This window comes from Komagataeibacter sp. SM21, from assembly GCF_041402665.1.
In the GTDB taxonomy this organism is placed as follows: domain Bacteria; phylum Pseudomonadota; class Alphaproteobacteria; order Acetobacterales; family Acetobacteraceae; genus Komagataeibacter; species Komagataeibacter saccharivorans.
In genome coordinates, this window is the sequence record NZ_JBGLOV010000007.1 from 57,672 (window position 1) to 115,342 (window position 57,671).

General features: G+C 62.4%; 46 protein-coding genes and 1 tRNA gene (2 of these 47 cut by a window edge). 17 read left to right on the top strand and 30 right to left on the bottom strand.

Annotated elements, in window-relative coordinates; translation table 11 throughout:
• The 6 genes from gyrB to mutM all read right to left on the bottom strand — a co-directional run.
• A protein-coding gene (gene gyrB, locus ACBR42_RS08800) for a DNA topoisomerase (ATP-hydrolyzing) subunit B (protein ID WP_102324334.1) crosses the window boundary here: on the bottom strand, positions 1-427 show its start. The gene continues 2,120 nt to the left of window position 1, outside the view; 427 of the gene's 2,547 nt are visible here — the first part of the coding sequence; the start codon lies at positions 425-427; the stop codon falls past the left edge of the window.
• Between the two features lie 12 nt (positions 428-439).
• Entirely contained in the window at positions 440-1,564 is a 1,125-nt protein-coding gene (gene recF / locus ACBR42_RS08805; RefSeq protein WP_371207759.1) for a DNA replication/repair protein RecF, read from the bottom strand.
• Between the two features lie 22 nt (positions 1,565-1,586).
• Complete coding sequence (gene dnaN, locus ACBR42_RS08810; protein WP_110547220.1) at positions 1,587-2,711, bottom strand: DNA polymerase III subunit beta; 1,125 nt, start codon at positions 2,709-2,711, stop codon at positions 1,587-1,589.
• Positions 2,712-2,824: 113 nt separating this feature from the next.
• The gene (dnaA, locus tag ACBR42_RS08815) at positions 2,825-4,282 is read right to left on the bottom strand and encodes a chromosomal replication initiator protein DnaA (protein ID WP_371207760.1); all 1,458 of its coding nucleotides are present in this window, start codon (positions 4,280-4,282) and stop codon (positions 2,825-2,827) included.
• A gap of 347 nt (positions 4,283-4,629) precedes the next feature.
• Entirely contained in the window at positions 4,630-4,899 is a 270-nt protein-coding gene (gene rpsT, locus ACBR42_RS08820) for a 30S ribosomal protein S20 (RefSeq protein WP_102324338.1), read from the bottom strand.
• Positions 4,900-5,003: 104 nt separating this feature from the next.
• On the bottom strand, positions 5,004-5,885 hold the full coding sequence (gene mutM, locus ACBR42_RS08825) for a bifunctional DNA-formamidopyrimidine glycosylase/DNA-(apurinic or apyrimidinic site) lyase (protein ID WP_371207761.1): 882 nt from the start codon (positions 5,883-5,885) through the stop codon (positions 5,004-5,006).
• Between the two features lie 29 nt (positions 5,886-5,914).
• Here mutM and ACBR42_RS08830 point away from each other — a divergent pair, with 29 nt between their 5' ends.
• Genes ACBR42_RS08830 through ACBR42_RS08850 form a run of 5 tightly spaced genes read left to right on the top strand, consistent with a single transcriptional unit; the run spans position 5,915 to position 11,486 of the window.
• Positions 5,915-6,712 carry a class I SAM-dependent methyltransferase gene (locus tag ACBR42_RS08830; protein ID WP_102324340.1) on the top strand — a complete coding sequence of 266 codons (798 nt, stop codon included), beginning with the start codon at positions 5,915-5,917 and terminating at the stop codon, positions 6,710-6,712.
• On the top strand, positions 6,712-7,938 hold the full coding sequence (gene coaBC, locus ACBR42_RS08835) for a bifunctional phosphopantothenoylcysteine decarboxylase/phosphopantothenate--cysteine ligase CoaBC (protein WP_371207763.1): 1,227 nt from the start codon (positions 6,712-6,714) through the stop codon (positions 7,936-7,938). Before ACBR42_RS08830 ends, coaBC begins: the two co-directional genes overlap by 1 nt.
• Before the next feature lie 12 nt (positions 7,939-7,950).
• On the top strand, positions 7,951-8,412 hold the full coding sequence (gene dut / locus ACBR42_RS08840) for a dUTP diphosphatase (protein ID WP_102324342.1): 462 nt from the start codon (positions 7,951-7,953) through the stop codon (positions 8,410-8,412).
• Positions 8,409-10,127: an ABC transporter permease gene (locus ACBR42_RS08845; RefSeq protein ID WP_371207764.1), complete on the top strand. Its 1,719-nt coding sequence runs from the start codon at positions 8,409-8,411 to the stop codon at positions 10,125-10,127. The genes dut and ACBR42_RS08845 overlap by 4 nt, the downstream gene beginning before the upstream one ends.
• Positions 10,128-10,133: 6 nt before the next feature.
• The gene (locus ACBR42_RS08850; protein WP_102324344.1) at positions 10,134-11,486 is read left to right on the top strand and encodes an AAA-associated domain-containing protein; all 1,353 of its coding nucleotides are present in this window, start codon (positions 10,134-10,136) and stop codon (positions 11,484-11,486) included.
• Positions 11,487-11,718: 232 nt separating this feature from the next.
• On the opposite strand, the gene msrA is transcribed toward ACBR42_RS08850, so the two are convergent.
• From msrA to ACBR42_RS08870, 4 genes are all read right to left on the bottom strand, one after another.
• Positions 11,719-12,273: a peptide-methionine (S)-S-oxide reductase MsrA gene (gene msrA / locus ACBR42_RS08855; protein WP_371207765.1), complete on the bottom strand. Its 555-nt coding sequence runs from the start codon at positions 12,271-12,273 to the stop codon at positions 11,719-11,721.
• Positions 12,274-12,309: 36 nt separating this feature from the next.
• A complete protein-coding gene (locus tag ACBR42_RS08860; protein ID WP_371207811.1) occupies positions 12,310-15,003 on the bottom strand; it encodes a valine--tRNA ligase in 2,694 nt (897 codons plus the stop codon).
• Between the two features lie 189 nt (positions 15,004-15,192).
• Entirely contained in the window at positions 15,193-16,626 is a 1,434-nt protein-coding gene (locus tag ACBR42_RS08865) for a TolC family outer membrane protein (protein WP_371207766.1), read from the bottom strand.
• A gap of 95 nt (positions 16,627-16,721) precedes the next feature.
• Positions 16,722-17,408: a protein-L-isoaspartate O-methyltransferase gene (locus tag ACBR42_RS08870; RefSeq protein WP_371207768.1), complete on the bottom strand. Its 687-nt coding sequence runs from the start codon at positions 17,406-17,408 to the stop codon at positions 16,722-16,724.
• A gap of 179 nt (positions 17,409-17,587) precedes the next feature.
• Here ACBR42_RS08870 and ACBR42_RS08875 point away from each other — a divergent pair.
• The 3 genes from ACBR42_RS08875 (at position 17,588) to ACBR42_RS08885 (ending at position 19,868) form a co-directional block, all read left to right on the top strand.
• A tRNA-Cys gene (locus ACBR42_RS08875) sits at positions 17,588-17,661 on the top strand.
• Between the two features lie 187 nt (positions 17,662-17,848).
• Positions 17,849-18,334 (top strand): DUF523 domain-containing protein, encoded by a 486-nt coding sequence (locus ACBR42_RS08880; protein ID WP_371207769.1) that lies wholly within the window; start codon positions 17,849-17,851, stop codon positions 18,332-18,334.
• A gap of 415 nt (positions 18,335-18,749) precedes the next feature.
• Positions 18,750-19,868 carry a serine hydrolase domain-containing protein gene (locus ACBR42_RS08885; RefSeq protein WP_371207812.1) on the top strand — a complete coding sequence of 373 codons (1,119 nt, stop codon included), beginning with the start codon at positions 18,750-18,752 and terminating at the stop codon, positions 19,866-19,868.
• Between the two features lie 84 nt (positions 19,869-19,952).
• Here ACBR42_RS08885 and ACBR42_RS08890 read toward each other — a convergent pair whose 3' ends face one another.
• Together ACBR42_RS08890 and gluP are read right to left on the bottom strand one after the other, a co-directional pair.
• A complete protein-coding gene (locus ACBR42_RS08890; RefSeq protein WP_371207770.1) occupies positions 19,953-22,115 on the bottom strand; it encodes a beta-N-acetylhexosaminidase in 2,163 nt (720 codons plus the stop codon).
• Positions 22,116-22,157: 42 nt separating this feature from the next.
• A complete protein-coding gene (gene gluP, locus ACBR42_RS08895; RefSeq protein ID WP_371207771.1) occupies positions 22,158-23,426 on the bottom strand; it encodes a glucose/galactose MFS transporter in 1,269 nt (422 codons plus the stop codon).
• A 193-nt stretch (positions 23,427-23,619) separates the two neighbouring features.
• Here gluP and ACBR42_RS08900 point away from each other — a divergent pair, with 193 nt between their 5' ends.
• From ACBR42_RS08900 to ACBR42_RS08920, 5 genes are all read left to right on the top strand, one after another.
• Positions 23,620-24,972: a PLP-dependent aminotransferase family protein gene (locus ACBR42_RS08900; RefSeq protein ID WP_371207773.1), complete on the top strand. Its 1,353-nt coding sequence runs from the start codon at positions 23,620-23,622 to the stop codon at positions 24,970-24,972.
• Between the two features lie 85 nt (positions 24,973-25,057).
• Complete coding sequence (locus ACBR42_RS08905; RefSeq protein WP_102324795.1) at positions 25,058-25,354, top strand: putative quinol monooxygenase; 297 nt, start codon at positions 25,058-25,060, stop codon at positions 25,352-25,354.
• A complete protein-coding gene (locus ACBR42_RS08910) occupies positions 25,329-26,516 on the top strand; it encodes an arabinose transporter (protein ID WP_371207774.1) in 1,188 nt (395 codons plus the stop codon). The genes ACBR42_RS08905 and ACBR42_RS08910 overlap by 26 nt, the downstream gene beginning before the upstream one ends.
• A 1-nt stretch (position 26,517) precedes the next feature.
• Positions 26,518-27,750, top strand: coding sequence for a Tm-1-like ATP-binding domain-containing protein (locus tag ACBR42_RS08915; protein WP_371207775.1), 1,233 nt, complete (start codon positions 26,518-26,520; stop codon positions 27,748-27,750).
• Positions 27,728-28,558: a phosphoenolpyruvate hydrolase family protein gene (locus ACBR42_RS08920; RefSeq protein ID WP_102324354.1), complete on the top strand. Its 831-nt coding sequence runs from the start codon at positions 27,728-27,730 to the stop codon at positions 28,556-28,558. The genes ACBR42_RS08915 and ACBR42_RS08920 overlap by 23 nt, the downstream gene beginning before the upstream one ends.
• 226 nt (positions 28,559-28,784) lie before the next feature.
• Here ACBR42_RS08920 and ACBR42_RS08925 read toward each other — a convergent pair whose 3' ends face one another.
• A complete protein-coding gene (locus ACBR42_RS08925; protein WP_132305962.1) occupies positions 28,785-29,555 on the bottom strand; it encodes a glucose 1-dehydrogenase in 771 nt (256 codons plus the stop codon).
• A 741-nt stretch (positions 29,556-30,296) separates the two neighbouring features.
• Between ACBR42_RS08925 and ACBR42_RS08930 the strand changes: the two genes are divergently transcribed.
• Both ACBR42_RS08930 and putA read left to right on the top strand, forming a co-directional pair.
• Positions 30,297-30,989 (top strand): GntR family transcriptional regulator, encoded by a 693-nt coding sequence (locus ACBR42_RS08930; RefSeq protein ID WP_102324796.1) that lies wholly within the window; start codon positions 30,297-30,299, stop codon positions 30,987-30,989.
• A 140-nt stretch (positions 30,990-31,129) separates the two neighbouring features.
• Positions 31,130-34,780, top strand: a complete 3,651-nt coding sequence (gene putA / locus ACBR42_RS08935) for a bifunctional proline dehydrogenase/L-glutamate gamma-semialdehyde dehydrogenase PutA (RefSeq protein ID WP_371207776.1) — start codon at positions 31,130-31,132, stop codon at positions 34,778-34,780.
• Between the two features lie 290 nt (positions 34,781-35,070).
• Here putA and ACBR42_RS08940 read toward each other — a convergent pair whose 3' ends face one another.
• Complete coding sequence (locus ACBR42_RS08940) at positions 35,071-36,549, bottom strand: mannose-1-phosphate guanylyltransferase/mannose-6-phosphate isomerase (protein ID WP_371207777.1); 1,479 nt, start codon at positions 36,547-36,549, stop codon at positions 35,071-35,073.
• Between the two features lie 315 nt (positions 36,550-36,864).
• Between ACBR42_RS08940 and ACBR42_RS08945 the strand changes: the two genes are divergently transcribed.
• The gene (locus ACBR42_RS08945; RefSeq protein WP_118962312.1) at positions 36,865-38,196 is read left to right on the top strand and encodes a UDP-glucose/GDP-mannose dehydrogenase family protein; all 1,332 of its coding nucleotides are present in this window, start codon (positions 36,865-36,867) and stop codon (positions 38,194-38,196) included.
• Between the two features lie 40 nt (positions 38,197-38,236).
• Here the strand turns inward: ACBR42_RS08945 and ACBR42_RS08950 are convergent, their stop codons facing one another.
• From ACBR42_RS08950 to ACBR42_RS08975, 6 genes are all read right to left on the bottom strand, one after another.
• Positions 38,237-39,637 carry a sugar porter family MFS transporter gene (locus ACBR42_RS08950; protein ID WP_118963521.1) on the bottom strand — a complete coding sequence of 467 codons (1,401 nt, stop codon included), beginning with the start codon at positions 39,635-39,637 and terminating at the stop codon, positions 38,237-38,239.
• 14 nt (positions 39,638-39,651) lie between these two features.
• Entirely contained in the window at positions 39,652-40,800 is a 1,149-nt protein-coding gene (locus ACBR42_RS08955; RefSeq protein WP_371207778.1) for an L-dopachrome tautomerase-related protein, read from the bottom strand.
• 143 nt (positions 40,801-40,943) lie between these two features.
• Entirely contained in the window at positions 40,944-42,413 is a 1,470-nt protein-coding gene (xylB, locus tag ACBR42_RS08960; RefSeq protein WP_371207779.1) for a xylulokinase, read from the bottom strand.
• Positions 42,414-42,868: 455 nt separating this feature from the next.
• Positions 42,869-44,020: an acetoin dehydrogenase dihydrolipoyllysine-residue acetyltransferase subunit gene (locus tag ACBR42_RS08965; RefSeq protein WP_102324362.1), complete on the bottom strand. Its 1,152-nt coding sequence runs from the start codon at positions 44,018-44,020 to the stop codon at positions 42,869-42,871.
• A gap of 1 nt (position 44,021) precedes the next feature.
• Positions 44,022-45,050: an alpha-ketoacid dehydrogenase subunit beta gene (locus ACBR42_RS08970; RefSeq protein ID WP_371207780.1), complete on the bottom strand. Its 1,029-nt coding sequence runs from the start codon at positions 45,048-45,050 to the stop codon at positions 44,022-44,024.
• A gap of 32 nt (positions 45,051-45,082) precedes the next feature.
• Positions 45,083-46,048, bottom strand: a complete 966-nt coding sequence (locus ACBR42_RS08975; protein ID WP_132305952.1) for a thiamine pyrophosphate-dependent dehydrogenase E1 component subunit alpha — start codon at positions 46,046-46,048, stop codon at positions 45,083-45,085.
• A gap of 220 nt (positions 46,049-46,268) precedes the next feature.
• Here ACBR42_RS08975 and ACBR42_RS08980 point away from each other — a divergent pair, with 220 nt between their 5' ends.
• Positions 46,269-47,228, top strand: coding sequence for a helix-turn-helix domain-containing protein (locus ACBR42_RS08980; protein WP_371207781.1), 960 nt, complete (start codon positions 46,269-46,271; stop codon positions 47,226-47,228).
• 38 nt (positions 47,229-47,266) lie between these two features.
• Here the strand turns inward: ACBR42_RS08980 and msrQ are convergent, their stop codons facing one another.
• From msrQ to ACBR42_RS09030, 10 genes are all read right to left on the bottom strand, one after another.
• Positions 47,267-47,905 carry a protein-methionine-sulfoxide reductase heme-binding subunit MsrQ gene (gene msrQ / locus ACBR42_RS08985; RefSeq protein WP_371207782.1) on the bottom strand — a complete coding sequence of 213 codons (639 nt, stop codon included), beginning with the start codon at positions 47,903-47,905 and terminating at the stop codon, positions 47,267-47,269.
• Between the two features lie 2 nt (positions 47,906-47,907).
• Positions 47,908-48,861: a protein-methionine-sulfoxide reductase catalytic subunit MsrP gene (gene msrP / locus ACBR42_RS08990; protein ID WP_371207783.1), complete on the bottom strand. Its 954-nt coding sequence runs from the start codon at positions 48,859-48,861 to the stop codon at positions 47,908-47,910.
• Positions 48,862-49,030: 169 nt separating this feature from the next.
• The gene (locus tag ACBR42_RS08995; protein ID WP_102324368.1) at positions 49,031-49,810 is read right to left on the bottom strand and encodes an SDR family oxidoreductase; all 780 of its coding nucleotides are present in this window, start codon (positions 49,808-49,810) and stop codon (positions 49,031-49,033) included.
• Positions 49,811-49,812: 2 nt separating this feature from the next.
• Positions 49,813-51,045, bottom strand: a complete 1,233-nt coding sequence (locus tag ACBR42_RS09000; protein WP_371207784.1) for a glutamine amidotransferase-related protein — start codon at positions 51,043-51,045, stop codon at positions 49,813-49,815.
• A 25-nt stretch (positions 51,046-51,070) separates the two neighbouring features.
• Positions 51,071-51,991 (bottom strand): dihydrodipicolinate synthase family protein, encoded by a 921-nt coding sequence (locus ACBR42_RS09005; protein WP_102324370.1) that lies wholly within the window; start codon positions 51,989-51,991, stop codon positions 51,071-51,073.
• Between the two features lie 44 nt (positions 51,992-52,035).
• Positions 52,036-53,211: a Xaa-Pro peptidase family protein gene (locus ACBR42_RS09010; RefSeq protein ID WP_132305944.1), complete on the bottom strand. Its 1,176-nt coding sequence runs from the start codon at positions 53,209-53,211 to the stop codon at positions 52,036-52,038.
• Positions 53,208-54,332, bottom strand: a complete 1,125-nt coding sequence (locus tag ACBR42_RS09015) for a mandelate racemase/muconate lactonizing enzyme family protein (RefSeq protein ID WP_371207785.1) — start codon at positions 54,330-54,332, stop codon at positions 53,208-53,210. The genes ACBR42_RS09010 and ACBR42_RS09015 overlap by 4 nt, the downstream gene beginning before the upstream one ends.
• Before the next feature lie 5 nt (positions 54,333-54,337).
• Positions 54,338-55,495, bottom strand: coding sequence for a M20 family metallopeptidase (locus tag ACBR42_RS09020; RefSeq protein ID WP_371207786.1), 1,158 nt, complete (start codon positions 55,493-55,495; stop codon positions 54,338-54,340).
• Positions 55,496-55,544: 49 nt separating this feature from the next.
• Complete coding sequence (locus ACBR42_RS09025) at positions 55,545-56,270, bottom strand: amino acid ABC transporter ATP-binding protein (RefSeq protein ID WP_243705382.1); 726 nt, start codon at positions 56,268-56,270, stop codon at positions 55,545-55,547.
• Positions 56,271-56,295: 25 nt separating this feature from the next.
• Positions 56,296-57,671 carry the 3' portion of an ABC transporter permease subunit gene (locus ACBR42_RS09030; RefSeq protein WP_371207787.1) on the bottom strand. 181 nt of this gene lie beyond the right edge of the window, so 1,376 of the gene's 1,557 nt are visible here — the last part of the coding sequence; its start codon lies beyond the right edge, outside the window; its stop codon occupies positions 56,296-56,298.

Consider the following 57,671-nt stretch of genomic DNA (forward strand, 5'->3'; position numbering starts at 1 on the left):
TGGTCAGCACGACCTCGGCAGCGCTCACCCCTTCCTCGTGGTGCATGTCGGTGGGAATGCCGCGTCCGTCATCACGCACGCTGACACTGCCATCGCCATTCAGCGTGACGGTGCAGCAGGTTGCGAAACCGGCCTGGGCCTCGTCCACGGCGTTGTCGATGATCTCGAACGCCATATGGTGCAGGCCGGAGCCGTCATCGGTATCGCCAATATACATGCCGGGGCGCTTTCGCACCGCATCCAGTCCCCGCAGAACCGAGATGGATGCCGCATCATAGTCAGCCGGGGGAACGATGCCGCCCTCGACCTCGACATCGGGTTTCTGATCGGGACTGGATTGATCGGACATGCCGGCAGATGCTCCACAGCGCATAACAATAAAATAACTGAACGCATTATAGCCCGAACCGGGTGACGGAACCAGCATTCCTCACCGGAATCATGCACCGTGAGCAAGATTACCTTCGCCCGGTGTTACGAATTCCGCAGTTTCACGCAACGGTGCGAATTGTTCAGGGTCCGTTCCCGTCAGCATGACGCCCGTATCCATCCGTTCAATGGCGCGGAACAGGGCAGACCGCCGCATATCATCCAGATGTACCAGCGGTTCATCAAGCAGCAGCATCGGGGCCCGCCCCCGGCAGGCTGTCAGGGTCCGGGCATGCGACAGGACAATCCCCACCAGCAGCGCCTTCTGCTGGCCGGTGCTGGACAGATGCGCCGACCGCCCGGTCAGACGGTCAGCCATACGCAGATCGGTACGATGCGCACCGAAACGGCAGCCGCCCCGCTGGCGATCCAGTGCGCGTGCCTGCGCCATCTGCTCGGCCAGCCAGTCTTCCACCGCAAGGGCCGGCGAGACATCCAGCCGGGCGGCTATGACGCAGTCGAGTTCCAGCAGGGCGGCGGGGAAACCGTCCTGTGTGGCCAGTTCATCGGCATTCAGCCGGGCGACCATATCGCTGCGCGCCGCAACGGCAGCAACAGCATGACGCGCCATGGTCCGCTCCAGCGCCGTCAGCCAGTCGGTATCCGCCGTGCGCTGCGCCAGCAGACGGTTACGCTGCACCATCGCCCGCTCATGGGCGGCGAGTTCACGGCCATGTCCCGGTTCAAGGGCCAGTACCAGACGGTCCAGAAAACGGCGGCGACCACCTGCCCCTTCCTGAAACAGGCGATCCATCTGCGGTGTCAGCCAGACGGCTGCAAAATGTTCGGAAAGGGCATCCCGGTTACGCTGGGCCTGTCCATCGATATGGAATACCCGGCGTTCGGGACGTAACGGGTCGGCTCCGGTCGCAAGCTGGACGGACAGGGCGTCATCCCCATCCATGCCCGCAACCTGCGCCACAACACCCCACAGGGTTGCGCCATGGCGGGGCAGTTCATCCATCCGGGCGCCCCGCAGGCCACGCCCCGGCACCAGCAGCGACACCGCTTCAAGCAGGTTGGTCTTGCCGCTGCCATTCGGCCCGGTAATGACGGTAACCTGCCGTTCCGGCTGCCACGACAGATGCCGGTAATTACGGAAATCCGTCAGCGCCAGCCATGTTATCCAGGCCATGCGACCTGAAAACCGCGTGCGATCACACGCGCATCGGCATCAGCACATACAATGCGGACGGACTGTCCACATCACGCACGATGGTCGGCGCTGAACTGTCGGAAAAAGCGAATTCCACTTCCTTTTCCACCTGATCGGTAATGTCATTCAGGTAGCGGGCCTGAAATCCGATCTCGATCGGGGCGGCGTCGTAGGAGACGTGGTTTTCATCCAGTTCTTCCGTCGCCGTGCCCTGATCCTGACTGGCGGCGGAAAGAGTAAGCAGGTTGGGCGTCATGCTCAGCTTGACCGGGCGCGAACGCTCCTGACTGATCGCGGCCACACGGGCCACGGCATCGGAAAAGATCTTCTTGCCCACACGCAGGATCTTGTCATTCCCGTGCGGAATCACGCGCTCATATTCCGGGAAGGTTCCGTCGATCAGCTTGGAAGTCAGGGTAATGCTGCCAATGGAGAACTGGATACGGGTATCGGACAGGGTCACGTCCACCTGCTCCGCCCCTTCATCAAGCAGCTTGCGCAGCTCCCCCACGGTCTTGCGCGGCACGATCACGCCCGGCATGCCCGCACTGCCCGCAGGCAGGTCGGTTTCGACACGGGCCAGACGATGCCCGTCCGTGGCCACCGCGCGCAGCACCGGCCCCGCATCGCCTTCGGCCACATGCAGGAAAATACCGTTGAGGTAGTAGCGCGTCTCTTCCGTGGAAATGGCGAAACGGGTGCGGTCGATCAGACCACGCAGCACGGTGGCAGGAATACGGAATTCATGCGGCAGGCTGCCCGCCATCATGGACGGAAAATCGTCCACGCTCAGCACGTTCAGACTTGTCGCGAACCGCCCCGCCCGCAGGCCCAGCGGCGCATCGCCCCCGGCGTGATCCAGTTCGACCAGCGCGCCATCGGGCAGCTTGCGCACAATTTCATACAGCACCGCGGCAGGCGCCGTAACAGCGCCATCACGCAGCGTTTCCGCCGCGACGCGCTCGACAACCGCGATTTCCATGTCGGTCGCCGTCAGGGTCATGGCGCCATCGACGACGTTGATCAGCACGTTCGCCAGAATGGGGATCGTATTGCGCTTCTCGGCAACGCTCTGGATATGGGCCAGTGCCTTGAGCAGCGTTACGCGGTCAGCCTTCAATTTCATCGGTACGATATCCTCCACACCCCGCCGCGTCCGCCCATACGAACATGCGGGGGCGACATATCTAGCAGGCGGGGGTTACAGCGGTAAAGGGGTGCGCGAACGGGAAATGCCCGTCAGCTTTCAAGCATGCGGCGCAGCAGTTCCACGTCCTCGGCAAAGGCGGGGTCCTGTTCCATCAGTTCCGTCACGCGTGATACGGCGTGCATGACCGTGGTGTGGTCACGATTGCCGAACTTGCGGCCGATTTCGGGCAGGGAACGGCTGGTCAACTGCTTGGCCAGATACATCGCCACCTGACGCGGGCGCGCCACGGCCCGCGCCCTGCGGGCGGAGGACATGTCGGTCAGGCGGATATTCCAGTGTTCGGCCACCTTGCGCTGGATTTCCTCGATGGTGACGCGCCGGTCATGCGCCTTGAGGATGTCATGCAGCACATCCTGCGTCGCCTCCAGCGTGACGGGGCGACCAAACAGGTTGGCATGGGCGATCAGGCGGTTCAGCGCGCCTTCGAGCTCACGCACGTTGGACGTGATCTTGTGCGCAAGGAATTCCAGCACCTTGGCAGGCACCATGACGCCAGAGGCCGTGGCCTTGGCCTCCAGAATGGAAATACGCAGCTCAAACGTGGTGGCGTGGATATCCGCCACCATGCCACAGCCAAGACGCGTGCGCAGCCTGTCCTCCAGCCCCGACAGGTCGGAGGGGGACTTGTCGGCGGAAACGACGATCTGCCGCCCGGCGTCAACCAGCGCATTGAAGGTATGGAAGAATTCTTCCTGCGTGTTGTCCTTGCCGATCAGGAACTGGAGATCGTCGATCATCAGCACATCGACCGAGCGCAACTGCTCCTTGAACTCCATCGTGGACTGGGAGCGGATGGCCGCGATGAAGCGGTACATGAACTTTTCAGCCGACATGTAGGCGACTGAAACCCGCCCCTCACGCAGTAGCTCGGCACCGATCGCATGCATGAGATGCGTCTTGCCCAGCCCGACGCCGCCATACAGAAACAGCGGATTGAATCCGGGGCTGGAGGGCCGCTCGGCCACGCGGCGCGCGCAGGCGTAAGCAAACTCGTTCGGCTTGCCGACCACAAAGGTATCGAAGGTAAAGCGGGGGTCCAGCGGGGCGGCCAGATCGCTGCGGACTTCGGCCTGACGCGGTTCCTCGACCGGTGCGGGTGCTGCCGCCAGCGCTGGCGGCCTGGCATGCGCTACGGGAATATCCGGCGTGGGCGCGTCCTCGCCCGCGGGCTCAGCCGGCGCGGCATCCGGTCGGGCGACCTGAAGTTCCACGCGGCGGATGGCGGGCACTTCGGCATTCCACAGCGTGCCAAGACGGTCACCATACTGCCCGCGCACCCAGTCACGCAGGAATCGGGTGGGCAGGTAAAGGGTGATCTCGTCCTCATCGACCGGGCCGACCGTGATCTGGCGCAGCCACGTGCGGTATTCGACTTCACCGACTTCGACCTTCAGCCGTTCGCAGATGCGCGACCAGTGAATGGCGAGCACGCTTTTCTGTGCGTTGGCTTCCGCAACCGCGTCATAGCCTTCCAGTCCGCCCGTCATATCCGCTCCCGGCTACATAGGGCACGCGCAGCCAGCACCTGCCGCCCGTACCCCCGCTCATTCATACAGTCTGCAACGCCGTCAATCCCGCGCAAGGCGGCCAGTCGCACAGGATACGACCCACCACCCTGACCTGCTGGCCAAGATTACCGATGACGTTGAAATTATCCGCGTAAACTAGAGCAGGGAATCGGACGAAGCAACGGGAATCTGCCCCGGATTCGTCAAAACCCGATCACAGCGGGACGATATGAAAAACAAAAAAGGCCGCTATCACCACTAATGGCGATATACGACCTTCTTCATTACTTCCGTGATTCTTTCAGATGAAAGAAACCGGTCGTATTTTACGCCGCAGCAAGGGACTTGATGCGGGCGGACAGGCGGGAAATACGGCGGGCAACGGTGTTGGCATGCAGCACACCCTTGCCGACCGCACGCTGCAGTTCCGGCTGGGCTGCGCGCAGGGCAACAGCGGCGTCGTCCTTCTTGCCCGAAGCGATCGCCACTTCGACCTTCTTGACGAAGGTGCGCACGCGCGAAAGGCGGGCCGTGTTGCGGGCGTTGCGACGTTCGTTCTGACGGATGCGCTTACGCGCGGAAGCTGTATTGGCCATTGCTCTCAGTTCATCTGCATAAATCAGGTTACGGCGGTCCGCCACCCGATCGTTGCGGACATCCCATATCAGGCTGGCGATCTAGTCCACCCTGACGGCATTCGTCAAGACAAGTCTTTACCAAAATCGTTTTCATCAGCCTGCAGGCGCGGACAGAAGAAGGTGGACCGCCCGGACTGGGTGATCCGCACCACACCGTCACACCCCGGCGGACCGGGACACTCCGGGCATCCCGTCCCCTCACGCCCATAGACGCGCCAGGCATGCTGAAAATAACCCAGTTCCCCGTCCGGTTGCACATAATCACGCAGGCTTGACCCGCCAGCGGCGATCGCTTCTTCCAGCACGATGCGGATCTGGGTGACGAGGGTGGCATATTCAGCCTCACTTACATCCCCTGCCGCGCGTGCGGGATGAATGCGCGCCCGGAACAGGGCTTCGGATACATATATATTACCCAACCCCGCCACGACGCGCTGATCCAGCAGCAGGGCCTTGATGCTGCTGCGCCGCCCCCTGCCCTTCTGCGCCAGCCATGCGCCATCAAAGCGGTTGCCCAGCGGTTCCGGCCCCATGCCAGACAGCAGACGATGGGTTTCCACCTTGTCCGCCGCGACCAGATCGACCATGCCGAACCGGCGCGGATCGACAAGCCCGCAACGCGCGCCCTCGCGTGTTTCGATAACCAGATGTTCATGCCGGGCGGGCGGGGCCACGGGTTCATCCGCATCCGGGCGCGACAGCACGATGCGCCCCGACATGCCCAGATGCAGCAGCGCAACCATGCCGCCCGACAACGTTATGAGAATATATTTGCCACGCCGGGCGAATCCATCCACCCGCCGTCCCGACAGTGCTTTGGCCAGGCCGGGCGGAAATGGCCATCGCAGGCCGGTATGGTGCGTGCTGGCGTAGGAAATTGTGTGACCTTCAAGATGCACTCGCATCCCGCGCATCACAGTTTCGACTTCAGGGAGTTCCGGCATGGCCTCATCTGGGGTTATACCTGTGCATCATGACCGACAATAGCCAGCCATACCATCCCTCCCCTTCCGCAGGCCGTCCCGATGACCGCCACGCGGATACCACCGATTTCGGCTTCCGCGATGTGCCATTGCGGCAGAAGAAATCCCTCGTCCGCGATGTCTTTGACAGCGTTGCCTCCAAATACGACATCATGAACGACGTGATGTCACTGGGCATCCATCGCGCGTGGAAGCGGATTTTCGTCAACGAACTCGCCCCCCACCCCGATCTGTCCCTGCTCGACCTGGCCGGGGGCACGGGCGATATTTCGTTCGGCTGGCTGCGCGGTGGCGGCGGTCCCGCCATCCTGTCCGACATCAATGTAAGCATGCTGACCGTTGGCCGTAACCGGGCGCTGGACCGTGGGCTGGTTTCGGGCCTCAACTTCCTTGCCGTCGATGCGGAAGCGATTCCGCTGGCCGACAACTCGGTTGACCGCGTGTCCATCGCCTTTGGCCTGCGCAACTGCACGGACAAGCTGCAGGTCCTGCGCGAGGCACGCCGCATCCTGCGACCGGGCGGGCGGTTCCTGTGCCTTGAATTTTCCCGCGTGCAGGTGGCGGCCTTCGCGCCGGTTTACGACGCATGGTCCTTCCATGTCCTGCCCCGCATGGGGGCGGCCATTGCGGGCGACCGCGAAAGCTACCAGTATCTGGCCGAAAGCATCCGCATGTTCCCCGATCAGGAAACGCTGGCGGACATGATGCGCGAAGCGGGGCTGGAGCGCGTAAGCTACCAGAACCTTTCCGGTGGAATCGCGGCCATCCATTCCGGCTGGCGCATCTGATGACGGGGCGGGCGGATCGGTCTGTCCTGCTGATCGTATGCGGGGGAATCGCCGCCTACAAGGCGCTGGACCTGATCCGCAGGCTGGGTGAACAGGGCATACGCGTCCGCACGGTCCTGACGGAAGCGGGCGCGCGATTCGTCACCCCCATGGCGCTGCAGGCCCTGAGCGGGGAACGTGTCTTCACCGACCTGTTCTCCCTGACCGATGAGAGCGAGATGGGACATATCGCCCTGTCCCGCGCCAGTGACCTGATCGTGGTCTGCCCCGCCACCGCCAACATGCTTGCCCGCATGGCCACGGGACAGGCCGACGATCTGGCCACCACCGTCCTTCTGGCCACCGACACACCCGTTCTGGTGGCACCGGCGATGAATGTGCGGATGTGGGAACACCCCGCCACGCAGGCCAATACCGCCACGCTGCGGGCGCGCGGCGTGGAATTCGTTGGGCCTGACACAGGACGCATGGCCTGCAATGAAACCGGGCCGGGACGACTGGCGGAGCCTGACGCCATCCTTGCCGCCATCGTGCACAGGCTGGATGGAGAACGCCCGCTGGCAGGCCGCAGGGCGCTTGTCACGGCAGGCCCCACGCATGAACCGGTTGACCCGGTGCGCTACCTCGCCAACCGTTCATCGGGCACGCAGGGCTATGCCATTGCGCGCCTGCTGGCGGAAGCGGGCGCGGATGTCACACTGGTCAGCGGGCCGACCACCCTGCCCGACCCGCCCGGCATGCATGTGATACGCATCGAGACGGCACGGGAAATGCTTGCGGCCTGCACCAGCGCCCTGCCGTGCGACATTGCCGTATGCGCCGCCGCCGTGGCGGACTGGCACATTGCCGCCGCCATGCAGAAAATCAAGAAAACGGATGACGGCAGGCCGCCCGAACTCCGCCTCAGCCCCAATCCCGATATTCTGGCCACGCTCAGCCGGTCTGCATCCGCGCGTCCGCGTCTGGTCATCGGTTTCGCGGCGGAAACCGAACATGTCATTGCGCACGCCACCGCCAAGCGCCTGCGCAAGGGATGTGACTGGATCGTCGCCAATGATGTCAGTCCTGCCACCGGCATCATGGGCGGGACGGAAAACGAGGTGACACTGATCGACGCCAGCGGGGCCGAACACTGGCCCCGGCTGGACAAGACACAGGTCGCCCGCAGGCTGGTCGCGCGAATCGCCACATTCATGCATACACAACCTGAGACTGAAATTACCTGACGGACCCCTGCCATGAGTTTTTCCATCCAGCCCATCCGCGTCCGCCGCCTTGCCCATGCGCGGGACCTGCCGCTGCCTGCCTACGCGACCGATGGCGCGGCTGGCATGGACCTGCTGGCCGCCGTGATCGATCCGGTAACGGTCTGGGCGGGCGCACGCGCGCTGATCCCCACGGGCCTGTGCGTAGCATTGCCGCGTGGATACGAACTCCAGATCCGCCCGCGTTCCGGTCTGGCGCTGAAGCATGGCATTACCCTGCCCAATGCCCCCGGCACGATTGATGAGGATTACCGGGGCGAAATCGGCGTCATCATCCTCAACACCGGCAGCGAGCATTTCGTGGTCGAACGCGGCATGCGCATTGCACAGGCGGTACTGGCCCCCGTCGTGCGCGGCGAATGGGTCGAATATTCGGAACTGGAGGAAACGCAGCGCGGCGCGGGCGGATTTGGCAGTACGGGCACGGCAGGGTGACGGAAACCGGGCTATCAGGGAACCTGCGCGTCCGCCCCAATATCGCGGACCTGCTCGGCCTGCTGGCGATCATGGCCGCGGCCGTTGTCATTGCCACGGCAGGGCGGCACATGCTGGTGCCCATTCCACCCAGTGAGGCCGGGACCATCCATCTCAGCCCCCTGTGGCTGCCCGCCTACGCAGTGCGGACGACGCTGCGCATGTTCGCAGCCCTTGGCGCATCGCTGGTCTTTACGTTTACCTACGCGGTGTGGGCAGCCAAGAGCAGGCGCGCGGGACAGGTGCTGATCCCGCTGCTGGATATCCTGCAATCGGTTCCTATCCTTGGCTTCCTTACCTTTACCGTCGTCTTTTTCCTTGGCCTGTTTCCGGGCCGGATGATGGGGGCTGAACTGGCCGCCATCTTCACCATCTTTACCAGTCAGGCATGGAACATGGCCTTTGCCATGTATCAGGCGCTGCGTACCGTGCCCCCTGATCTGGAAGAAGCGGCGCGCTGCTTCGGCCTGACCCCGTGGCAGCGCTTCTGGCGGCTGGAAGTGCCCTTCGCCATTCCTTCGCTTGTATGGAACACCATGATTTCCATGTCGGGCGGATGGTTCATGGTCGTCTATTCCGAAACGATCACCGTCGGCAACACGGACATCGCCCTGCCCGGCATCGGTTCCTATGTCGGCGTGGCGATCGAACAGCGCAATATCTGGGCCATTTTCTACGCCATCGTGGCGATGCTGGCCGTAATCCTTGCCTATGACCAGTTGCTGTTCCGTCCGCTGGTGGCATGGTCCGCCCGCTTCCAGACCGACGATGGCGCCACTGTCAGCGCCCCCGATCCATGGGTGCTGAGCCTGCTGCGCCGCACCCACCTGCTGCGCCAGATCTGCCTGCGCACGGGCGACATCGCAACACGCATCGGCTGGCTGGCGCTTGGCCGCAGGCCTTCCGCCCCGGTACGCCCGATCATTCCCTCCCGCGTTGTGGACGTGGCATGGATTGCGGCACTGATCGTGTTTGCCATTACGGTAGGGGAGAAAACCTGGGTCTACGGCAGCGCACATTACACCCTGCGCCAGATCGCGCATGTCATCACGCTGGGCGGGTTCACGCTGCTGCGGGTTGCGATTACGGTTTTCATTGCGTCCCTGATCTGGGTGCCACTTGGAATCTGGCTGGGACTGTCCCCCCACCGCGCCCGCAGGGCACAGATGGCCGCGCAGTTCATGGCGGCTTTCCCCGCCAACCTGTTCTTCCCGCTGGTGGTGGTCGGGATCGTGCACTGGCATCTCAACAGCAATATCTGGCTGACGCCCCTCATGCTGCTGGGCACGCAGTGGTATATCCTGTTCAATGTCGTGGCAGGCGCGTCATCCTATCCCGGTGACCTGCTGGAAGCGGCGCGGAACTTCCACGTAAAGGGCTGGCTGTGGTGGTGGCGCGTGATGCTGCCGGGCCTGACGCCCTTTTTCATAACCGGGGCGCTGACGGCTTCAGGCGGCGCATGGAATGCAGCAATCGCGACCGAGGTTGCAAGCTGGGGCGACACCACGCTCAGCGCGCAGGGGCTTGGGGCCTATATCGCCCATGCGACAGTCGCGGGCGCGACCGATCAGGTTGGGCTGGGCATGGTGGTGATGGCCGCCTTCGTGCTGCTGCTCAATCGCGCCCTGTGGCGTCCGTTATCCAATTATGCCGCCCGGCATTTCACTTTTGACTGAGAGTACATGATGCAGCAGCCCCCCGCCCCCAACAGGCAGACGACAGGGACGGAGCTTGTCCGGATCATCGACTGCCGACAGGCTTACCACAAGGAAAGCTCGGCGGATCTTGTGGTTCTGGACGGGGTCAACCTGAGCATACGCAGTGGCGAAATCGTGGGGCTACTGGGGCGTTCAGGTTCGGGCAAATCGACCCTTCTGCGCATCATCGCGGGCCTGCTGCCACCCACGGCAGGCGAAGTGATCTGGAAAGGCAGCAGGCTGACCGGCCCCGCGGATGGCATTTCCATGGTGTTCCAGTCCTTTGCGCTGTTCCCCTGGCTGACGGTGCAGAAAAATGTTGAACTGGGGCTGGAAGCACAGGGCGTTCCCCCGGCCGAGCGCCTGAAACTGGCGGAAGACGCCATCAGCCTGATTGGTCTGGGCGGGTATGAAAACGCCTACCCGAAGGAACTGTCCGGTGGCATGCGCCAGCGCGTGGGGCTTGCCCGCGCGCTGGTGGTCAAGCCGGACCTGCTGCTGATGGATGAACCGTTTTCCGCGCTGGATGTGCTTACGGCGGAAAACCTGCGTACGGATCTGGTGGAACTGTGGGCCGAAAAAAAGCTGCCCATCCAGTCGATCCTGCTCGTGACCCATAATATCGAGGAAGCGGTGCTGATGTGCGACCGTATCCTCATATTCTCCTCCAATCCGGGGCGGGTGGCGCATGAACTGCAGGTGCCTTTTGAGCATCCGCGTAACCGTGAAGATCTGGCCTTCCGCCAGTTTGTCGACCGTATCTACGCGCTCATGACCCGTCGCGCGCCCGTGGTGTCGGAAGCCGACATGACGGACCCGGACCTGAAACGCGTCCAGATTTCAGCCGATGCCGTCCCCCTGCCCCAACTGCCCATGAATACGCTTGTCGGCATGATGGAAACGCTGGCTGCGGACCCGCTGCATGGCCGCGCCGACCTGCCCCTGCTGGCCAGCCGGCTGCAACTGGAACTGGATGATCTTTTCCCGCTGGGTGAATCCCTGCAACTGCTGGGTTTTGCGGAACTGGAGGACGGGGACATCCTGCTCACGCCCGAAGGCATGCGTTTTGTCCAGAGCGAGCATGACATCCGCAAGCATATCCTGTGGCACAACATGCTGCACAACATCCCCATGGTGCGGACCATCCGCGCCGTTCTGGACGAACGTCCCAACCATCGCGCCAGCGCCGAACGCTTCCGCGATGAACTGGAAGACAGCATGTCGCCCCCCTATGCCCGCCAGACATTGCAGACACTGATCGGCTGGGCGCGTTATGCGGAACTGTTCGATTTTGACGAAGAAGCCGACCAGCTTTTCCTTGATGATGAGGCCGAGTGACGGCATCGCAGCCATCACGCATCCGCTGGACCCTGTGCACGGACGGCAGCCGATCCCGCAATCGTGAAACGGCAACAGCCAGACTTACCTGTGCCCCGTATGGGGAACAGGTCAGGGAAAACCGGTGCGAGGATAATGGGAAATTGCCGCCCTCTGGTCGCCCCATAAAGAACGGCATGGGCCTTTTCCTGTGTGCGCAGCGCAAACAGGGGCGCCGATCCGTGCGGGATCCCTAGCTGGCGGCTGTCACCAGCCGATCCCGGAACAGGCGGCGCATCTTGGCGATTTTGGGCGGGATGACCGCGCTACAGAAGGGGTTGCCCGGATTACGCGCGAAGTAATCACGATGGTAATCTTCCGCAGGCCAGAAATGGGCCAGCGGCGCGATCTCGGTCACAATCGGGTTGGACCAGACGCCTGATTTGTCCATCTCGTCGCGAACGGCGAAAGCTGTCTTTTCCTGCTCCGCGCCCTGCCAGTAAATGGCGGAACGATATTGCGTACCCACATCGTTGCCCTGCCGGTTCAGCGTGGTGGGATCGTGCATAACAAAGAAAATACGCAGCAGATCGGCACAGGAAATTTGGGTGGGATCAAAGGTCACACGCACGACCTCCGCATGGCCGGTGCGCCCCGTGCAGACCTGTTCATATGTGGGATCGGGCGTTTCACCACCGGCATAACCCGGTTCGATGGCATGCACGCCGCGCAATTCCTTGAGCGGCGCTTCCACACACCAGAAGCAGCCCCCACCTATCACCAGTGTTTCCAATGCGAGAACGGTCATCGTGCTTCCCTTTTCATCCGGGCCTTATGTCGTGGATCAGGCGATGCGGGCCAGCGCCGCCTGAAGGCGCAGGCGTTCGGCCTGGAACGTTTCAAGCCGTTCGCGGTTTTCAGTCACGACTTCGGGCTTGGCGCGGGCGACGAAGTCGGCATTGCCCAACTTGCGTTCGACCTTGACGATCTCGCCATCCACCTTGGCGCATTCCTTTTCCAGCCGCTGCCGTTCCTGCGACAGGTCGATAATCCCGGCCAGCGGAATAACGAGCGTTGCTTCATCAACCACAAGCTGCGCGGCACCCTGCGGCATTTCGCCTTCCAGTGGCAGCACTTCGGACACGCGGGCCATCCGGCCGATCGCTTCCGCCCATTTACCGGTCCGTTCTACCGTGACCGGTGCTGCATCACGCAGCAGAACCGGCGCCAGACGTGACGGCGGCACGTTCATTTCCGACCGTACGGTGCGGATGGCGGTAATGAAGCGAATCAGCCATTCCACCTCATCGCGTGCCTGCTGCGCTCCATCCAGATGCTCCGGCCGGGGCCACGGCGCGGTAATGAGCGAGCCTTCTGCCCCGAAACCGAAATGCTGCCACAACCGGTCGGTCATGAACGGCGTGACCGGCTGCAACAGGCGCAGGATGGTGCCCAGAACGTGGGCCGCCACGGCGCGCGTTTCAATCGCTTCGGCGGTATCCCCCGCAGCGAGGACCGGCTTGGCCAGTTCAAGGAACCAGTCACAGAAGCAGTTCCAGACGAAGCGGTAGCAGACACCGGCATATTCATCGAAGCGGAAGGATTCCAGCGCCTTTGTCGCATCGTCCGTGGCCTGCGCCAGTTCCGCCAGTATCCACCGGCCCAGAGGGGACTGCACGCTGGCGGGGCTGAACCCTTCGACCGGAGCGACGCCATTCATTTCGCAAAAACGCGCCGCATTCCAGATCTTGGTCATGAAGGAACGGTATTCCTCCACCCGCTTGCGTCCCAGCTTCACATCGCGGCCAAGACCGGTCAGCGAGCAGATGCAAAAGCGCATGGCATCCGCGCCATAGGTGTCGATCAGTTCCAGCGGGTCAATGCCGTTGCCCTTGGACTTGGACATCTTCTGCCCACGCTCATCACGCACCAGACCGTGGATGAAGACCTTGCGGAAGGGAACGTCCTTCATGAAATGCAGGCCCATCATCATCATCCGCGCAACCCAGAAGAAGATGATGTCAAACCCGGTTACAAGCACGTCGGTCGGGTAATAGCGCGCCAGTTCCGGCGTCTGTTCCGGCCAGCCAAGGGTCGAGAACGGCCACAGCGCGGAGGAAAACCACGTGTCCAGCACATCGTCATCACGCGTAAGGTCGGTATCCTGACCGTAATGGGCACGGGCCTGCGTTGCCGCTTCGGCTTCGTCATGGGCGACGAATACATGTCCGTCCGGCCCGTACCATGCGGGGATGCGGTGGCCCCACCACAACTGGCGGCTGATGCACCAGGGCTGGATGTCACGCATCCATGCGTAAAAGGTGTTTTCCCACTGGCGCGGCACGAATTCGATCTTGCCGCTTTCGACCGCTTCAACCGCAGGACCGGCAAGGGTTCTGGCATCACAGTACCACTGCGTGGTCAGGCGCGGTTCGACCACCACGCCGCTGCGTTCGGCATGGGGAACCTGATTGGTGTGCGGCTCGATCTTTTCCAGCCATTCCAGCCGTTCCAGTTCGGCCACCATGACCTTGCGCGCCTCATCACGCGGCAGGCCAGCAAGGGTGCGTACGAATGCAGGGTCAGCCAGACCGTCTTCCGCGCGCAGTTCATCCCCGATTTCGGCCAGTGTGATGCACGCTTCCTCATCAAGGATGCTGGGCATGTCCAGCCCGTGGCGGCGACCGACCTCGAAATCGTTGAAGTCATGGGCAGGCGTGATCTTGACCGCGCCGCTGCCCTTGGTCGGATCGGAATGTTCATCCGCCACGATGGGAATGCGCCGCCCCGTCAGCGGCAGGATGACGTTGCTGCCGATCAGGTCGGCAAAGCGTTCGTCCTCCGGATGGACGGCTACGGCCATGTCACCCAGCATGGTTTCGGGACGGGTGGTGGCGACGGTAATGGTGCGGCCCGGCTGCCCCTCCACGGGGTAGCGGATATACCACAGGCTGCCGCGTGTTTCGCGGTTGTCGACTTCCAGATCGGAGATGGCGGAACGGAAGGCCGGGTCCCAGTTGACCAGACGCCGGTCGCGATAGATCAGCCCCTCACGGTACAGGGTGACGAACACTTCCTTCACCGCGCTGGACAGGCCCTCATCCATGGTGAAGCGTTCACGCTCCCAGTCCAGCGAACCGCCAAGGCGGCGTAACTGCGTGGTGATGCCGCCGCCGGACTGCGCCTTCCAGTCCCACACGCGCTCGACAAAGGCATCGCGTCCCATTTCCTGCCGCGATGTGCCTTCTTTCTGCAGCATCCGTTCCACCACAAGCTGGGTGGCGATACCCGCGTGATCGGTGCCGGGCTGCCACAGCACGTCGCGCCCCTGCATGCGGCGCCAGCGGATAAGCGTATCCTGCAGCGTCATGGTCAGGGCGTGACCGATATGCAGCGTGCCCGTAACGTTGGGTGGCGGGATCATGATGGTGTACGGCGATGCCGGACTGGTCGGCTGTGCGCCGAAGGCACCGCTGGCCTCCCACAGGGCATAGAGGGAAGTTTCTGTCCCAGCGGGGGAGAACGACTTGTCAAGCATCACGAAAAACCAGATCCACCATAATCAGACGCAAGGCAGGACACCGCGCCCGGCCAAGGGCAGATATACCCCAAACCCACGGGAAAGGAACGCCACCCGTGCAATCGTTTTGACATTTATGGATCACTTGCAGGAGTAACAAGCGCGGGAAGCCGCCTTTCCACGCCGCCCTTTCAGACCGGCGGAGGATCAGCGCCCCGGCTGGCCGGTTGCATAATCGCTGATACCCCACAGCCGGTCATGGACCGCGCGGTAGTAGGCACCTTCATCATATAGCGGCACGTCAAGATTCAGGTCGCGCGCGGTCAGCCTGCCTATGGCCGCCGTAGTCTGGTAGGATGAGATGACAAGATTGCCGACGCTGCGCACCAGCGCGATCTGGGCCTGAAGCACGGTTTCCTGCTGCTGGAGCACGGCCAGCGTCGATGTCGTGCCGACAATGACCTGCCGCTGCATGCCGTGCAGGGCGACACTGTCGGCGGCCACGGCATCGCGGTTGCTTTCTATCGCCGCGCGGTTGGCCTGCATGCGCTGCCAGCTTGCCGCCGCAAGCTGGACCGCCGCGCGGCGGCTGACATCCACGGCCCGCGCTGCTTCCGCCGCCTGCTGCCGGGCCATGCGGACGGCGGCATACTCGCCCCCACCCTGATAAAGGGGCATGGCGGCGCTGACCATGGCGTATTTGTCATTGGCCAGCGACCGGCCTTCATCCTGATTGATGGCATGCATATACGCGGCCTGCGCGCTGACATTGGGCATGAGAGTGGAAAAGGCCACGCCCACCGCATCTTTTTTGGCGGCTTCGTCAAACAGGGCCGCGATCACCTGCGGATTGTTCTGCACGGCCTGTGTCATGGCGTCCTGCTCGGCATGGATGGGCAGGACCAGCGGTTGTGGCGGGGTCAGGTCCGCGGCTGCATCACAGCCTACGACCTGCCGGAAGGTGGCACGATCCGCCTGCAACGTACCTTCCGCCAGTTGCCGTATCGCCCGGGCATTGGCAAGCGCGCCCTGCGCCTGCGCCACATCGGTATGGGTGAACTCCCCCCCACGGGCGCGCAGTTCGGTATCATGTAGCTGGGTGGCGTAGACCTGCTCGTTATTGATGTCGATGCTGAGTATCTGCTGGTCTTCCACCACATTGACGTAGGCACTGACCACATCGGCCAGCACCTGCTGTTCGGCGGCGATCAGGCGCGCACGTTCGGCCCTGACCGCATGGCGCGCCTTGTGCGTGGTGGCGGTGGTCTTGCCCCCGGTATACAGCGGTTGGGAAATGCTGACGCCGCCAGCATAACCCGGACTGTCATATTGCCGTGCATAACCATTTTCAGCCGATGTACCCGCAAGCCGCATCACGCCGGAATAATAGGACATCTTGGCGGTGCCGGTGATGGTGGGCCGCCATCCGCCCAGCGCCTGCGGTACCTGTTCATCCGTTGCGCGCAGCGTGGCGCGTTCCTGCCGCAGGACGGGGTTGGTCAGATATGCTGCCGCCAGCGCATCCTTCAGCGTGTGCGGTATCTCCGTCGCGCCAGTTCCGGGCTGGGGTTCACGCCCCAGCGCCGTGCCGCAACACAGGACAGCGGCACTGCCCGCACTGATGGCCCAGTTTCCCCGCATGCGCCCTCCTGCCCCGGCTGATACGATACGGGGCCAGACGCCCGCACATCGTCTCTAGCGGCAGGATGTTGCGCATGCGTTAACCGCGCCGCCGGTCAGAACACAAAAGCGGGAGCAGGTTCGAGTTCAGGCAACAGCGGCACGGCGGCATCGAACAGGGGCTGTGCAGCACTCCCCTGCGGGGTGCGGACAATGCGGCTGACCGTGGTGACACCCGAATCCGGGCAGATGGGGGCAATGATCCGCCCCCCCTCCGCCAGTTGTTCCAGCAGGGCCGGGGGCACATGCCGGACCGCACCATCAATCACGATCAGGTCATACGGTGCGTTTTCCGCCATTCCCCTGACCAGCGGTCCCTCATGCCAGTGCACATCAGGCGCCCAGGTAAAGCACAGCGCCCTGCCGATATCCGCCAGCGTCCGGTCGGATTCGAGTGCCGTGACATCCAGCCCCTGCCCCATGGTGGACAGGAGCGCGGCCAGATACCCCGTTCCTGCCCCCACGACCAGAACGCGCTCCCCATGGCGTATTTCACACACCTGCAACATGCGTCCGGTTACGCGGGGCTCGGTCAGGTAGCGTTCATCCCCCAGCGGCAGGCAGCGATCGGCATAGGCAAAGGCCCGCAATGCGTCCGGCACGGCCTGTTCGCGCGGCAGGGCACGCATGGCGGCGACCACGTCCGGATTGCTGACCTGTGCCGGACGGATCTGGGCATCCACCATCCGCTGTCGGGCCGCGGCAAAATCAAGAGGCGCGTAATCGGGGTCTGTCTTGTCCATAACGGTTCCTTGAAACACGGTGCCGAACGCGGTCAGGATCGGCAGCCCGACCGGACGGGCAGATTTTTTTCCGGCTTTTTCCTATTTATGCGCCGGTTTTGCATAGAAACAACGGCAGGGCTGCACACAACGGCTTGACCTGAAGCACATTTCGGCAGATATAGCCCCCGTGTCGCCGAGGTCTGGTGGCAGAATGGTGATGCAGCGGACTGCAAATCCGCGAATGTGGGTTCGATTCCCGCCCAGACCTCCAGCGACCTTTCAAGTCGTTGAAAATGAAATATTTTTCTCGACATTTTACCCCATAAAATACCCCCGGAAATTGTAGTCAGTGAATGTTCTGCATCATTATGCGGCACTCTCCTGCCTGCCCATGGCGATTCCCCGCCTGTATCATTTGTCCGGTTTCACCACGCCAAGTGATATGTAAAACTCGCGCCATGAAACCAAACCTGCTGATCAGCGGCTGCCTGTCCGGTCAGCCCGTAAGATACGATGGCGCGGCACGGCTGCTGGAGCATGCAAGTCTGACGCGCTGGCAGGCCGAAGGGCGGGTGATCGCTTTCTGCCCCGAAACGGCAGCCGGAATGCCCATTCCCAGACCCGCCGCCGAAATCGCCTGCGGCGGGGATGGCATTGCGGTAATCGACGGACGTGATCACGTTTATGAAATAACGGGCCGCGACGTATCCGCGCAGTTTGTTGAGGGAGCCCATAAGGCGCTGGAGATGGCACGGCGGCACAACTGCGTGCTCGCCCTGCTGATGGATGGCAGCCCGTCCTGTGGCAGCAGCTTTATCTACGACGGCCAGTTTAGCGGCACGCGCCATGCGGGACAGGGCGTGACGACCGCGTTGCTGCAACGTCATGGCATTACCGTTTACGCGCCCGCACAGTTTTCCCTGCTTGAAGCAGCGATGGACTGATCTTTCCCCTTCCGTCCATCATACCCGTATCTGGCGATATCACGCACAACGACGGCCACCAGTCGGCTAGTGCGAACATTGCATGCGCGGGTCGACGTAAAAGCCTGCCTGGTGACGGATGGCCATGAGACAGCCCTGATTTACCCCACCTGTTCACCGGGGGCAGTCATAAAAACCAGTCCCACCCATCCAGCGTGACCATTAAACCTGAGCATCCGGTCCGGGTTAGGCCGGGATGCGTCCCATCCTGCTCCCTTCACGCCTGCATGAAATGGATGAAGATTCCGGATGGTGCGGATTGGCATGCCGACGCTATCCTGTCCTGCATTCGCGCATCGGTTTTCCCGCAAGGATCTGGATCATGTCCCACCGCCCTGTCCATTCCCCCAGCCGGCGCATGGCAATGGGTGTCGGCATGGGACTGGTCCTGTCCACATGCCTGCCGCGCAGGGCGCCGGCCCGAACGATAGACATGACAGCAGTGGACGATCGCCTGCGCCACGCAGTCAGCAGCCACGAAACGCCGGGCGTCGTCTGCGCCATCGGTCATGCTGGCCGTATTGTCCATAAGGCCGTGTATGGCCAGCGCGCCATAAGTCCGGCGTCCGAACCCATGACATGGGACACGGTGTTCGATATGGCATCGTTGACCAAGGCGCTCATTACCGCGCCCTGTATCATGCAGTTATGGGAAAAGGGGCAGATCGGTCTGGATACACCGGTCAGCACCTACCTGCCGGAATTCGCGGCACAGGGTAAACAGGACATTACCGTCCGCCACCTCCTGACCCATTATTCCGGCCTGCCGCCGGACCTTGACCTGACCGAACGCTGGCAGGGGCGCGCACAGGCCTACAGCCGCACCATGAACACCCGCCCCGACCAGCCCGCCGGGCAGAAATTCGTCTATAGCGACATCAATTACCTGACCCTTGGCTTTATGGTCGAAAAACTTACCAGCCAGTCGCTGGCGGCTTATGCCACCGGGCATATCCTGCGTCCGATGGGTCTATCCCATTCCTGCTTCCTGCCCGATGCCAGCCTCCGGTCGCGCATCGCCCCGACGCAGGTGGATGAAAGTGGCCAGATGCTCCGTGGGGTCGTGCATGACCCGACCACCCGCCGCATGGGTGGGGTTGCGGGCCATGCGGGGCTTTTTTCCAATGCCGATGATATGTGCCGCTATGCGCAGGCACTGCTCGACTGTCGCGCCGGACGTGATGGCACGTTCTTTCCCCTGCGACATGATACCGTACTGCTCATGACCACGCCGCAGCAACCGGCTGGAAAAAACGACCTGCGGGGGCTGGGATGGGATATCGACACCCATTATTCCAGCGCGCGAGGCGACCGCTTTCCCGTAGGGTCTTTCGGTCATACCGGCTTTACCGGCACGTCGTTATGGATAGATCCGCAAAGTGACAGCTACGTGCTGATCCTGACCAACCGCGTCCACCCCGATGGGCACGGCAATGTCATTTCCCTGCGCCGGGATGTGGCAACCGCTGCTGCCATCGCGCTGGATGCCGGTTAACCGCAGGTGCCTTCATGCCGCTGTTGCCCATGCACCAATTATTGTGGCCCCCACGACTACCTCCACCGCTTCTGAAAAACAGATTTAGCCTGCCCTGATTTCATGTGCGTGCACCGCAGCCTGAACAAGCAGCGCGATGGCTGGCGCAATATCCTGCACCAGATCACCGGGCGGCTGCGCGCTGGTGCGCACCTTCAGTATGGACGCCGAGGCATCGGACTGGGTCCGGGCCTTTTCAAGGGCGTCTGTGGCCCCTGCCTGCCAGCCATCCCTCCCGCCATCCAGCGCATCAAGCCCGGCCTGCGCCAGTTGCGCCAGCAGGGCGGATGCAGGCAGGACTTCCCGCAGGGCAGGATCGGTCCGGGCCAGACGCTGCAGGCGGATGTCATTCCCGCGCCAGTTTTCCAGCCGGACCCGCAGGCTGGCGGCCAGATCATGCTGGCCTGCGACATAAGCGCGCACGTCACGTTCAAAAGCGGCGGCGGCAAAACTGTCCGGGGCGGCAATATCGGCGGCCCTGTCCTGCGGCGGGCGAACTGGCGTTGGTGTAATACGGCTGGGGCCAAATACGTGATTATGGGCATAATTGCGCACCGGGCTGGTAACGGACAGCAGAACGGCAAGGGGTGTCGCATCATCGGGCGCCAGACGCAGCATCATGCGGTGGCTGTCGGTCGCGGCATGGTTGCCCAGTATCTCCAGTTCCGACTGCACGATGGGCAGGCGGACGGCAAGGCTGTTTTCATCGCGCACCGTGGCGGGCGACCAGAACCGCTCCGCCAGCGCGGCACAACGGGGCCACAGGCGGGTATCGAGCATCTCCTCCGTCACGATTTCCGTCCATAACGGGGCTTCCGCCCCCATGACCAGACTATCCTGCGCTGGCGTCATGCGGGCGGCGGGATCAAGCGTGAAGGCATCCAGAAACGGAGCATGGGCCTGCGCCACCTGATCGGGCGGCAGGCCGTTTCCCTGCGGGTCGAGCGGATCAACACGGTAATGCTCCACCGCAGGCAGCAGCAGGTCCAGATAATACCCCGCTGACACCACGACCGGATGCCCGGCCGCCGTTGCCGCAGCGGTGTAGCGTGATCCGCGCCACGGCTCGATCACGATGCTGGCGGGGACGGGGGCGTCGATCAGTTCATCCCACCCCATCATGATCCTGCCGTCCCGGGCCAGCATTGACTGCACCCGCGCGGTAAAGGCCGCCTGCAGGGCAGCGGTGCTGGCATACCCATGCTGTTTCATGAAGGCGCTGATACGCGGGTTGCCCGTCCACTCATCGGGACGCACCTCATCACCGCCCACATGAAAATAGGCATCGGGAAACAGGCCGACCATTTCATGATACAGCCGGGAGAGGAAAACATAGGTCTGCGGATTGGACGGATCGATGGCCGCACGGACAACCCGTTTGGGGTCCATAGGGGTCGTTATCGGCTGGGCCGCATATTCGGGATAGGCCTGCACCAGCGCGTAACTGTGCCCCGGCGTATCGAATTCCGGCACGATGCGGATGCCCCGGTCCGCCGCATAGGAAACAAGGTCGCGCACCTGCTGGCGGGTATAATATTCCCCATGGGACGCCACCTGCTGCAGGCGTGGATAGAGCATGCTTTCCACGCGGAAGCCCTGTCCATCCGAAAGATGGAGGTGCAGGACATTCAGCCTGGTCAGTTCCATCATGTCCAGTTGCCGCTCCAGCGCTGCGACCGACATGAAATGGCGGCTGACATCCACAAGAATGCCGCGCCATGCGAAACGTGGACTGTCATCAATCACGGCGGCATCGAGTACCGGACCGGCCTCCTGCCGCTCCACCAGTTGCAGCAGGGTACTCAGCCCACGCAGCACGCCAGCAGGGCCATCGGCCACCAGCGTCGCGCCGTCTGAACCGGTCCGCAGATGGTAATGTTCTTTCATATGGACGGACAGCAGCCCCGGATCAGCGGCCTGACACTGGATGCGTACCGTAAGCCCCGCCTGCTGCCCCGCCACGGCATCACGGGCGGAGAGCACCGCCAGACGCCGGGCAAAACGTTCCGCCGCACGATCCAGCATGGCGGAACGAACGCCCTGCCATTCAATCCGCACGCCACCCACAAGCGGGATGTTGCCGGGCGCGAGCTGCCATGAAACCGGCTGCGGCATAAGGGCCGGTGCGGCGCACGCGTGCCCCGCCATGCCCATCATCCCCATGGACAGCAGGAAAAAACCAGACCTGAAATGACGGAGAGGGAACATGGCGCATGTTTTCCAGAACGGCAGGGACAGCATGGTGCCTGATTATGACAGTACCCCCAAATCCGAACCCGACGTTCCGCCCCGGACACGTCGCCGCAGCAGCAGCGCATAGAGCAGGACAACACCATAAGAGCCCATGACAAGCCCGGCAAAGGCAGGCTTCAGCCCGACAATTCCGATCAGTAAAGCAAAAACCTGCGGCATGACCCCGCCGCCACAGAACGCCATGACCAGCAACATCGTGGCCTGAGACTGCCTGTGCCCCGCCAGATGCAGGACAAGGGGAAACAGGATCGGCATCATCATGGCATTGGCCAGCCCCAGCAGCGTCACGCACGCGACCGACCATACGCCATGCAGGAACGCGACCCCGAGGCAAAGCACCATGCCAAGCACGGCAGACAGCGCCAGATAGGCAAGCTGGCTGCACATGGCAGGCACAAGAACCGTACCCAGCAGATAACCACACAACATGCCCGCCAGTGTGACGGAGGTCAGGAAACGGGTCTGCCCCAGCGATAGCCCGACATGGCTGCCATAAAGACCAACCCCGTCACCCGCCAGGACCTCAACGCCCACATAGACGAACACCACCACGATCCCGGCCCACGCCAGCGCGCCCATACGTGGGGCAGGTCCCTCCCTTCGGGGCAGGGAAGCGGCTGCCGCATCGCGCAGACGGATATCAGGCAGCCCGACATGACGTAAGCCAAAAGCCACAACCAGCAGCACAACCGCCATGCAGCGATAGGGAACCACCACCGCATGGGCAAAGGCCGCCAGAACCGTCTCACGCGCCTGCGCGCTGCCCGCATCATGCAGACGGTCTGCAACCCCGCCGATATCACGCATAACCAGAATGGAAAATAATACAGGTGCGATAATGCCGGATACCTTATTGGCAATCCCCATGATCGCAATACGGCGCGCCGCCTGCCCTGCGTTACCCAGCAGGGCGACGTAGGGATTGACCGTGACCTGCAGGAGCGTCAGCCCCGCCCCCAGAATGGACAGGCCACCCAATGCGCCGGGATACCATCGCCGCCCCACGCATTCGCCAAATACAAGCGTGGCTGCCGCCATGACCCCCAGTGCCATGGCAATCCCGTTACGCAGCCCGATCCGCCGCGCCAGCCCCATGGTGGGGGCGGCGCAGAACAGGTAGGACAGGTAAAAGCACATCGGCACAAGAAAGGCCCCGACCGGCCCGAGACCAAAGGCGACCTGCACGAATGTAATCAGCGGGCCGTTCAGCCATGTCACGAACCCGATAATGAAAAACAGGCCAGCCATGATGACCAGCGGTCTCATACCCTGAATCCTGCCGCCCGCTGCCTTATGTTGTTGGGCCAAGTTCCCTACCCCGCTTTCCTGTCGCGCGCTGCGCATCCGTAATGAAATCGTAACAGGATCAGCCGGAACCGGTAGCCATGAACCGCATATTCCGCCCCACCGCATGACCTGCTATGGCAGGCAGACCCGTAACAGGACAGGCAGAACGACCATGCGCCTGCGCTCCCCCTGGCATGCGCATCTTCCCGCAGGTGATACGCCCCCGGCTGAACGGCTGGCCGATGCGCTGGCCGGTGACATACTGGCGGAAAAGCTGGATGCGGGGGACCGCCTGCCCGCGCACCGCGATCTGGCATGGCGGCTGGGCATCGGTATTGGCAGCGTCACGCGCGCCTATGCCATGCTGGAACGGCGTGGACTGGTGCGCAGCATACGCGGGCGGGGCACATTCGTCGCCTCCCGCCCCGGCGGCACGGGGCGGGTGCTGGACCTGTCGGCCAATATGCCGCCACCCATGTTCAGTGACAAAGCACTGACCCGCACGCTTTCCCGTCTGGCGCGAACGGTCGATCCGGCCCTGTTCAATGTCTATCCACCCGTCGCCGGTCATATCGAACACCGCCGCATCATGAGCCACTGGCTGGCGGAACTGGGCATGGACCTGTCGCCTGAGCGCCTGTTACTGGCCAGCGGCGCGCAGCAGGCGCTGGGCGTCGCACTGGCGGCGGCACGACCGGCATCAACCGCAATCCTGACCGAGGAACTGACCTATCCCGGCATGCTGACCCTGATCCGTCAGGGTGGACTTACCCCCCACGGCCTGCCAATGGACCGGCAGGGCCTGCTGCCCGATGGGCTTGAACGCGCATTGTACCGTCATGCCGCCGGTCGGTGTCTCGTGTATGTCACCCCCACCATGCACAACCCGACCACGGCCACCATGGACCGGGCGCGCAGGCTGGCCATCGTCTCCCTGTGCCGCCGGTATGACGCCCTGATTATCGAAGATGATGTCTATGACTGCGCAAACGATCCCGACCTGCCACCGCTTGTGACACTGGCACCCGAACGGGTTTTTTACGTCAACAGCCTGTCCAAGACGCTTAGTCCGGGCCTGCGTATCGGCACGCTGGTTCCGCCTGCGGCATTTTTGAGTGCGGCGCGTGCGGCCCTGCTGAATTCATCGCTCATGATCGCACCGCTTTCCTACGCCATGATGGCGCAATGGATGCAGGACGGCACGGCGGCTTCCGTACGCCAGTCCCTGCGGGGGGAAGCGCAGCGGCGTCGTGATATCGCTCTGCGCATCATGGGGCCTTCTGTCGTCCCACCAGCTTATGACGCCTTTCATATATGGATGCCGTTGTGCAGGAAACGCAGCGAAGAACTGGAAGCCATGGCTGCGCGGGAGGATGTGCGCGTAACATCGCTACACCCCTTCATGGCGAACCCGGAAGGGGTGGATAACGCCGGGATACGTCTGTGCCTTGGCCCCACCGCCCTGCCCGACCTGACCGAGGCGCTACGCCGCGTGCATCGCCTGCGGACCGGAATGGGAGAATAGTGTCACGTGACACTTTCTTCGTGGAAGGAAAGTGTCACAGCATCCTATGCTGCCCGCAGACAGGGATTTCAGCCCGAGGATACTCATGACCGAGCAGCCCATTACGGTTATTGCCACCTTCCATATCCGTCCCGAACACGAAAAAGCGGCTCTGGACGCCATCCAGCGCTGCGTTGCCGCATCGCGGCACGAACAGGCCAACCTGTCCTACCAGTGCCACCGCGATGTCAGTAACCCGAACATCTTCGTATTCGTGGAACGCTGGCGCAGTCCCGAAGCCCTGGCGGCACACGAAACCACGCCCCATTTCCGCGCCATGGCGCAGGTATTCGAAACCGCATTGTCCGAGCCGCCGCATGTGCGCATCACCCGTGAAATCTGATCCCGCCCCCCTGCGCCTTCTGGGGCGGCTTGCGGTAGCGCTGTTCCTTTCCTACATGGCCGTGGCACTCCCGCTGGCAGCCATACCCGTATCGATCCTGCACTGGCCGGGTTACGGCAACGGGCTGGCGGGACTGGCCGTGGGGATTGCGTTCTTTTCCACCATCCTCAGCCGCAATCATGCCGGTGTCCTTGCGGATACGAAGGGTGGCCGCCCATGCATGCGCACGGGACTTGCCCTTTATGTCGCGGCCAGCCTGATCTGCGCGCTTTCCGGTCTGACAGCCCTGCCTGAAGCAGCACGTTACATCATCCTGCTGGCCGGCCGCCTGCTGCTCGGGATTGGTGAAAGCCTGACCATCGTGGGCATGCTGGGCTGGGGAATCGGGCTTATGGGCCAGCAGCGCGCGGGCCGCGTGCTGGCATGGACGGGGGCAGCCATGTATGGCGCCTTCGCGGTGGGGGGACCGATCGGGCTGGTCGTGTACGAACACTGGGGCATCGGTACGCTTATGGTGCTTTCGGCGGCACTGCCGCTGATCGGTCTGGGGCTGGTGCAGGATGTTCCGGCCTGCGTTCCCCATGCAGGCGCGCGTCCACCGTTCTGGCGTATTCTGGGCACGATCCGCTGGCAGGGCATCGCCGTCGCCCTTCAGGGGGTCGGGTTCGCAGCACTGGGGGCCTTCCTGCCACTGCGTTTCATTCATGCGCACTGGCCCTATGCCGGGTTCGGGCTGACCTGTTTCGGGCTGGCTTTTGTTGCCGGGCGCTTCGCCTGCGGGCATCTGCCGGACCGGATTGGCGGGCTGAAGGTGGCCCTGTTCTCGCTTATGGTCGAAGCGGCGGGGCAGTATCTGCTGTGGTACGCGCCTACCCCCCTTATTGCCTTTGCAGGCGCAGTGCTGACGGGCGCGGGATGTTCCATGGTCTTTCCCTCCCTTGGGGTGGAGGTCGTGCATCGGGTTGCCCCCCATATGCGTGGCGCGGCACTGGGCGGCTTTTCCGCGTTTCAGGATCTGGCCTATGGCGCGACGGGACCGCTGGCTGGACTGCTGGCAGACCGGTTCGGGTATGACATTGTCTTCCTTCTGGGCGGGCTGTGCGCCACGGGCGGCGTGGTGATCGTGCTGGCCCAGATAAGCGCACGCCGTACGGATGCGTGATATGGATTCCGGCTGCGTCTATATCCTTGGCACCTGCGATACCAAGCATGCCGAACTGGACTATATCGCACGGCTTCTGCGCGAAAGTGACGTGATACCCCGCATTGTCGATATCAGCACACGCGAGCACGCTGCCCCTGCTGCTGTCAGCGCCCGGACCGTTGCAGGCTTTCATCCCGGTGGGCAGAAAGCCGTTTTTACCGGCGATCGCGGGCGTTCCATCGGGGCCATGGCGGAGGCGCTGCGCCTCTACCTTGGCGCGCGCACGGATATGCTGGGGGTAATCGCGATTGGCGGGTCCGGTGGTACGGCGCTGGTTGCGCCTGCCATGCAGGCACTCCCGCTCGGCCTGCCCAAACTGATCGTCTCGACCATCGCATCGGGCAATACCGCGCCCTATGTGGGCGGGACGGATATTGCGATGCTGTATTCCGTAACGGATATGGAAGGGCTGAACCGCCTGTCACGCATCATCCTGTGCAATGCCGCGCATGCCATGGTCGGGATGGTGCGCATGAAGTGCGTGCCACAGCCAGATCCCCGCCCGGCCATCGGGCTGACCATGTTTGGCGTGACCACACCCTGTGTTGACCGGATCGTGCATCAGTTGTCGCCGCAGTTTGACTGTCTGGTCTTTCACGCCACGGGCACGGGTGGTCGCGCCATGGAACGGCTGGCGGATGAAGGGATGATCCGTGGTTTTGTGGATGTAACCCTGACCGAATACTGCGATCTGGTCGCCGGTGGTATTTTCCCGTGCGATACGGACCGGCTTGGCGCGGTCATCCGTACGAAGCGGCCCTATATCGGCAGTTGTGGCGGGCTGGACATGGTCAATTTCGGTGCACGGGCCACAGTGCCCGAATGTTACCGTAGGCGCATATTTGTCGAACATAATCCCCAGATCACCCTTATGCGCACAAATGCGGACGAATGCGCCGCAATGGGCCGGATGATCGGCCAGCAACTGAACCAGTGCATGGGAGAGGTCCGCTTTTTCTACCCCGAAGGCGGGTTTTCCATACTCGACCGTCCCGGCGCGCCCTTTTACGACCCAGAAGCCGATGAGGCTTTTTATGCCGCACTGGAGCACACCGTGCACCAGACCCCACAGCGCAGGCTGATCCGTCTTCCCCATGCGATCAACGACCCGGCCTTTGCCGACACGCTGGCGCATGCTTTTTCAGACATATTCAAGGAGAACCCAGATAATGCCCAGCATTCCCCGCAGTGAAATCCTGAAGAAATTCCGTGCCATGATTGCCGCACGCCAGCCCATTGTCGGCGGCGGTGCCGGAACCGGACTTTCCGCCAAATGCGAGGCCGCGGGCGGCATCGACCTGATCGTCATCTACAATTCCGGTCGCTACCGCATGGCGGGACGCGGTTCGCTGGCGGGTATCCTGGCCTATGGCAACGCCAACCAGATCGTTATGGAAATGGCGCGTGAGGTATTGCCGGTCGTGCCACATACCCCGGTACTTGCAGGCGTAAACGGCACCGATCCATTCGTGGATTTTGACGTGTTTCTGGACGATGTGAAGCGGGTGGGCTTTTCGGGCATCCAGAACTTTCCGACCGTCGGGCTGATTGACGGCAATTTCCGCAAGAACCTTGAAGAAACCGGAATGAGTTACAGCCTTGAGGTCGATGTCGTCGCCCGCGCCAACCGCAAGGACATGCTGACCACGCCTTACGTTTTCGATCCGGCGCAGGCGGTGGACATGGCAAAAGCGGGCGCGGATGTGCTGGTTGCCCATATGGGCCTGACCACGGGTGGCGCGATCGGGGCGGAAACGGCCTTCACGCTGGAAGATTCGATCGAACGGATCAACGCGATTACGGAAGCCGCGCGTGGCGTGCGTTCCGATATCATCATCCTTTGTCACGGCGGCCCGATCGCCATGCCTGCAGATGCGCAGAAAGTATTGTCAGCCTGCCCCGACTGTCATGGCTTCTACGGGGCATCGAGCATGGAGCGCCTGCCGGTTGAAACCGCCCTGACCGAACAGACCCGCAATTTCAAGGCAATGACGCGCTGATCGTCCTGCCTTCTTCACATTTTATGTTCCCGGTCACTGCTCCGACAGGGTGTAGTGGCCGAAGGGACTCCTGGTCAGACAATTTGGTCCCGTACACCGTTTGGCGCCGGATATTGGTATGCCGCAGGCTGCCCCTTTCCATCGCAATGAAAGGAGCAGTCACACCGGGAACGTCACTGCCGAACGCCAGACGGAACGGCAAACCGGGGTCTGGCATGAACAGGGTTTACTGCGCCGTATAGCCGCCATCAATGACCAGTTCACTACCCGTCATGAACTTGGATTCATCGGATGCAAGGAACAGGATGCCATAGGCAATATCATCCGGTTCGCCCAGATGACCCAGCGGATGCAGGTCGATCAGTTTCTGCCGGGCTGCCACCTGATCGGGCGTGGCCGACGTGAAGCCCTGCACCATTGGTGTCCAGATATAGCCGGGATGGATGGAATTGACGCGGATCTTGTAACCCGCGCGCGCGCAGTGCAGCGCCGCCGATTTGGTAAACAGCCGCACGCCGCCCTTGCTGGCGTTATAGGCGGCAAGGGTCGGATCACCGATCAGCCCCTCGATGGAGGAAAGGTTGATGATGGAACCGGCACCACGCGGCTTCATGGCTTCCACCGCGTAACGGGTCCCCAGAAACACGCCGTCCAGATTGACCGACTGCACGCGCCGCCAGTCGGCCAGACTGGTTTCCTCGACCGAGCCATTATACAGGATACCTGCATTATTGACCGCGATATCCAGACCGCCGAACTTTGCGGTAATGGCTTCGATGGCTTTCTTCCAGTCCTCCTCCTGCGTGACATTCAGGGAAACGAACAGGGCCTCCCCCCCGGCGGCCTCGACCTCGGCCACGGCGGCGTGCCCTTCTTCTTCCTTAAGGTCAGCGATAACGACCTTCGCACCTTCACGTGCCAGCAGCAGGGCCGTGGCCTTGCCAATACCAAGTGCGGCTCCTGTAACAAGCGCTACTTTTCCCGAGACGCGTCCCATGATGTTCTCCTGAATGAATATCCTTAAAATATAAGGATATTTCCGTAGGCGGTGCGAGAGGCTGGTCCTCCTCCCCTCCCCTGAACACGGAGTTGTGATGCTGTGTCAGCCCCTATCCCGCCGGTCATGATATTGGCCTGCTTCTTACTTAAAGTATCGCCCAGCGGTTAATGTCTTCGTTTACGGATTTCGTTTTTTCTTTGTTGGGCAAGAGAAAATCACAAAATAACGGGAGCTTCGCCACGACAGCCAATTACAACCACCAACCTGTCGTGGTCTGGTACATGGTCGGAAGCTCCTGCCGCAGACCGGCGCTGATGCAGACAGATAATAAACTGGCGCAAGCCCCCCTGACACCGGACCGTTCCGTCCGATCCGACATTACCTGAGAAATGCTGTCAGATCGGGCGGTACCAAAGCAAGCCGCCACCTGTTTTCCAGTCCATCATGCCAGAGTGATAGCGCACAGTTCGGTCATGCGGCCTCTCTTCAACAGGGTCATCATTCCCTTCTGGTGAAGCAGTTACCGACAGACGGCTGCGGCAAATCCTTTTGACGCTTTTCGCTGCATTCTATATAATATCTCTGCTTTCTTATATAATCCAGAGATGACTATTCAAACAACAGGTGGACAGTCTATTACACGCCGCGCCATCGACCACATGAACCCGTCACTTTCGGGTCCATGTTTTTCCTGACAGGGACGTGTTGATACAAACCCGCGCGAAAGGAAAAATGCGCATGCTGCCCTCTTCCATCTTTGAAACTGAAACCGGTCGTAAACGGGGGGCCGCATCCACAACCGTAGGAACCGCACTGCGTAACGCCATTCTGGGCGGCACGCTACCGGCGGGTCTGGCGCTGCCGCAATCAGAACTGGCTGAAGGGTTCGGGACCAGCATCATCCCCGTGCGCGAGGCGCTGAAACGGCTGGAAGCCGAAGGGCTGGTCACGTTCATGCCCAACCGGGGCGCCATGGTCACGGGCATGACGGAAGACGATATCATTGAATATTCCGAAATCCGTGCCTCGCTGGAAGAAATGGCCGCCCGCCATGCCGTAGGCCGCATGTCGCGCGTCGATCTGGCGCGGATCGAGGATGCTTACGAAGCCTTTGTAAACGGCACGAACGCCAACCCGACCCAGCACGGGCTGGGCGACCTGAACCGCGCCTTTCACAATGCGATCTATGCTGCGGCGCAGCGTCCGCGCCTGCTGGAAATGATTGATGACCTGCATGTGCGCCTGACCCGCTACATCCGCAGCCATCTTGAACTGGAAGGCCGCAAGGACCTGACGGATATCGAGCATGAAGCCATCATGCAGGCCTGCCGCAAGCGCGATGCGGAGGAAGTTGCCCGCCTGACCCGTCAGCATATCCTTGATGCTGCTGCCATTTCCGTACGCGTGATCCGGGAGCGCAGGGAGGGCTAGAAACGCCCCGAAAGACCGTCGACTCTACGCGATTTATGGGACTAAACGGCGGGCGAAACAGAATCGTATATTATTCTAGACAAATTATATCCTGTTGAGGCACTGTCTCCGGAACGCTGTTTCCTGGTGGAAGTACCCTCATGCTGCTTTTCAAAGATTTTGCTGGAAAAATCGCCGCCCCGTCACCGTTACGCCAACAGATAACCGAGGCGACCCGCCGGTCGGAGATCGAGTGCATCAATGCCCTGACCCCTGCCGCGACACTGAGCGACGCCGAAGCCCTGCGCACGACCAATCTCGCCACCACGCTGACGGAGGGACTGCGCCGTAACCGCAATCCCGGTGGGGTCGAGGCGCTGGTGCAGGAGTTCTCCCTTTCCTCCGCCGAGGGTGTGGCCCTCATGTGTCTGGCCGAAGCCCTGCTGCGTATTCCGGACAATGCGACACGCGATGCCCTGATCCGCGACAAGATCGGCACGGGTGACTGGCTGGCCCATATTTCCCGCGACCGCCCCCTTTTCACCAATGCCGCCGCATGGGGACTGCTGGTGACCGGTCGCCTGACCAGCCCCGGCACACGGGAAAATGCGGGGCTGAGCGAGACGCTGCGCAAACTGGTGGCACGCAGTTCCGGTCCGCTGATCCGCAAGGCGGTGGATGTGGCCATGCGCCTTATGGGCGAACAGTTCGTGGTGGGTGAAACCATCGAATCCGCTCTGAAGAACAGCGAAAAGCTGGAAGAACAGGGCTTCCGCTATTCGTACGACATGCTGGGTGAAGCCGCGCTGACCGCGCATGATGCCGAACGCTACCGGCAGGATTACATCACCGCCATCCACGCCATCGGCAGGCGCGCGCGCGGCGCTGACGTCTATGAACGTCCCGGCATTTCCATCAAGCTGTCGGCCCTGCACCCCCGTTACAGCCACGCGCAGCGTGACCGTGTCATGGCCGAACTGCTGCCCGTCGTTGTTGAACTGACGGTTCTGGCACGCCATTACGATATCGGCCTGAATATCGATGCGGAGGAAAGCGAGCGGCTGGAAATCTCGCTCGATCTGCTCGAAGCCCTGTGCCTTGAGCCCGCGCTGAAGGACTGGAACGGCATCGGCTTTGTCGTGCAGGCCTATGGTCGGCGCGCGCCCTTCGTTCTGGATTTCATTATCGATCTGGCCCGACGCACCGGACACCGCATCATGGTGCGACTGGTCAAGGGCGCTTACTGGGACAGTGAAATAAAGAAAGCCCAGATAGACGGAATGCCTGATTTCCCGGTCTATACGCGCAAGGTTCACACCGATATCAGCTACATTGCCTGCGCGCGCAAACTGCTGGGCGCGCGTGACGCCATCTTCCCGCAGTTCGCCACCCATAATGCCCGCTCCCTTGCCACCATTTACACGCTGGCGGGCGAGGACTTCCAAACCGGATCGTATGAATTCCAGTGCCTGCACGGCATGGGCGAACCGCTTTACAAGGAAGTTGTCGGCCCGCAGAAGCTGAACCGTCCCACGCGCATCTACGCCCCGGTCGGCACGCATGAGACATTGCTGGCATACCTTGTGCGCCGCCTGCTGGAAAACGGCGCGAACTCGTCCTTCGTCAACCAGATCGGAGATGAAAACATACCCGTCTCACAACTGGTTGCCGACCCGATGACCATTGCCCGCAGTTACGTGCCCTATGGCGGCCCCAACCCCGCCATTGCCGCGCCGCCGGATATGTTCGCACCCGAACGCCGCAACTCCGCCGGTCTGGACCTGACGGATGAAAATGCGCTGGCGGCCTTGGGCCGCGGGCTTGACGCCTCCCCCGCCGAATGGACAGCCGCCCCGATGCTGGCCACTCCCGTCACACCGGGCACGCCGCACGATGTCACCAATCCCGCCGACCGGCGCGAGCGTGTCGGCCAGTGGACACCGGCAGATGCCACGGTCATTCCCGGCGTTATGGAAGATGCGGTCAGGGGGGCCGCGGCATGGGCCGCGCAGCCACCCGCCAGCCGCGCCGAAAAGCTGGAACGTGCCGCCGACCTTATGGAAGGGGGGCAGGACGCGCTGCTGGGCCTGATCGTGCGTGAAGCGGGCAAGTCCTTTCCCAACGCCCTTGCCGAAATCCGCGAGGCCGTGGACTTCCTGCGCTATTACGCCGCGCAGATCCGTGCGGACTTCGATAATGCCACCCATATCCCGCTAGGGCCGGTGGCGTGTATCAGCCCATGGAATTTCCCGCTGGCCATCTTTACGGGTCAGGTTGCGGCGGCACTGGCCGCCGGTAACAGCGTAATCGCCAAACCGGCGGAGGAAACGCCACTGGTCGCGGCACAGGCCGTTGCCATCCTGCACGAAGCCGGGGTGCCTGCTGACGCGCTGCAACTGCTGCCCGGTGCGGGAGATGTCGGTGCGGCACTGGTGCAGGCCGCACAGGTGGCGGGTGTCATGTTTACCGGTTCAACTACGGTGGCGCAGTCCATCAACCGCCAGCTTGTCAGCCGCCGTGGCCATACAGGACAGCCTGTACCGCTGGTTGCCGAAACCGGTGGCCAGAACGCGATGATCGTCGATTCCTCCGCCCTGGCGGAACAGGTGGTGGTGGATGTCATCGCCTCCGCCTTTGACAGCGCGGGGCAGCGCTGTTCGGCACTGCGCATCCTGTGTGTACAGCATGAATGTGCCGATCACCTGCTGCGCATGCTGCGTGGGGCGATGCGTGAACTCAGCCTTGGCAACACCGCACGACTGGCGACCGATATCGGCCCCGTCATTACCACTGAAGCCGCGCAGGGCATCCAGACCCATATCCAGCGGCTGAAAGACCGGGGCGCGCCCGTCTATTCCCTGCCGCTGCCCGATGCCTGTGCCCATGGCAGCTTTGTCGCGCCAACCCTGATTGAAATTGATTCCATTTCCGATCTGGGGGCGGAGGTTTTTGGTCCGGTTCTGCATGTGCTGCGTTATCGCAGTCAGGAACTCGATACCGTCATCGATGCGATCAACGGGCTGGGATATGGCCTGACGGGTGGCGTGCATACCCGTATCGAAACTACCGTGCAGCAGGTCGCGCGCCGACTGGATGTAGGCAACCTGTATGTCAACCGCAATACGATCGGCGCTGTCGTTGGCGTGCAGCCCTTCGGCGGGCGGGGCCTGTCAGGCACAGGTCCCAAGGCCGGGGGACCGCTGATCCTGCGCCGCCTGCTGGCCGCGTTCCCGCTGCGCGATGGCCTGCCGGGCATGAACGGAGGAACAACGCCCGTCATCATGGAACGGTGGCATGCATGGCTGATGGGTAACGGGTACAGCCATATTGGCCATCGGGTTGCGGAAATGGCTAAAAAACCGCTCCCCGGCGCACATATGACCATGCCCGGCCCGGTCGGCGAGGAAAACGTCTACAGCTTCAGGCCACGTGGCCATGTGCTGTGCGTGGGCGATGTGCGCGAGCATCTGGTGCTGCTGGCTTCGCTCGCCCTTTCATGCGGCAATACGGCGTTTGTATATGGGCCTGCCGAAGCAACCGCCTGGCTGGCGGAACTTCCCCCGGAACTGGCGCAGCATATCCGCAAGGTCAGCGACCTTCAGGAACTGGCCTGCCCGGTGGTGATGTCAGTGCAGGATGATGCGCTATTCCGCCACGTAACCGAAACGCTGGCCAAGGGGAGTGGCATGATCGCGTCCACCTTCCTGATTGACCCGGACATCCTGCACCGGGAGTTCCTGATCGAGGAACACAGCACCAGCACCAACACGGCTGCGGCAGGCGGCAACGCCACCCTGATGGCAATCGGCTAAAGCCTGCCTGTTATGGGCGGGAAATTTTCCCCGCCCATAACGGTTTTCCCCATCCGGGCATGACAGGACGAAACAGTGCCGCAACTGGACAGGCCAGTCTGTCCTGCCCGATCACACAGCCTGACCAGCACCGGCATCACGCAATCATGCGGCGTGGGACCGGTTCTGACAGAGCCCTGTCCCAAAACATGGACAGGACCGCATGATCCGTGCGCGGGGACGTAAACGAGATAATAATTCCCTATCCGTCACCAGCAACATTCCGTCACACTACCACCGTACAACTGTTTTTACTGGCGACCGTAAGTATCCTCGAACCGCACGATATCATCTTCCCCCAGATAGGGACCGGACTGAACCTCGATCAATGCAAGGGGGATGCGACCGGGATTTTCCAGCCTGTGTATGCAGCCCAGTGGCAGGTACACGCTCTCGTTTTCCTGCAGCATCAGTTTTTCATCATTGCGTGTGACGACGGCGGTGCCACTGACCACAACCCAGTGCTCCGCACGGTGGAAATGCTTCTGGAGCGAGAGCTTCTGCCCCGGATGCACCACGATCCGCTTGACCTGAAACCGTTCGCCCTGAATCAGCCCCTCATAAAATCCCCATGGGCGGTAGCAGCGGTTGTGAATTTCCGCTTCGGCGCGATTTGCGATTTTAAGCCGGGCGACAAGGGCCGATACATCCTGTGCATAATCACGATGGATCGCCAGAACCGCATCCGTCGTCACGACCAGCACGACATCCGTAAGCCCCGCCACGGCCGTCAACCTGCCTTCGCTGCGCACATAGCAGTTGTGGGACTGTTCCAGAACCACATCGCCCACCGTGACATTCCCCTGCGCATCCTTGTCCCCAAGTTCCCACAGGGCATTCCAGTTCCCGACATCGGACCACCCCAGATCGGCAGGTATGACAACGGCCCGGTCCGTATGTTCCATGACTGCGTAATCAATGCTGACATTGGGGCATTGCAGGAAGGATGCCGTCTCCAGACGCCGGAATGTCAGATCGCGTTCGCTATTGGCCAGCGCGCTGCGCACTGTATCGAGCACCTGTGGCGCATGTTTTTCCAGTTCGGACAGCATGACCGATGCAGGGGCCAGGAACATGCCTGAATTCCACAAATACCCCCCTTCATGCAGCATTTCCGTCGCCCGCAGCCGGTCAGGCTTTTCAGTAAAGCGTGCGACGTGAAACACGCCGTCTTCCGCCCTGTCGGGATGAAGCGGCGCCCCGGTGCGGATATAGCCATAACCCGTTTCCGGCACATCGGGCTTCATGCCGAAGGTTACGATGTAGCCTTCCCGCGCGACACTGGCGGCCTTTTCCAAAATGGCAGGCAGGCGGTCAGGATAACGGAAGGCGGCATCGGCGGCCATGATCCACAAAAGGGTATCGGGATCACTTTCCCCCGCCAGCAGGGCTGCTGCCGCAACGGCGGCGGCGGTATTGCGGGCGACGGGTTCAAGGATGATGCGCCCGTCCTCGCACCCGTTTTCACGCAACTGTTCCGCCACCAGAAAGCGGTGCGCCTGATTGCAGACCACAATGGGGGCAACGAAGGCATCGCCCGTGGCGCGTTGCAGCGTTTCACCAATCATGGTCTGTCTGGATGCCAGCGCCCAGAACTGCTTGGGGTGACTGGCGCGGGAGACGGGCCAGAGCCGCGTGCCTGTCCCGCCCGACAGGATGACGGGGGTAATGGTCCGGCTGTTGTGTTCGGGTGGGGGTACGGTTACATCCGCTGCGGTCATAAATGTCATTGATCGTTACTCCGTCCTGCGTGCTTCATGCTGTCCATGTCCGACGCTTCGGAAAGGAGACGGAACCGATCATGCCGGACATTCATATTGCGCAACGCAAGCAGGAGAAATTTCTTTGCCTCGAATAACGCGCCCGGACACATTTTTTTCCTGATTGCTGGCCAGTGTCGTACTGGCGTGACACCTGCGGGGCCGGCAGCCCCCGTTTCCCTATTACTTTTTGTTTCCTTCAGACTGCTTTGAAATTGCTAGATGCGATCCAGTTCGGGGCAACGGGTTCCGGGCGGAACGATGGAGGTCCAGTTGCGAATTGCTATGATCGGTGGGGGCTATGTTGGACTGGTCTCCGGTACGTGTTTCGCCGAATTCGGCACGGATGTCGCCATTGTTGAAACCAACCCCGATCGCCTGTCCGCCCTGCGCGAAGGGCGTATTCCAATCTACGAACCCGGCCTTGACCGTCTTGTCGCGGAAAACGTCACGGCGGGACGCCTGACCTTTGGCGATGACATGGCCGCCGCCATAAGGGGCGCGGATGCGGTGTTCCTGGCCGTAGGCACCCCTTCACGCCGGGGGGACGGGCAGGCCGACACCAGTTACGTCTATGCTGCGGTGGAACAGATTGCCCGCGTGGCGGAGGGCTATACGGTCATTGTCACCAAATCGACCGTGCCGGTGGGCACCGGGCGCGAGATTGCGCGCATAGTCCGCGCGACACGCCCCGATCTGGATTTTGATGTTGCATCCAATCCCGAATTCCTGCGCGAAGGGAACGCGATTGCTGATTTCATGCGCCCCGATCGCGTCATTATCGGCACCGATCAGTCCAAGCCCGGTGGCACGCAACGCGCGCAGGATATCCTGCGCAAGCTTTACCGCCCGCTCTACCTGCTGGAGACGCCCATGGTGTTTACCGGGCTGGAAACGGCGGAACTGATCAAATATTCAGCCAATTCCTTCCTTGCGATGAAGATTACCTTCATCAACGAAATCGCTGACCTGTGCGAGAAGGTCGGCGCGGATGTCATCGACGTTGCGCGTTCCATCGGGCTGGACGGGCGCATCGGCAAGAAATTCCTGCATCCCAGCCCCGGCTTTGGCGGGTCATGCTTTCCCAAGGATACGCGCGCGCTAACTGCCATCGGGCGCAATGCAGGCTCCCCCGTGCGGCTGATCGAGACGACCGTGGCCGTGAATGAGGCGCGCATGCAGGCCATGGCGCAGCGGATCATCGCCTTTGCCGGGGGAGATGTCAGCGGCCTTACGATCGGCGTGCTGGGACTGACCTTCAAGCCGGAAACGGATGACATGCGCGAAGCCGCATCCATCACCATCCTCGACCAGCTTGACCGGGCGGGCGCCCATATCCGCGCGTTCGATCCCGCAGGCATGCAGACGGCCCGTACGGTCCTGCCGCAATCCGTTATCTATTGCAGCGATGCGGTGGAAGTGGCGGAGGGGGCCGATATCGTGGTCGTGCTGACGGAATGGAACGAATTCCGCTCCCTTTCCCCCTACAAGCTGAAAAACCGGATGAAGGGCCGCAAGATTGCAGACCTGCGCAATATCTGGGACCCGCAGGCCATCAGGGAAGCTGGCTTCGACTATATCTCCCTCGGGCGGCCCGATACCGGGCGGCAGCCGTAATGTAACCAGCGCGGCAGGCGCGGTAAACGCGCCTGTCGCCCTATGCCTCCACAGGTGCGGCAGAGCCGCCACTGTCGGGCAGATCGTAAAAGGTGCCGCCCTTCAGCGCGGTCTCGATCTGCTCGAGCGAATGGCCGCGCGTTTCGGGCACGTAGCGCAGGACGAATACGAAGGCGGCCAGATTGATGGCGGCATACATCCAGAACGTGCCCGCCGCCCCCAGCGCCTGCACCAGTGACAGCGTGGTAAGGGAAATGAGCAGGTCCGCCGTCCAGTGCGTCGCGGCCACAAGGCTCATCCCCTTGCTGCGGCACGACAGGGGATAGACCTCCGCGCCGACAAGCCAGATGGCCACTGACAGGCTACCGACATTGAATATGGCGTAGCACACGACCGCCGCCGCCGTAATCCAGGTATTGATGCCCTGCGTGGAGCCGATGGCAAACATCGTCCCCAGCACCATGAGCGAGATGACAGCCCCCGGTATAAGCCGTAGCAGCAGCCTGCGCCGCCCCCACGCATCCACCGCCCAGCTACCAAAGGCAGTGGAGACGACCATGGCGACGCCAATGGCGATGGACGTGAGCAGCGCCGTATTCTGGCCAAAGCCCACACCCGCGAAAATGGTGGGCGCGTAATACAGCACGGCATTGATGCCGCTGATCTGGCAGAACAGCGCCACCCCCACCGATGCCACCACCGCAGGCCGCACCCATGGCTGCGCAAGGGCTGACCACGGGGCCTGCTCATCATGCATGGCGATGATGGTATCGAGTTCCCGACGCGCGGCCTGCGGGTCGCGCCGCAGGCGTTGCAGGACCTCGAACGCGCTTTCCAGATTGCCCTTCATGGCAAGCCAGCGCGGACTGCGCGGCAGGACGGACATGCCCACAAACAGGATTACCGCCGGTATGATGCCAAGGCCAAACATGAGCCGCCATGACTGGTTGCGGCACAGATACCCCGCGATGAAGGAGGCCAGAATGCCGGACACGACGGCAAGCTGGAACAGGACCACCATCTGGCCGCGTTTTTCACGCGGGGCGATTTCGGCAATATAGACCGGCACGATCTGCGAACACATGCCCACTGCCAGCCCGAGGATGAAGCGCGCGCAGACCAGAACCGCCGCCCCCGGCGACAGGGCGGCGACCAGCGTGCCCACGATAAACACCAGTGCTGCAAACATGATCATGTAGCGCCGCCCCAGCCGGTCCGACAGCGGGGCCGCGACAAGACAGCCCCCCAGCGCTCCCGCCACGATGGCGGATGTCACGACCTGCTGGCCCAGCGTGCCCAGTGCGAAATCAGGCGTGATCTGAAGCAGGGCGGCGGAGATGATGCCCGTATCATACCCGAACAGCAGACCACCCGTCGCCGCGACGCCCGCGATCAGATTTACAATACCGGAACCGGAAACCGTCTGCCTGTCCTGCGCCATCAATCCATGTTCTTTCAGTTTGCCGATACGGGCTGTTTCAGGGGAATACGCACGACCAGCCACGGGCGTTCCTGCATGTCGTGGCCATCGTGGAATACGGGCAGCCGGCCCCACTGGCCTACGGTCAGCCACAGGGCATTGTCCTTTATGGTCAGCCCGTCGGGCGCAATCAGGCGCGGGTCGTGTGCGATAACGGACAGATCGCCATTCGCCGCGCGACGCAGCACCGCATGGCGTTCGATATCCGTCAGGTACAGGCTGTTATCCAGCCCGGTGGCCATGCCATCGACCACGGAATCTTCCCCTTCATCACGCACCGCATGTTCCAGTTGCGTGGCGGATACGGCCGGATCGGCCAGCATGGCGGTGGGCGCGCTGTACAGCCTGCGGCTGGACAGGGGCTGCCAGTACAGCGTGCGTGAATCCGCACTCAACGCCACGCCGTCGATACCCCCCTGTCCCATGGCCGGATGCGCCATGTCGTAGCGGATCATGTGTCCGTCCAGTTCCATGGCGAAACCCGTCTCGGCACGGGTCGAAGGGGCATTTTCCAGCACGCGCCGCGCATAGCCGGTCGCCAGATCGATTACGATGATCGCGGGATGGTCCATAAGCGAGGTATCGCTGACATAGGCCGTGCCCTGCGGGCCATGCGTCATGTCCACGCGCACGTCATTGACATGGCTGTCCGCCCGCGTTGCACCACTGCCCAGCGGGATCGTGGCCACAATCTGCCCCGTGCGGCCATCCAGCCCGATCAGCGTGGGCGCGGGCGGCTGTTTCTGCCCCGCCACCGTGCCTTCGTCCACAATCCACAACCGGCCTGTCGCATCCACTGTCATGCCGAGGGGGGAGACGAAATGCGCCTGTGCCGCCGCATCGGGAAAGGGGACGGCCTTACCATCACGCAGCACACCCAGACGCGGGCCCTTGTGGTCAGCCGCACTACGTGGAAAGGACAGCACGATCCGCCCGTCAGGCAGGGTGGCGATGCCCGATGGCTGCATATCGGCAAAACGCGCGACAACGGTGATATTGCCCGATGGCGCCGCCCCATGGTCCACACTGTCCGCCGCGTAAGCACCCACGGGGGCCAGAAGCGCCAGCATGGCGGCAATCCGGAACCGCCGCTGAAAACCCTTGGGGAAGAAGTCTTTTCTCATGATGTCATACCTGTTTACGTATTCCTGCCCATAAGGTTTTCCATGATCAGGGCGGCCATGCCAGTGTTTAGCCGGGCGATGGATGGTGAAGGATGCGTTTCCATCGTTCCCCTACCGTGACATCTTGCCAGCAATATGACGGTTCAGGCCGTGCGGACCGTCATGGCCGAACGGATGCAGGGATAGAGCGCACGGTAGCGCGCAAGTGCGCTCGCATACGCCCCCGCAAGTTCGGCATCGGGATGTAAGGTTTCCTTGCGCTGCTGTGGCAGGCATACGGCCTCCACCGCTTCGCCCGTTACGGCGATCCGCGCGAGACGGGCCGCGCCAAAGGCGCCGCCCTGTTCCCCATGCGCCAGCCGGTGCAGTGACAGACCGGTCACGCTGGCCAGAATGGAGACCCATGTCCTGCTGCCCGACCCGCCGCCGATCACATCGGCTTCGTGCAGGACCGACCCGGCATCGGCCAGCACGTCCACGACATCCCGGAACGAGAACGCAACCCCTTCCAGCACAGCCTGTGTCATGTCGGCGCGCGTGGTGCCATGGGACAGACCCGCAAAGACACCCCGAATGTCGCCATCGTTGTGCGGCGTACGTTCCCCGGACAGATAGGGCAGGAAAATGACGGGGGACGGACGGGTAATCCGATCCGGCAGTTCAGCCAGAAGCGCGGCTTCCCCCATGCCGGTGGTCCGCGCCCACCACGCCAGCGAGGACGCGGCGGAAAGCGTGACGCCCATCTGATGCCACATATCCGGCACGGCATGGCAGAAAGCGTGGATGCCGCCTTGCGGATGCGGACGGAAACGGTCCGTCGTCACCCACGCCACACCGGAGGTCCCCAGCGACAGGAAGGACGAACCGGCACGCACCGCCCCCAGTCCCACCGCACCGGCGGCATTGTCCCCCGCACTACCCGCCAGAACGGGGCGGGTAGTCATGCCCCACCGTCGCGCCAGTCCGGCATCCAGCACGCCTGCGCGCGCCGTGCCTTCAACCAGCGCGGGCATGGCGTCGCGCGTAAGATCAGTCGCGGCCAGCGCCCCATCCGACCAGCAGCGGTTGCCGACATCGAGCCACAGGGAACCCGATGCGTCGGACATGTCCTCGATCATCTCGCCGGTCATGCGGTAACGCAGCCATGCCTTGGGCAGCAGGACGTGCCGGGTGGCGACGAAGATATCGGGCTCGTTCTGCGCCACCCATATCAGTTTAGGGGCTGTAAAGCCGGGCATGGCCATGTTTCCGCAGACCTGTCTGGACTGCGCAAACCGGTGTTCGAACGTGGCGCATTGCGCTGCCGCACGCACATCGTTCCACAGGATGCACGGACGCAGCACATTACCGTCACGCCCCAGCAGAACGGCCCCATGCTGCTGACCGGACAGGCCAATACCCTTTACCGCCGCCATTTCGCGTGGACAGGAGGCGGCAAGGGCATCCATTGCCGCCAGCAGGGCAGTCCACCAGTCCTCCGGCGCCTGTTCATTCCAGCCGGGATGGGGGGAGGAGACACGTAACGGATGCGTATGGCTGCCTTTAACCTGCTGGTCGCCATCGACCAGAACAGCTTTCAGGGCAGAAGTACCCAGATCAATTCCGACAAACATTATTATTCCCGTGCCTTAACTGGCATGCCAGCGTAGCTATTATTGTTTTGCCGCGTCTTTATGCCGACCAGTGAAGGCATAGGACCTGACGCATGGCAAGTCCGGCGCGCGCACCTTGTAGTGAGGTAAAGCGCCGGAAATTTCTTCCCGACAGCCATATGCAACGCATGGTGATGGGACAGTAAAAGGACTTCCATGCACAAAACAACGCCACCCAGCAGGGTGGGTTAAACTATCCATCCGGTAAAAAACATTTTATTGCCCAATCATGACTTAATATATCAGGGCCAATACGCTCCATCGGGAACCGGTATGAGTGTCTGCTGACCACGGCGGCACATAAGATTTACGTCTCCGCGCTACACGCAAAAAGACATGGCCCCAACAGAAAAGGGAGAGGTCATGCCCCTCCCCCTCAATCTGGTATGGTTGAAGTAATGAAGGCTTCCCGCCCCTTACGATGCGGTCTTTTCCAGACTGGCATCCTTCATACATGTCGTGACCAGTCCGTTAAGTGTATCCGCGGCTTCCAACTGCGGCATATGCCCGATATCGGGCAGGATGTGGCGCACGATACCGGCGGGCAGTCCCTCCGACTGGGCTACAGGCAGGATTTCGTCTTCCTGACCCCATACAAGCGTTACCGGAATCCTTGTGGCCTCCAGAACCGGTCGCAGGTCATCACCCTGCCTGCCATTGGGGAAGCAGGCGGCCGAGACCTTGCGCAGGGCTGCTTCCGCACCATCAAGGCGCTTGTAGCGCAGTACATCATCCGCCATGCGGCGGCCGATCAGGGTCTTGTCATGCACAAGGTATTTCAGCACGTCCTGCAGGGTGCGGACACGATCGGCCTCGATAAAGCCCGTGATGAAATCCATGTTGATCTGCGGCCCCAGACCGGCGGGTGCGATCAGGGTAAGCGAGGCAACGCTTTGCGGTGCGACATGCGCCAGCGTCAGCGCAATGCCACCGCCGAGGGAATGCCCCATCACATGCACGCGCGTCAGCCCGAGTTCGGCCAGCAACTGGACCGTGACCTCCGCAAAGAAGGCCAGCGTGCCCGGTCCCACATCCTTTGATGACCCACCATGCCCCGGCAGGTCGAAGGCGATGACCCGCCGCCCCTGCGCCAGTGCTGCCTGATTGAGCATCCAGTTCTTCAGGTCACCGCCAAAACCGTGGATCAGCAGGAGCGGTATTTCATCCCCCTCCCCCCGGTCATGCACGCGCAGGGTATGGCCGCCCACGGTCAGCGTGGTGGGTTCATCCGTCTTCGCATCCGCGCCCTGATCGGTCGAGGACGCAGCGAAATCCGCCTGAAAACGGGTGATGAACGCATCAATATCCGCGTCCGTTACCGCCGCATCCGCCACGACACCGATCAGCGCGCCAACGGGCAGCATCTCGCCATTGCTGGCGACCTGCCGCCGCAGCCTGCCGGTCACGGGGCTTTCGAAGGTATTGGTGATCTTGCTGGTTTCGATATCAACCAGTTCATCGCCGGTCTTTATGTCCGAATCAGGGGAAACCATCCATCCGGCAATCTTGCCCTCCGTCATGGCAAGGCCGAATTTGGGCATGGTAATGGGGGTGATGTCCTGCGTCATGTCAGACTTTCTCCACTACACGATGTTTCATGGTGGCGGTCACCGCCGCCTCGATCTTTTCCACACTGGGCAGGTACAGCGTTTCCAGCACGGTAGCGAAGGGAACCGGCGTATGCGGCGGTACCACGCGGCGGATGGGCGCGCGCAGGGTATCGAATGCCTCTTCCGCCACCAAAGCTGCAATATCGGTCGCCATGTTGCAGCGCGGGCTGGATTCATCAACGATAACCAGACGCCCCGTCTCCGCCACTGATTCCAGTATTGTTTCACCATCCAGCGGCGATGTGGTGCGCGGGTCGATGACCGTACAGCTTATGCCCTTTTTTTCCAGCCGGTCAGAGGCCTGATTGGCGTAGCCCACCATACGGCCAAAGGCGACGATGGTGACATCGGTTCCCTCGCGCGTCAGGTTCGCCTCGCCCAGCGGGATGGTATAGGCCTCGTCCGGCACGTCCTCCTCATCGTCATACATCACCTTGTTTTCAAGGAAGATGACGGGATCATCGTCCCGGATGGCTGAAATCAGCAGGCCCTTGGCCTCATAAGGGGAGGACGGGATCACCACCTTCAGCCCCGGAATATGGGTAAAGAGGGGGTACAGCGCCTGACTGTGCTGGGCGGCGGCATTGAAACCCGCGCCGTACATGGCGCGGATGACAAGCGGGGTGCGCGCCTTGCCGCCAAACATGTACCGGAACTTGGCGGCCTGGTTCATGATCTGGTCAAGGCAGCAGCCGACAAAATCGACAAACATCAGTTCCGCCACCGGGCGCAGGCCGGTTACGGCGGCACCGGCGGCGGCACCGATATAGGATGCCTCGGTAATCGGGGTGTCGAGTACGCGACTGTCCCCGAACTCTTCCAGCAGTCCCCTGGTCACGCCCAGCACACCGCCCCACGCATCCTTTATGCCGGCGGACCCGCCCCGGCCACCGGCCACGTCCTCGCCCATCAGGACCACTGTCGGGTCACGACGCATTTCCTGCCGCAGGGCCTCGTTAATGGCCTGACGAAAGCTTTTTTTGCTCATTATGTGTTTCTTTCGTAGCTGGAGGGACCGGATCAGTACCGCACATACACATCGGCCAGCAGGTCGGGCGACTGCGGCAGCGGATCGCTTTTGGCTTTCCTTACGGCGGCCTCGATCTCGTCAGCGACGGCTGTATCGATTTCATCAAGTGCGCTGGCCTCGAACAGGGCCGCCTCCGTCACGCGCTGGCGGAACAGTTTCAGGCAGTCATGGTCGCGTCGGGCCTCGGCCACTTCATCTGGTGCGCGATAGGTCATCGCATCGCCTTCAAAATGACCATACCAGCGGGCCAGATGGACATGCAGCATGACCGGCCCGTTCCCGCCGCGCGCATGGGCGATGGCCTCCCCCGCGGCCTGATGGACGGCAAAATAGTCCGAACCATCACACTCCATATACGGCATGCCAAAGGCCGCCGCCCGCGCCTGCTGGGTGCCCGCGCAGGCATAGGAAGCACCCGTCGCTTCCCCGTAGCCATTATCTTCCACCACGAATACGGCTGGCAGTTTCCACACCGTAGCCAGATTGAGGCTTTCGAGGGTCGATCCTTCGTTGGATGCGCCATCACCATAAAATGCGACCGCCACCCCACCATTGCGCAGGGTCTTGTGCGACAGGGCGGCCCCGCAGATCAGCGGCGGTCCACCCCCCACGATCCCGTTTGCCCCCAGCATGCCGCAGGTCAGGTCGGCAATATGCATCGACCCGCCCTTGCCCCGGCATACGCCGGTGCTGCGACCATAGATTTCGGCCATCATGCCGCTGACTTCCACGCCCTTGGCTATGCAGTGGCCATGGCCGCGATGGGTGCTGGCGATGGTGTCCTTATCCGTCAGATTGGCGCACACGCCCACGGCGGAGGCTTCCTCACCACAATACAGGTGTACGAAGCCGGGAATTTCGCCGGTTGCGAATTCTACATGCAGGCGCTCTTCAAACATGCGGATCGTGCGCATGGCCCGGTAGGAGCGCAGCAGCGTTTCACGCGCTATTTGCATGGGTATTTCCCTTGTTCTTTTCAGGACCCGCCAGACAGGAACGCACACATGCGGGCGGGCACGGCACCAGCACACACCCGGACACGACGCACGGGCAAGGATACCCGCCCCCGTTTCACACCCATGTGACGGGCATGGTCCAAAGTGTCGCGAAACCGCGACACCTCGCCGCGTGTTTAGCCGCCACCTCAACCATATCGTTCTGGCGCAAAGAAACCGCATGCTGAACCGTTCCCGCGTCGTCTCACCCGTTTCATCGGCTCCTGCCGCGCTGCATGCGGGGCTGGATGCTTCGTGGCGGCGATGTCAGCACGACTACGGTCTTGACCCGGCTTCTCCCACCCTGCCCGATGTGCTGTCCGGCGCGGAACTGCGCCAGTGCAGCCAGCAGGTGGGGCGAGTGCTGCATTTCGCCGGACCTGAAATGGACCGCCTGCACGGTCTGCTGGAACCGGGGGGCTATACCGTCATGCTGTCCAACGCATCGGGCGTGGTCGTGATGCATCGCGCGGAGCGTTCGATCCAGCGCGGCTGCCGCCGGTGGCACCTGTGGCCGGGCGCCATATGGAACGAACGCAGCGTGGGAACGAACGGCATCGGCACCTGCCTTGCGGAACAGCGCGGCACAAGCGTGCATCGTAACCAGCACTGGCGCAGCGGGCTGCACGGGCTGACCTGTATCGCCATGCCCGTTTATGACGCATCCGGTCGTCTGGCGGGCGCCCTCAACGCCAGTACTTTCCATGTCACGGCAGAAAACAGCACAATGAATGCACTGGTCAGCAGCAGCCTGCTACAGGCTGCACGCCAGATTGAACAGGCCTGTTTCATGGATGTCTACCGCAACCATGCCATCATGCTGCTGGGCATGGCGGATGCTACGTCCACGCCGATGCTGGCGCTGGATCAGGACCGCCGGGTGGTGGGGGCCACCCATGCCGCGCGCCAGCATATGGGCATAGCGACGGCGCAGGAAATCCACATGTGTCTGCTGGACAATGCGACAGGCCCCGTGACGGCCGCCCCGCTGCGCGAAGCACAGATCATGGCCATTGATACGGCGCTGGCCTGCGCGCGCGGCAAGGTTGCCGTGGCCGCGCGCATGCTGGGGATCAGCCGCTCGACGCTGCACCGCAAGATCCGCAACCTTGCGGGCACGCCCAGCGCAAAACGAGCCTGAAAGACAGCGGACAATTCCGCTCATCCACAATAAACCGGTTACTTCCCTTCATGGACACGGCGCATGCGCTTACGCCACAAATCCGGCACCCGCCATAAAACCAGCATCCCCAGTATTGCCGCATAACCAACGCTGGTGGCGTTATACGTCTTGAACGCCATAAGGAAATGCACGGCCACCAGCAGGGCGACGCCATACACAAGGCGGTGCAGTCGGCCCCACTGTCGCCCCAGCCTGCGCATGGACCAGTTAGTGGATGTCGCCGCCAGCAGCGACAGAAGAACAAAGGCCACAAACCCGAGCAAGAGGAAGGGGCGGTGTGTAATATCCTGCACCAGCACGCCCAGATTACCCTGCTGGTCCAGTATGACATAGGTCCCCACATGCAGGCACGCATACGCAAAAACCAGCAGCCCCAGCATGCGCCGGTAACGCAGCAGGCTGTAACCCGCAAGCACCCGCAGCGGCGTTACAAGCAGGGTCAGGACAAGAAAACGCACCGCCCACAACCCAAGCCAGCGTTCAAATACATTGACCGGGTCCGGACCAAGCCGATCCTGCGCACCGTACCAGAAATACACGGCGGCAGGCAGCAGGCCGAGCAGTGCGATAATCCACACCTCTCCCCGCCAGGGTACGACCACATGATTACGGCCCGACCGGATAATACGCGGCATGGTCAGTAACTGGTCCGCAGGTCCATACCGGCATACATACTGGCCACCTGTTCGCCATACCCGTTGAACATGAGGGTTTTCTTGCGTCCCCCGCCAAAAAATCCCCCTGCCCCGATCACCCGTTCCGATGACTGGCTCCAGCGTGGATGATCGACTTCGGGGTTAACATTGGCATAGAAGCCGTATTCATCCGGGCTCATCCGGTTCCATATCGTCGGGGGCATGTCGGCCACCAGACGGATGCGGGTAATCGACTTGATCCCCTTGAATCCGTATTTCCATGGCACGACCAGCCGCACGGGCGCACCGTTCTGGTTTGGCAGCATTTCCCCATACAGCCCCACGGCAAGGATGGTCAGCGGGTTCATCGCCTCATCCAGTCGCAATCCTTCGACATAGGGCCACGACAATGAATCCAGCCCCGATCTCTGGCCGGGCATCTGGTCCGGCCTGACAACGGATTCAAACGACACGTAACGGGCATTCCCCAGCGGTTCCGCCTGCCGGAGCAGTTCCGACAACGCAAACCCATCCCATGGTATGACCATGGACCATGCCTCGACACAGCGCATGCGGTAGAGACGTTCCTCCATCGGCATGCTGGCGATCAACTGGTCCAGATCCCATACACGGGGATGGGCGACCAGACCTTCTACCGAAAGTGTCCACGGACGCGGCTGGAATGCGGCGGAATAGGTTGCCGGATCGCTTTTATCCAGACCGAATTCATAAAAATTGTTGTAATGCGTCACATCAGTCAACGGCGTGGGCTTTTCCGTCGCCTGAAACGGGCCGGGACGGGTATGCAGCCCGGCCCCATAGGCGTGTGATGCACGCCCTGCCCCCCATCCCGCTGCCGTGACGGCGGCACCGGCAAGCATCTGCCGTCGTCCCAGCCATACGGAACGCGGCGTGATTTCACCCGGTGACGGGCGCGGATAGGACCAGCGGGCCATGACAGGCATTCTCCACAGCTATTTATCAACAGCCATAACGCGGCTGGCCCGATCCCGATGCGCGCCGGTATCCGGGCCGCCATGATAGCCTGAAAAGACCCGCAGACGAAAAAGCCGGGCCATGCGTATCATGGCCCGGCCTTTACCGGTCTTAAAACCGCGCGCTGTTCTATGTGCTGCGGATCATGCCGCCATCGACACGGACCATTCCACCGGTCATGTACGACGCCCGCGCGCTGGCCAGAAAGGCCACGGCATCGGCAAATTCTTCCGGTCGGCCATAACGCTGCATGGGAATTGTCGCGCGGGAGGCTGCTGCTATGTCTTCGACCGGTTTACCGGTACGCCTTGATGCGGCGGCGTCAAGCTGGTCAACGCGGGTGGTATGGATACGCCCCGGCACCACGGAATTGACCGTAATGCCCTGCGCCGCCACTTCCGCCGCCAGTGTCTTGGCCCAGCCGATCACGGCCATGCGCAATGTATTGGAAATCCCCAGATTGGGGATGGGCTGTACCACACCGGATGAGACAATATTGATGATCCGCCCCCAGCCACGCGCCCGCATGCCCGGCAGGACCGCCTGCGCCATGCGCATCGGCACGCCCACCATGCTGTCGAACTGCGCGCGCCATACTTCGGGGGCGACATCGGCGATCGGACCGGGCGGCGGCCCCCCGCCATTGACGACCAGAATATCCACGCCTGCCTGATCCAGCCCGTCCATCAGCGCCGCACACTGCACGGCATCCGAAAAATCGACCACACGGGCCTCCGCCTCGCCGCCTTCATCACGGATGCTGGCGCATGCCGCTTCCAGCCGGGCCGGGTCGCGCCCGGTCAGGATAACCCGTGCGCCCTCACGCGCCAGCGCCTGTGCGCTGGCCAGTCCCAGTCCCTGACTGGAGCCCATGACAAGGGCCAGACGCCCTGAAATACCCAGATCCATTTCTACCGTTCTTTCCTGTTTTCCGCTTCCGCACGCCCGTCGCGCCGCGTCAGGGCCGCGCGCAGGAATGCAACACATAAGGGATGGGGACTGCCCGGGATGGAGGACAGTTCAGGATGGCCCTGCATGCCCATGTAGAAGGGGTGTGAAGGAACCTCGATCCCTTCGACCACGTCCGCATCATCATTCCATGCCCCGACCCGCAGTCCTGCGGCGACAAGTCCCGGCAATAACCGGGTATTGAGGACATAACGGTGGTTGCTGCGAACGCATGCCGCCCCATCCACCAGCATTGCCCCCAGCACCGTATCCGGGACCGGGGAAAGTTTACCCGTGCCCAGACGGTAATGCGGATGGGGGATGAAACTGTGTACTCCCGCAGCCCCGCCCGCGATTTCCGCCATGGTGGCATCGGGCAGCCCCGCGCGCGACCGGGCAAAGGCGGTTACCATGGTCTGCATGCCCAGACACTGGCCCATGACGGGCACGCCACTTTCCAGCGCGACGGTGGCGGCCCGAACCTGCCCGCGCGCACCGGGAACCGCCGCGCCACCGGGCAGCAGCATGCCATCAAAATCCGTCAGGGCTGTGTAACAGGGATCATCGTCAGCGGCTGCCGGGTCCACAAACGTCACATCCACCCCGATCCCCAGCGCATCGGTCGCGTCCCCCAATGCGGCCAGCGCACCGGGATAGACCTCGTGATGCGTGACCGGCCTGCCGATCAGCACTACACTGACCCGTCCGGCTTCCGCTCCCCCTGCACCATGCGTTTCGGGCAGGAACCTGCCAAAACCATCGCGGACCGCGTGGGCGACAACGGTGCCATCCCCATCATCCCGGCACATCAGCACGGCACCATCCTGATACGCGCTGACCCTGCGCAGCCCGACTGCTGCGCCACGGCGCAACAGATCGGTGACGAAGCCCGTACCCGCATCCAGCAGTCCGTCCAGCGGCACCACGACATCGTCCGTGGCTGCCGCCGCAACAATCTGCGCGGGGGTCGCGATGGCATCCACCAGCCGCCCCGTCAGCCTTTCGGCATGCAGCAGGCCACTGGCTACGCGGTCGGGGCCGGTACCCACATGCTGGCAGGCATCAGGATCACGGGCCTCATCCAGCCTTACCGGCCCATGCATGACCCGCGCGCCGCATTGCGCGGCAACAATACCCGCCGCCGCGCCATACAGCCCCGGTCGTCCCGTGTCGTGCCGCACCACAATCAGCGCCATGTCCGTCTGCCCTCCGCCGCCGGGTTCAAGCCAGCGTAAAGCCCGCGCGCGGGTCTGCCGCGATCGTGCGCATCACTTCCGCCACGGCAGCTTTCTGCCCCGCATCCAGATCCAGCAGCGGACGACGCACGGAACCGCCATCGAACCCGCGCAGCGCCATCGCGGCCTTGACCGTCTGCGGTTGTCCCATGCCGCGCGCCAGGGCGCGGTAGCTGTACCACAGCCTGTGCAGGTCGCGCGATTCATGCGCGCGCCCTTCCTGTATCGCGCGGAAGCTGGCCAGAACCAGTTCAGGCAGCGCGCATGAATTGGTTGTGCTGATACCATCGAAGCCGTTCATCATCGGCCCGTGGAAAGCGAGGTCGGATGCACAGAACAGCCTGATCCGACCCGACAGCGTATTGGCGATACGGTCAATCGCACCGACCGACAGATCGCCCTGCTTCAGTGCGACAATCCCCTCGACTTCCGCCAGTTGTTCGATCAGCGCGGGGGAAAGCGTGATGCCGATGCCCGGCGCGTTGTAGATGATCGTGCCGGTGCGCGACAGGGGCGCGATTTCGCGGAAAAAGGCGAGTATCTGCGCATCGGTGATTTCGGACACATAGGGCGCCATCACCATCGGCACGCCGCCCAGTTCACCGGCAAGTATGCTCAGGTCGCGCGTGACACGCGGATCGGAATCCGCGCTGCACAGCATGACCGGCGCGCGCGTGCCCACAACATCCATGACGTGCCGGAACAGACCCGCCCGTTCATCCGGCGACATGACAGGAAATTCGCCATAGGTGCCGCCGATCAGCACACCATCGTAACCCAGCCCCAGCACACGTTCGATGCTGCGCGCGATCCCGGCCAGATCAATGGACCCGTCCGCGCCGAAGGGTGTTACCGTGATGTTGAATATGCCGTGCAGACGGGCGCGGCTCTCATCAATATTTTTCATGTTTTCTTCAGTATCTTCTATGTTTCAGGGGCGGTAAGGCGCGATCATGCCGCGACGGCGTGCAGCGCGCGGTCGATCGTGCCAAGCACGCGACAGCCCGTTTCGGTCACGACAATGCTTTCGCTTACGCCCACGGTAAAACGCCCGTACAGCCGCAGCGCGGGCGGCAGATGGAAGGTCATGCCGGGACGCAGTTCGGTTGTCTCACCTTCATTCAGGCTCAGGATCGCGCCTTCGCCCCAGTCGGGCGCGAAGGAAATGCCGATGCTGTAGCCCAGCCGCTTGCGGAAACTGTCGGTATAGCCGGCGGCATCGATAATGCGCTGACAGACCCGGTGCGGTTCCTGACAGGTGACACCGGGACGGATCGCATCGAGGGAGGCGGCGAGCGCATCCTGACAGACCTTCATCATGTCCACCGCTTCGGGCAGGGGCGTGCCGATCCATGCCGAACGCATGAGGGCTGCGTGATAGCGGTCATGACACGCCGCCATTTCCAGAAAAGCGGGATCACCCGCCACCATCATCCGCCGCCGCCATGTCCCGTGTGGCACCCCGCTGCGCGGACCGGAGGAAACGAGCGGCTCCATCCCAACATATTCCGAACCGGCGGCAATGGCCGATCCCATCATGGCCGCGACCATGTCGTTCTCGCTCGCCCCGGCGCGCACGCTGGCCAGTCCCGCGCGCATGCCCGCATCGACATAGGTGGCGGCACGGGCAATCTTTTCGACCTCCAGCGGCGATTTGATGGCACGCTGGCTTTCGACGATACCGGCTGCGTCATGAACCGTGCCGAGCTGGCTGCACAGGGCCTCGTACGCAGCAGGGGAGAGAAACCAGCCATTCTTGTCCACGCCGATACGCCGCGTGGCGTAGCCGCGTTCGCGGATGACCTCGGCCAGAAGCTTCATCGGGCTCTGCCCGTCCTGATAGATGCGGGCATCTGACTGGTAGGTATTGGCGATGAAGTTAAAATATTCCAGTTGCCGGATAATGAATACCGGATCACCGTCCACCGGCAGCAAAAGGCACTGGAACGTATAATATCCCGGTGTCTGCTGACCGGTCAGGTAATAGATGTTTTCCGGCCCGGTCACGACCATCACGTCGATGCCAGCCTTTTCCATCGCCGCACGCGTCCGTGCGACGCGACCATCATATTCGGCGCGGGGGAAGGTTGCTTCCTGCCCCTGCACCACGCCTGCGATTGCGTTCATGCTACCATGTACTCCGTTACAAGGGTTGTTCCCGCGGGGTTGAAATCCACACCCCATCCGGCCCGCGCCGATACACGGGCCATCCCCGCGCCATAGGTCACGCCCGTTGCGGGATCATTGGACAATCCATCCGCGCCATAGAGTTCGGCATGGTCCGGCGCGGTGGCGGCGGCGACATGCAGCACCGCTGCCGTGCCGATACCCCCTTCGTTCATCTGCCCGGTCATGAACCCGACATGCTCCGCCCGTAAGCGTCGCACCGCCGCCATGACCGGCGCGATACCACCGAATTTCAGCAGTTTCAGATGCGCCATGACCGTGCGGGGCAGATCGATGATCCGCTCCACATCGGCTGGTGACGCCATGCTTTCATCCAGCATGATGGCAACGGGACTTGTACGTGCGACCCGGTCCAGCATGGCCCAGTCGCCCGGCGCCACGGGCTGTTCGACATAGGACAGGTCATATGTCGCCAGCCGGTCCAGCATGCGGCGCGCATGGTCTTCCCCCCACACGCCATTGGCATCGGCTGCGATATGCACGTCCCGGCCAAATCGCGCGCGCAGGGCGGCAATCCGTGTGATGTCATCATCCGCATCAGCACCCAGCCGCACTTTCAGATCCCGAAAGCCGCGCGCTACATACGCTTCGGCACGGGCAAGGAAGACATCCATGGGGGTGAGGAACAGCGTCTGGTTTGTCGCATGGGCGATTTCATCGCCTCCCGGCCCATTCGCATTGCCCGGCATGGCGGGGGCCAGCATGCGGGCCACCGGCACGCCGCGCGCCTTTGCCGCCCAGTCATGCAGCAGGGTATCAAGCAGCATGCGCACGGGTGCGATCTGCCCCTGCCCCGCCCCGCTTTCAAGCAGTGCGTCAGCACCCGCCGCCCAGTCGATCGTGGGCAGCATGGTTACTGCTGCGCGCATGATCGCGTCAGGTTCATAACCGTTGAGATAGGCGCAGTTTATCCGCACCTCCCCCACCACGGGCGCACCATGGGGCGTATCCACAAGCAGGTATAGCGTATCCAGCCCGGCCACCGGACCAGAGGACGCGGTATGCACTGACGCCGCCGGATCGGCATATGTCAGCATGGCGCGATGCAGCGTGACCCGCATGACAGTCAGACGGGCATCAGGGCGATAACCATATCGCGGTAAATGCAGGCCGCCACCGGCAGGTCGGCTTCGGGCACGTATTCATCGGCCTTGTGCGCCACACTCAGCACACCCGGCCCGATCACCACGCCAGCCGCCCCGGCATTACAGAAATGCACCAGATCGCACGCGCCCTGAAAACCGAAGGGACCGGGCTCCGCGACACCATTGGCACGACAGACCGCAAGCCCCTGCTGCACGATCACATGGTCCGCCGGTGTTTCAACCGCACCGCCGGTCGTGGGACGGAATTCAACAATTTCGGCCCGCACGCCTGCCTGTGCATTGGCGCGCGCCAGCAGGCTGGCAATCTGCGCCTTGACGGCTTCTTCATCTTCGCCCGGAACCATGCGGCGGTCCAGCAGCAGGTCGCAGCCCTGCGGCACGACATTATCCGCATGGCCACCGCTTGCACGCGTGATCGTAAGGCTTGCAGCCCCCACCAGCGGATGGTCGATATGACGGACAACATCCGCATGTTCGGCAGCAACCATGTTCACCAGCGCGGCGGCGCGATAGATCGCGTTATCCCCCAGATCTGGCGTGCCGGAATGGGCCGGTGTGCCATGCACGCGCACCAGCGGGCGCAGGCTGCCCTTATGCGCGGCATAGGTTGTGTTCGATGTGGGTTCGCCCACGATAACGTAATCAATATGCGGGGCGGTGGTGACATAACGCCGCGCGCCCACACTCGCCACTTCCTCATCCGCCACGAATACAAGCAGCAGCGTGCCACGCCATTCCGCCCTGTCCGCCGCAAGCATGCGGCCCGCTTCCATCATGCAGACCAGCGAGCCCTTGCAGTCACTTGACCCGCGACCATACAGCCGCCCGTCCTCCTCCGTCATGGTGAAGGGATCGTGTTGCCATCCCGTTCCCGCCGGGACGACATCCATATGGGTATTGAGCGCGAATACCGGGCCGGGTCCGTTGTCCAGACGGGCTTCGATATTGACGCGACCGGGCTCATATTCATCCCGCGTGATGACAAAACCAAGCGGCTCCAGGCAGGCGGCAACGTAATCGGCCACCTGCGCTTCATGCCCCGGCGGGTTTTCGCTGGGCATGGCGATCAGCGCGGCAAGATCGCGCTTCATCCGGTCCAGGTCTGGGGTCTGCTTCATCTGTATTCCATCCAGATCATTCAGTAACGAAGGAAAGGGGCGGGACGGATCAGTCCATCACCCGTTCAAGAAAACGCCGGGCCCGCACGCTGCACCGTCCGGCAAAGAAATCGGCGCCGGGTGTTTCCTCCACCACCTGTCCGGCCTGCATGAATACGATCTGGTCCGCGACACGGCGGGCAAAACCCATTTCGTGGGTTACGACCACGCTGGCCATGCCTTCCGCCGCAAGGTCGGACATGACTGTCAGCACCTCGCCGGTCATTTCCGGGTCCAGCGCGGAAGTCGGTTCGTCATACAGCATCAGCCGCGGCTGCATCGCCAGCGCGCGCGCGATCGCGGCGCGCTGCTGCTGGCCACCCGACAGACCGGATGGCAGGGCATCGGCCCGGTGCGGCAGGTGCACCTTTTCCAGCATGGCCATGGCAAGATCGCGCGCCTGATTACGCGACAGGCCACGCACGCGCATCGGCGCCAGCATGATGTTTTCCAGCACGGTCATATGATCGAACAGCTCGAAATTCTGGAACACCATACCAATGTCGCGTCGCACGCCCGGCGCATCCACGCCCGGCGCCATGATGTCACGCCCGTCGAACAGGATGCGCCCGCTATCCGCCGGGGCCAGCAGGTTGATGCAGCGCAGCAGCGTGGACTTGCCCGCACCCGAAGGGCCAAGCAGGACCGCCGTCTGCCCACGTGGCAGGGTAAAGGCGCAGTCATCAAGCAGCACCGCATCACCGACCCTGCGGCAGATACCGCTGACTTCAAGGATCGGGGTCTGTGGGGACGCCAGGGTTTCAACGGGCATCGCCAGCACTCCCCACCATCCGGCCAAGACGTGCCAGCAGCGTGCCACCCGTAGCCCGCACCGCCGGGTCCAGCCTGCGTTCAAGGACCGCCTGCCCCAGCATGAACAGGGTTGTAAGCGCCAGATAATACAGACCTGCGGCGGACAGGGCCTCAAGATACCGGAAGCTGGCGGATGCAGCCTGATTGGCAACCAGCAGCAGGTCTTCCACCGCAATCACGGACACCAGCGCACTGGTCTTGAGCATACCGATCGCCTGATTACCCAGCATGGGCACAATCACACGGAATGCCTGCGGGGCGACGATATGCCGCATGACCCCCACAGGTGTCAGACCCAGCGCCAGCCCTGCCGTGCGCTGTCCGGGCCGGATGGCGCGCAGTCCGGCGCGGATGATTTCGGCCATGTAGGCCCCTTCGTTCAGCGAAAGCGCCAGCACGGCGGACAGCAGCGCCGAAAGCCGCAGGCCGAAACCCGGCAGTACGTTATAGACAAACACGATCTGCAACAGCACGGGCGTGCCACGGAACAGCCACAGATACAGCGCCACCACTACCTGCGCCACGCGCAGGCGCGACGACTGCATAAGGGCGGCGCCCAGCCCGATCACACAGCCCGCCGCCAGCGACAGGATGGTAACCAGCAATGTCATGAGGGCTGCTTCAAAAAACAGCCATGATGCGAAATACCCCCAGCACGCCGCCAGTCCCCGCCATAGGCCGCCACGACGCACCTGTCCCTGTGCCGCGGTATCGACCTGTTCCGCAGGCGGCAGGTCCCACCGGCGCACCAGCGCATCGAACGTGCCATCCGCCTGCACCGCGTGCAGGGCACCGGCCAGCATATCGCGCATGGCCGTATCGCCCCTGCGCACGGCAAAGCCGATCCACGCATCCGTGCCGAAAGGGCGTCCCGCCACGGCGTAAACACCGGGCATGTCGTGCATGAGCGTGACCGCGCCGTAAACGGAATCGAACGCCGCATCCACCCGCCCGGCGCGCAGGTTCATGGCCGTATCCTGCCCCGTGGGGAAACTGAGCACGTCCAGCGCGGGCCGTCCCGCCGCGCGACACCGGGCGGAGGCGTCGCGTGCGTTGTCATCCTCGATCCCGCCAAGGGTAACGGCGACCTGCCGCCCACACAGGCTGAGATCATTGCCCGTAATGCCACCGGGCCGGGCGGCGGAGACCATGACCACGTTCGCAACCTGAAGATAGGGCACGAAATCGACCGCCCGCGCACGTTCGGGACTGATATACATGGCCGAATTGATGAAATCGACACGACCGCCCTGTAGTGCCGGGATCAGCCCGTCAAACTGCATGTTCACCGTTACCGGACGCAGGTGCAGCCGTGCGGCCATGG

What these genes read in the sequence shown, in the direction of transcription:
- msrA (WP_371207765.1), bottom strand. Translation starts at nt 12,273, where the DNA reads ATGACCGTTCTCGCATTGGAAACACTGGTGATAGGTGGGGGCTGCTTC.
- ACBR42_RS08995 (WP_102324368.1), bottom strand. Translation starts at nt 49,810, where the DNA reads ATGGATCTGGGTATTTCAGGGCGTCTGGCCCTTGTCATGGGCTCCAGT.
- ACBR42_RS08890 (WP_371207770.1), bottom strand. Translation starts at nt 22,115, where the DNA reads ATGTTCCCTCTCCGTCATTTCAGGTCTGGTTTTTTCCTGCTGTCCATG.
- ACBR42_RS08980 (WP_371207781.1), top strand. Translation starts at nt 46,269, where the DNA reads ATGCTGAACCGTTCCCGCGTCGTCTCACCCGTTTCATCGGCTCCTGCC.
- dnaA (WP_371207760.1), bottom strand. Translation starts at nt 4,282, where the DNA reads ATGACGGGCGGACTGGAAGGCTATGACGCGGTTGCGGAAGCCAACGCA.
- gluP (WP_371207771.1), bottom strand. Translation starts at nt 23,426, where the DNA reads ATGAGACCGCTGGTCATCATGGCTGGCCTGTTTTTCATTATCGGGTTC.
- recF (WP_371207759.1), bottom strand. Translation starts at nt 1,564, where the DNA reads ATGGCCTGGATAACATGGCTGGCGCTGACGGATTTCCGTAATTACCGG.
- ACBR42_RS08975 (WP_132305952.1), bottom strand. Translation starts at nt 46,048, where the DNA reads ATGCAAATAGCGCGTGAAACGCTGCTGCGCTCCTACCGGGCCATGCGC.
- ACBR42_RS08830 (WP_102324340.1), top strand. Translation starts at nt 5,915, where the DNA reads ATGACCGACAATAGCCAGCCATACCATCCCTCCCCTTCCGCAGGCCGT.
- ACBR42_RS08955 (WP_371207778.1), bottom strand. Translation starts at nt 40,800, where the DNA reads ATGAGAAAAGACTTCTTCCCCAAGGGTTTTCAGCGGCGGTTCCGGATT.
- ACBR42_RS09020 (WP_371207786.1), bottom strand. Translation starts at nt 55,495, where the DNA reads ATGAAGCAGACCCCAGACCTGGACCGGATGAAGCGCGATCTTGCCGCG.
- msrP (WP_371207783.1), bottom strand. Translation starts at nt 48,861, where the DNA reads ATGGCCCGCTGGTCCTATCCGCGCCCGTCACCGGGTGAAATCACGCCG.
- ACBR42_RS08880 (WP_371207769.1), top strand. Translation starts at nt 17,849, where the DNA reads ATGAAACCAAACCTGCTGATCAGCGGCTGCCTGTCCGGTCAGCCCGTA.
- ACBR42_RS09005 (WP_102324370.1), bottom strand. Translation starts at nt 51,991, where the DNA reads ATGAAAAATATTGATGAGAGCCGCGCCCGTCTGCACGGCATATTCAAC.
- ACBR42_RS08965 (WP_102324362.1), bottom strand. Translation starts at nt 44,020, where the DNA reads ATGACGCAGGACATCACCCCCATTACCATGCCCAAATTCGGCCTTGCC.
- ACBR42_RS08910 (WP_371207774.1), top strand. Translation starts at nt 25,329, where the DNA reads ATGTGCGCATCACCCGTGAAATCTGATCCCGCCCCCCTGCGCCTTCTG.
- dnaN (WP_110547220.1), bottom strand. Translation starts at nt 2,711, where the DNA reads ATGAAATTGAAGGCTGACCGCGTAACGCTGCTCAAGGCACTGGCCCAT.
- putA (WP_371207776.1), top strand. Translation starts at nt 31,130, where the DNA reads ATGCTGCTTTTCAAAGATTTTGCTGGAAAAATCGCCGCCCCGTCACCG.
- mutM (WP_371207761.1), bottom strand. Translation starts at nt 5,885, where the DNA reads ATGCCGGAACTCCCTGAAGTCGAAACTGTGATGCGCGGGATGCGAGTG.
- ACBR42_RS08945 (WP_118962312.1), top strand. Translation starts at nt 36,865, where the DNA reads ATGATCGGTGGGGGCTATGTTGGACTGGTCTCCGGTACGTGTTTCGCC.
- rpsT (WP_102324338.1), bottom strand. Translation starts at nt 4,899, where the DNA reads ATGGCCAATACAGCTTCCGCGCGTAAGCGCATCCGTCAGAACGAACGT.
- ACBR42_RS08930 (WP_102324796.1), top strand. Translation starts at nt 30,297, where the DNA reads ATGCTGCCCTCTTCCATCTTTGAAACTGAAACCGGTCGTAAACGGGGG.
- ACBR42_RS09000 (WP_371207784.1), bottom strand. Translation starts at nt 51,045, where the DNA reads ATGGCGCTGATTGTGGTGCGGCACGACACGGGACGACCGGGGCTGTAT.
- msrQ (WP_371207782.1), bottom strand. Translation starts at nt 47,905, where the DNA reads ATGCCGCGTATTATCCGGTCGGGCCGTAATCATGTGGTCGTACCCTGG.
- ACBR42_RS08865 (WP_371207766.1), bottom strand. Translation starts at nt 16,626, where the DNA reads ATGCGGGGAAACTGGGCCATCAGTGCGGGCAGTGCCGCTGTCCTGTGT.
- ACBR42_RS08920 (WP_102324354.1), top strand. Translation starts at nt 27,728, where the DNA reads ATGCCCAGCATTCCCCGCAGTGAAATCCTGAAGAAATTCCGTGCCATG.
- ACBR42_RS08900 (WP_371207773.1), top strand. Translation starts at nt 23,620, where the DNA reads ATGCGCCTGCGCTCCCCCTGGCATGCGCATCTTCCCGCAGGTGATACG.
- ACBR42_RS08885 (WP_371207812.1), top strand. Translation starts at nt 18,750, where the DNA reads ATGGGACTGGTCCTGTCCACATGCCTGCCGCGCAGGGCGCCGGCCCGA.
- ACBR42_RS08915 (WP_371207775.1), top strand. Translation starts at nt 26,518, where the DNA reads ATGGATTCCGGCTGCGTCTATATCCTTGGCACCTGCGATACCAAGCAT.
- ACBR42_RS08905 (WP_102324795.1), top strand. Translation starts at nt 25,058, where the DNA reads ATGACCGAGCAGCCCATTACGGTTATTGCCACCTTCCATATCCGTCCC.
- ACBR42_RS09015 (WP_371207785.1), bottom strand. Translation starts at nt 54,332, where the DNA reads ATGCGGGTCACGCTGCATCGCGCCATGCTGACATATGCCGATCCGGCG.
- xylB (WP_371207779.1), bottom strand. Translation starts at nt 42,413, where the DNA reads ATGTTTGTCGGAATTGATCTGGGTACTTCTGCCCTGAAAGCTGTTCTG.
- ACBR42_RS09010 (WP_132305944.1), bottom strand. Translation starts at nt 53,211, where the DNA reads ATGAACGCAATCGCAGGCGTGGTGCAGGGGCAGGAAGCAACCTTCCCC.
- ACBR42_RS08850 (WP_102324344.1), top strand. Translation starts at nt 10,134, where the DNA reads ATGATGCAGCAGCCCCCCGCCCCCAACAGGCAGACGACAGGGACGGAG.
- ACBR42_RS08870 (WP_371207768.1), bottom strand. Translation starts at nt 17,408, where the DNA reads ATGGACAAGACAGACCCCGATTACGCGCCTCTTGATTTTGCCGCGGCC.
- coaBC (WP_371207763.1), top strand. Translation starts at nt 6,712, where the DNA reads ATGACGGGGCGGGCGGATCGGTCTGTCCTGCTGATCGTATGCGGGGGA.
- ACBR42_RS08860 (WP_371207811.1), bottom strand. Translation starts at nt 15,003, where the DNA reads ATGCTTGACAAGTCGTTCTCCCCCGCTGGGACAGAAACTTCCCTCTAT.
- ACBR42_RS08925 (WP_132305962.1), bottom strand. Translation starts at nt 29,555, where the DNA reads ATGGGACGCGTCTCGGGAAAAGTAGCGCTTGTTACAGGAGCCGCACTT.
- ACBR42_RS08950 (WP_118963521.1), bottom strand. Translation starts at nt 39,637, where the DNA reads ATGGCGCAGGACAGGCAGACGGTTTCCGGTTCCGGTATTGTAAATCTG.
- ACBR42_RS08970 (WP_371207780.1), bottom strand. Translation starts at nt 45,050, where the DNA reads ATGAGCAAAAAAAGCTTTCGTCAGGCCATTAACGAGGCCCTGCGGCAG.
- ACBR42_RS08940 (WP_371207777.1), bottom strand. Translation starts at nt 36,549, where the DNA reads ATGACATTTATGACCGCAGCGGATGTAACCGTACCCCCACCCGAACAC.
- dut (WP_102324342.1), top strand. Translation starts at nt 7,951, where the DNA reads ATGAGTTTTTCCATCCAGCCCATCCGCGTCCGCCGCCTTGCCCATGCG.